The sequence below is a fragment of the Arthrobacter sp. zg-Y40 genome, assembly GCF_020731535.1.
Lineage (GTDB): Bacteria > Actinomycetota > Actinomycetes > Actinomycetales > Micrococcaceae > Arthrobacter_B.
In genome coordinates, this window is sequence record NZ_JAJFZS010000012.1 from 1 (window position 1) to 56,689 (window position 56,689).

The 56,689-nt window shown below is 65.6% G+C and carries 55 protein-coding genes and 2 pseudogenes (1 of these 57 cut by a window edge); 34 read left to right on the forward strand and 23 right to left on the reverse strand.

The window, feature by feature from the left end:
* Positions 1–116 precede the first annotated feature (116 nt).
* Complete coding sequence (locus LJ754_RS12830; protein ID WP_227926933.1) at positions 117–1,586, reverse strand: stealth family protein; 1,470 nt, start codon at positions 1,584–1,586, stop codon at positions 117–119.
* Between the two features lie 597 nt (positions 1,587–2,183).
* Here LJ754_RS12830 and LJ754_RS16855 point away from each other — a divergent pair.
* Together LJ754_RS16855 and LJ754_RS12840 are read left to right on the forward strand one after the other, a co-directional pair.
* A complete protein-coding gene (locus LJ754_RS16855) occupies positions 2,184–2,837 on the forward strand; it encodes a DUF6318 family protein (RefSeq protein WP_227926903.1) in 654 nt (217 codons plus the stop codon).
* Between the two features lie 330 nt (positions 2,838–3,167).
* Positions 3,168–3,743, forward strand: a complete 576-nt coding sequence (locus LJ754_RS12840; RefSeq protein ID WP_227926904.1) for a hypothetical protein — start codon at positions 3,168–3,170, stop codon at positions 3,741–3,743.
* A 7-nt stretch (positions 3,744–3,750) separates the two neighbouring features.
* Here LJ754_RS12840 and LJ754_RS12845 read toward each other — a convergent pair whose 3' ends face one another.
* The 3 genes from LJ754_RS12845 to LJ754_RS12855 form a co-directional block, all read right to left on the reverse strand.
* Positions 3,751–4,545, reverse strand: coding sequence for an MSMEG_6728 family protein (locus LJ754_RS12845; RefSeq protein ID WP_227914266.1), 795 nt, complete (start codon positions 4,543–4,545; stop codon positions 3,751–3,753).
* Between the two features lie 12 nt (positions 4,546–4,557).
* Complete coding sequence (locus tag LJ754_RS12850; protein ID WP_227914263.1) at positions 4,558–5,148, reverse strand: GNAT family N-acetyltransferase; 591 nt, start codon at positions 5,146–5,148, stop codon at positions 4,558–4,560.
* 65 nt (positions 5,149–5,213) lie between these two features.
* Complete coding sequence (locus tag LJ754_RS12855; protein WP_227914262.1) at positions 5,214–5,849, reverse strand: DUF1684 domain-containing protein; 636 nt, start codon at positions 5,847–5,849, stop codon at positions 5,214–5,216.
* 22 nt (positions 5,850–5,871) lie between these two features.
* Here LJ754_RS12855 and LJ754_RS12860 point away from each other — a divergent pair, with 22 nt between their 5' ends.
* Positions 5,872–6,618 (forward strand): sulfite exporter TauE/SafE family protein, encoded by a 747-nt coding sequence (locus tag LJ754_RS12860; RefSeq protein ID WP_227914260.1) that lies wholly within the window; start codon positions 5,872–5,874, stop codon positions 6,616–6,618.
* A gap of 103 nt (positions 6,619–6,721) precedes the next feature.
* Positions 6,722–8,029 carry a cell division protein PerM gene (locus LJ754_RS12865; RefSeq protein WP_442860329.1) on the forward strand — a complete coding sequence of 436 codons (1,308 nt, stop codon included), beginning with the start codon at positions 6,722–6,724 and terminating at the stop codon, positions 8,027–8,029.
* Here LJ754_RS12865 and LJ754_RS12870 read toward each other — a convergent pair.
* Entirely contained in the window at positions 8,026–8,457 is a 432-nt protein-coding gene (locus LJ754_RS12870) for a hypothetical protein (RefSeq protein WP_227914257.1), read from the reverse strand. The two genes, LJ754_RS12865 and LJ754_RS12870, sit on opposite strands and share 4 nt — an antisense overlap.
* 40 nt (positions 8,458–8,497) lie before the next feature.
* Here LJ754_RS12870 and purN point away from each other — a divergent pair, with 40 nt between their 5' ends.
* Complete coding sequence (gene purN / locus LJ754_RS12875) at positions 8,498–9,079, forward strand: phosphoribosylglycinamide formyltransferase (protein ID WP_227926905.1); 582 nt, start codon at positions 8,498–8,500, stop codon at positions 9,077–9,079.
* On the opposite strand, the gene LJ754_RS12880 is transcribed toward purN, so the two are convergent.
* Complete coding sequence (locus tag LJ754_RS12880; protein ID WP_227926906.1) at positions 9,076–10,428, reverse strand: MFS transporter; 1,353 nt, start codon at positions 10,426–10,428, stop codon at positions 9,076–9,078. The genes purN and LJ754_RS12880 overlap by 4 nt on opposite strands.
* A gap of 145 nt (positions 10,429–10,573) precedes the next feature.
* Here LJ754_RS12880 and LJ754_RS12885 point away from each other — a divergent pair, with 145 nt between their 5' ends.
* The 5 genes from LJ754_RS12885 to LJ754_RS12905 all read left to right on the forward strand — a co-directional run bounded on the left by LJ754_RS12885 (position 10,574) and on the right by LJ754_RS12905 (position 15,942).
* The gene (locus tag LJ754_RS12885; protein WP_227926907.1) at positions 10,574–10,819 is read left to right on the forward strand and encodes a hypothetical protein; all 246 of its coding nucleotides are present in this window, start codon (positions 10,574–10,576) and stop codon (positions 10,817–10,819) included.
* Between the two features lie 78 nt (positions 10,820–10,897).
* The gene (locus LJ754_RS12890; RefSeq protein ID WP_227926908.1) at positions 10,898–11,536 is read left to right on the forward strand and encodes an endonuclease domain-containing protein; all 639 of its coding nucleotides are present in this window, start codon (positions 10,898–10,900) and stop codon (positions 11,534–11,536) included.
* A 282-nt stretch (positions 11,537–11,818) separates the two neighbouring features.
* On the forward strand, positions 11,819–13,432 hold the full coding sequence (gene purH, locus LJ754_RS12895) for a bifunctional phosphoribosylaminoimidazolecarboxamide formyltransferase/IMP cyclohydrolase (protein ID WP_227926909.1): 1,614 nt from the start codon (positions 11,819–11,821) through the stop codon (positions 13,430–13,432).
* A 177-nt stretch (positions 13,433–13,609) separates the two neighbouring features.
* Positions 13,610–14,845 carry an NADP-dependent isocitrate dehydrogenase gene (locus tag LJ754_RS12900; RefSeq protein ID WP_227914252.1) on the forward strand — a complete coding sequence of 412 codons (1,236 nt, stop codon included), beginning with the start codon at positions 13,610–13,612 and terminating at the stop codon, positions 14,843–14,845.
* Between the two features lie 131 nt (positions 14,846–14,976).
* Positions 14,977–15,942 (forward strand): bile acid:sodium symporter family protein, encoded by a 966-nt coding sequence (locus LJ754_RS12905; protein WP_227914251.1) that lies wholly within the window; start codon positions 14,977–14,979, stop codon positions 15,940–15,942.
* 321 nt (positions 15,943–16,263) lie between these two features.
* On the opposite strand, the pseudogene LJ754_RS12910 reads toward LJ754_RS12905, so the two are convergent.
* From LJ754_RS12910 to LJ754_RS12920, 3 genes and pseudogenes are all read right to left on the reverse strand, one after another.
* Positions 16,264–16,656: pseudogene (locus tag LJ754_RS12910) on the reverse strand (Hsp20/alpha crystallin family protein); the annotation flags it as partial.
* Between the two features lie 208 nt (positions 16,657–16,864).
* Positions 16,865–18,331 carry a glutamate--cysteine ligase gene (locus LJ754_RS12915; RefSeq protein ID WP_227914250.1) on the reverse strand — a complete coding sequence of 489 codons (1,467 nt, stop codon included), beginning with the start codon at positions 18,329–18,331 and terminating at the stop codon, positions 16,865–16,867.
* A gap of 5 nt (positions 18,332–18,336) precedes the next feature.
* Entirely contained in the window at positions 18,337–18,879 is a 543-nt protein-coding gene (locus LJ754_RS12920) for a hypothetical protein (protein ID WP_227926910.1), read from the reverse strand.
* A 172-nt stretch (positions 18,880–19,051) separates the two neighbouring features.
* Between LJ754_RS12920 and LJ754_RS12925 the strand changes: the two genes are divergently transcribed.
* Genes LJ754_RS12925 through LJ754_RS12935 form a run of 3 tightly spaced genes read left to right on the forward strand, consistent with a single transcriptional unit; the run spans position 19,052 to position 20,858 of the window.
* The gene (locus tag LJ754_RS12925; RefSeq protein WP_227926911.1) at positions 19,052–19,831 is read left to right on the forward strand and encodes a hypothetical protein; all 780 of its coding nucleotides are present in this window, start codon (positions 19,052–19,054) and stop codon (positions 19,829–19,831) included.
* On the forward strand, positions 19,831–20,265 hold the full coding sequence (locus LJ754_RS12930) for a phage holin family protein (protein ID WP_227926912.1): 435 nt from the start codon (positions 19,831–19,833) through the stop codon (positions 20,263–20,265). The genes LJ754_RS12925 and LJ754_RS12930 overlap by 1 nt, the downstream gene beginning before the upstream one ends.
* Entirely contained in the window at positions 20,262–20,858 is a 597-nt protein-coding gene (locus LJ754_RS12935) for a DUF3618 domain-containing protein (RefSeq protein WP_227926913.1), read from the forward strand. The genes LJ754_RS12930 and LJ754_RS12935 overlap by 4 nt, the downstream gene beginning before the upstream one ends.
* Before the next feature lie 124 nt (positions 20,859–20,982).
* Here the strand turns inward: LJ754_RS12935 and LJ754_RS12940 are convergent, their stop codons facing one another.
* From LJ754_RS12940 to purU, 7 genes and pseudogenes are all read right to left on the reverse strand, one after another.
* Positions 20,983–22,071, reverse strand: coding sequence for a Gfo/Idh/MocA family protein (locus LJ754_RS12940; protein WP_227926914.1), 1,089 nt, complete (start codon positions 22,069–22,071; stop codon positions 20,983–20,985).
* A 199-nt stretch (positions 22,072–22,270) separates the two neighbouring features.
* Positions 22,271–23,353, reverse strand: a complete 1,083-nt coding sequence (locus LJ754_RS12945) for a substrate-binding domain-containing protein (RefSeq protein ID WP_227926915.1) — start codon at positions 23,351–23,353, stop codon at positions 22,271–22,273.
* 55 nt (positions 23,354–23,408) lie between these two features.
* Positions 23,409–24,701, reverse strand: coding sequence for a multiple monosaccharide ABC transporter permease (gene mmsB, locus LJ754_RS12950; protein WP_227914243.1), 1,293 nt, complete (start codon positions 24,699–24,701; stop codon positions 23,409–23,411).
* On the reverse strand, positions 24,698–26,263 hold the full coding sequence (mmsA, locus tag LJ754_RS12955; RefSeq protein WP_227914242.1) for a multiple monosaccharide ABC transporter ATP-binding protein: 1,566 nt from the start codon (positions 26,261–26,263) through the stop codon (positions 24,698–24,700). The genes mmsB and mmsA overlap by 4 nt, the downstream gene beginning before the upstream one ends.
* Before the next feature lie 221 nt (positions 26,264–26,484).
* Positions 26,485–27,741, reverse strand: a pseudogene (locus tag LJ754_RS12960) (ROK family transcriptional regulator).
* A 73-nt stretch (positions 27,742–27,814) separates the two neighbouring features.
* Positions 27,815–28,342 carry a gamma carbonic anhydrase family protein gene (locus LJ754_RS12965; protein ID WP_227926916.1) on the reverse strand — a complete coding sequence of 176 codons (528 nt, stop codon included), beginning with the start codon at positions 28,340–28,342 and terminating at the stop codon, positions 27,815–27,817.
* A gap of 32 nt (positions 28,343–28,374) precedes the next feature.
* Positions 28,375–29,268 carry a formyltetrahydrofolate deformylase gene (gene purU, locus LJ754_RS12970; RefSeq protein WP_442860331.1) on the reverse strand — a complete coding sequence of 298 codons (894 nt, stop codon included), beginning with the start codon at positions 29,266–29,268 and terminating at the stop codon, positions 28,375–28,377.
* A 46-nt stretch (positions 29,269–29,314) separates the two neighbouring features.
* Here purU and LJ754_RS12975 point away from each other — a divergent pair, with 46 nt between their 5' ends.
* A complete protein-coding gene (locus LJ754_RS12975; RefSeq protein WP_227926917.1) occupies positions 29,315–29,869 on the forward strand; it encodes a GNAT family N-acetyltransferase in 555 nt (184 codons plus the stop codon).
* Here the strand turns inward: LJ754_RS12975 and LJ754_RS12980 are convergent.
* Positions 29,820–30,977 carry an FAD-dependent oxidoreductase gene (locus tag LJ754_RS12980; RefSeq protein WP_227926918.1) on the reverse strand — a complete coding sequence of 386 codons (1,158 nt, stop codon included), beginning with the start codon at positions 30,975–30,977 and terminating at the stop codon, positions 29,820–29,822. The two genes, LJ754_RS12975 and LJ754_RS12980, sit on opposite strands and share 50 nt — an antisense overlap.
* A 308-nt stretch (positions 30,978–31,285) precedes the next feature.
* Here LJ754_RS12980 and glyA point away from each other — a divergent pair, with 308 nt between their 5' ends.
* From glyA to LJ754_RS13005, 5 genes are all read left to right on the forward strand, one after another.
* Positions 31,286–32,569: a serine hydroxymethyltransferase gene (glyA, locus tag LJ754_RS12985; protein WP_442860199.1), complete on the forward strand. Its 1,284-nt coding sequence runs from the start codon at positions 31,286–31,288 to the stop codon at positions 32,567–32,569.
* Between the two features lie 2 nt (positions 32,570–32,571).
* A complete protein-coding gene (locus LJ754_RS12990; protein ID WP_227914237.1) occupies positions 32,572–33,585 on the forward strand; it encodes a bifunctional methylenetetrahydrofolate dehydrogenase/methenyltetrahydrofolate cyclohydrolase in 1,014 nt (337 codons plus the stop codon).
* A gap of 79 nt (positions 33,586–33,664) precedes the next feature.
* The gene (locus LJ754_RS12995; protein WP_227914236.1) at positions 33,665–34,630 is read left to right on the forward strand and encodes an ABC transporter ATP-binding protein; all 966 of its coding nucleotides are present in this window, start codon (positions 33,665–33,667) and stop codon (positions 34,628–34,630) included.
* The gene (locus LJ754_RS13000) at positions 34,623–35,507 is read left to right on the forward strand and encodes an ABC transporter permease (protein WP_227926919.1); all 885 of its coding nucleotides are present in this window, start codon (positions 34,623–34,625) and stop codon (positions 35,505–35,507) included. Before LJ754_RS12995 ends, LJ754_RS13000 begins: the two co-directional genes overlap by 8 nt.
* Positions 35,504–36,337 carry an ABC transporter permease gene (locus LJ754_RS13005; RefSeq protein WP_227926920.1) on the forward strand — a complete coding sequence of 278 codons (834 nt, stop codon included), beginning with the start codon at positions 35,504–35,506 and terminating at the stop codon, positions 36,335–36,337. The genes LJ754_RS13000 and LJ754_RS13005 overlap by 4 nt, the downstream gene beginning before the upstream one ends.
* 12 nt (positions 36,338–36,349) lie before the next feature.
* On the opposite strand, the gene LJ754_RS13010 is transcribed toward LJ754_RS13005, so the two are convergent.
* Complete coding sequence (locus LJ754_RS13010; protein ID WP_227926921.1) at positions 36,350–36,871, reverse strand: O-acetyl-ADP-ribose deacetylase; 522 nt, start codon at positions 36,869–36,871, stop codon at positions 36,350–36,352.
* Positions 36,872–37,031: 160 nt separating this feature from the next.
* On the opposite strand from LJ754_RS13010, the gene LJ754_RS13015 reads away from it, so the two are divergent.
* The 5 genes from LJ754_RS13015 to LJ754_RS13035 all read left to right on the forward strand — a co-directional run bounded on the left by LJ754_RS13015 (position 37,032) and on the right by LJ754_RS13035 (position 40,934).
* Complete coding sequence (locus tag LJ754_RS13015) at positions 37,032–37,784, forward strand: SDR family NAD(P)-dependent oxidoreductase (protein ID WP_227914232.1); 753 nt, start codon at positions 37,032–37,034, stop codon at positions 37,782–37,784.
* A 57-nt stretch (positions 37,785–37,841) separates the two neighbouring features.
* On the forward strand, positions 37,842–38,333 hold the full coding sequence (locus tag LJ754_RS13020; protein WP_227914231.1) for a hypothetical protein: 492 nt from the start codon (positions 37,842–37,844) through the stop codon (positions 38,331–38,333).
* 93 nt (positions 38,334–38,426) lie between these two features.
* On the forward strand, positions 38,427–39,293 hold the full coding sequence (locus tag LJ754_RS13025; RefSeq protein ID WP_227914230.1) for an exodeoxyribonuclease III: 867 nt from the start codon (positions 38,427–38,429) through the stop codon (positions 39,291–39,293).
* A 9-nt stretch (positions 39,294–39,302) separates the two neighbouring features.
* On the forward strand, positions 39,303–40,337 hold the full coding sequence (trpS, locus tag LJ754_RS13030; protein WP_227914229.1) for a tryptophan--tRNA ligase: 1,035 nt from the start codon (positions 39,303–39,305) through the stop codon (positions 40,335–40,337).
* A 3-nt stretch (positions 40,338–40,340) separates the two neighbouring features.
* Positions 40,341–40,934, forward strand: coding sequence for a 2'-5' RNA ligase family protein (locus tag LJ754_RS13035; RefSeq protein WP_331461528.1), 594 nt, complete (start codon positions 40,341–40,343; stop codon positions 40,932–40,934).
* A gap of 3 nt (positions 40,935–40,937) precedes the next feature.
* Here LJ754_RS13035 and LJ754_RS13040 read toward each other — a convergent pair whose 3' ends face one another.
* The 5 genes from LJ754_RS13040 to sdhC all read right to left on the reverse strand — a co-directional run bounded on the left by LJ754_RS13040 (position 40,938) and on the right by sdhC (position 45,269).
* Positions 40,938–41,726: an alpha/beta hydrolase gene (locus tag LJ754_RS13040; RefSeq protein ID WP_227926922.1), complete on the reverse strand. Its 789-nt coding sequence runs from the start codon at positions 41,724–41,726 to the stop codon at positions 40,938–40,940.
* 79 nt (positions 41,727–41,805) lie between these two features.
* On the reverse strand, positions 41,806–42,582 hold the full coding sequence (locus LJ754_RS13045) for a succinate dehydrogenase iron-sulfur subunit (protein WP_227914227.1): 777 nt from the start codon (positions 42,580–42,582) through the stop codon (positions 41,806–41,808).
* Positions 42,582–44,348 carry a succinate dehydrogenase flavoprotein subunit gene (sdhA, locus tag LJ754_RS13050; RefSeq protein ID WP_227914226.1) on the reverse strand — a complete coding sequence of 589 codons (1,767 nt, stop codon included), beginning with the start codon at positions 44,346–44,348 and terminating at the stop codon, positions 42,582–42,584. The genes LJ754_RS13045 and sdhA overlap by 1 nt, the downstream gene beginning before the upstream one ends.
* A gap of 58 nt (positions 44,349–44,406) precedes the next feature.
* A complete protein-coding gene (locus tag LJ754_RS13055; RefSeq protein ID WP_227914225.1) occupies positions 44,407–44,886 on the reverse strand; it encodes a succinate dehydrogenase hydrophobic membrane anchor subunit in 480 nt (159 codons plus the stop codon).
* A 5-nt stretch (positions 44,887–44,891) separates the two neighbouring features.
* Positions 44,892–45,269 carry a succinate dehydrogenase, cytochrome b556 subunit gene (sdhC, locus tag LJ754_RS13060; protein WP_227914224.1) on the reverse strand — a complete coding sequence of 126 codons (378 nt, stop codon included), beginning with the start codon at positions 45,267–45,269 and terminating at the stop codon, positions 44,892–44,894.
* 240 nt (positions 45,270–45,509) lie between these two features.
* On the opposite strand from sdhC, the gene LJ754_RS13065 reads away from it, so the two are divergent.
* The 10 genes from LJ754_RS13065 to LJ754_RS13110 all read left to right on the forward strand — a co-directional run.
* Positions 45,510–46,649, forward strand: a complete 1,140-nt coding sequence (locus LJ754_RS13065) for a mannose-1-phosphate guanylyltransferase (RefSeq protein WP_227914223.1) — start codon at positions 45,510–45,512, stop codon at positions 46,647–46,649.
* A gap of 172 nt (positions 46,650–46,821) precedes the next feature.
* A complete protein-coding gene (locus tag LJ754_RS13070; protein WP_227914222.1) occupies positions 46,822–47,976 on the forward strand; it encodes an amidohydrolase in 1,155 nt (384 codons plus the stop codon).
* Positions 47,977–48,272: 296 nt separating this feature from the next.
* Entirely contained in the window at positions 48,273–49,355 is a 1,083-nt protein-coding gene (locus LJ754_RS13075) for a BMP family lipoprotein (protein ID WP_442860198.1), read from the forward strand.
* A 171-nt stretch (positions 49,356–49,526) separates the two neighbouring features.
* Entirely contained in the window at positions 49,527–51,071 is a 1,545-nt protein-coding gene (locus LJ754_RS13080; RefSeq protein ID WP_227926923.1) for an ABC transporter ATP-binding protein, read from the forward strand.
* Positions 51,068–52,429, forward strand: a complete 1,362-nt coding sequence (locus tag LJ754_RS13085; protein ID WP_442860332.1) for an ABC transporter permease — start codon at positions 51,068–51,070, stop codon at positions 52,427–52,429. Before LJ754_RS13080 ends, LJ754_RS13085 begins: the two co-directional genes overlap by 4 nt.
* Positions 52,426–53,712, forward strand: a complete 1,287-nt coding sequence (locus tag LJ754_RS13090) for an ABC transporter permease (protein ID WP_227914220.1) — start codon at positions 52,426–52,428, stop codon at positions 53,710–53,712. Before LJ754_RS13085 ends, LJ754_RS13090 begins: the two co-directional genes overlap by 4 nt.
* 54 nt (positions 53,713–53,766) lie before the next feature.
* Positions 53,767–54,192: a cytidine deaminase gene (locus tag LJ754_RS13095; RefSeq protein ID WP_227926924.1), complete on the forward strand. Its 426-nt coding sequence runs from the start codon at positions 53,767–53,769 to the stop codon at positions 54,190–54,192.
* A complete protein-coding gene (locus LJ754_RS13100) occupies positions 54,182–55,471 on the forward strand; it encodes a thymidine phosphorylase (protein WP_227926925.1) in 1,290 nt (429 codons plus the stop codon). Before LJ754_RS13095 ends, LJ754_RS13100 begins: the two co-directional genes overlap by 11 nt.
* Before the next feature lie 342 nt (positions 55,472–55,813).
* A complete protein-coding gene (locus LJ754_RS13105; protein WP_227926938.1) occupies positions 55,814–56,482 on the forward strand; it encodes a DedA family protein in 669 nt (222 codons plus the stop codon).
* A 19-nt stretch (positions 56,483–56,501) separates the two neighbouring features.
* Positions 56,502–56,689 carry the 5' portion of an adenosine deaminase gene (locus LJ754_RS13110; protein ID WP_227926926.1) on the forward strand. Its footprint extends 958 nt past the window's final position, so the window shows 188 of its 1,146 coding nt (coding positions 1–188); it begins with the start codon at positions 56,502–56,504; the stop codon falls past the right edge of the window.

The window sequence follows — 56,689 nt, forward strand, 5'->3', positions numbered from 1 at the left end:
CGCCCCGGGGGGGGCACCCCCCACCCCCCCCCCCCCCCCCGGGGGGGCCCCCCCGGGGGGGCCCCCCCCGCCGTCGTTCTGTGTCCCTGGCCTGTTCCCGGGCCAGGTTCCCGGGGTCAGTGCTCCCAGGGGGCCTTGACCGGGAAGTACTTCTCCAGGAAGTCCGTGACCCGCTCCGCGCGTTCGGCGGCCGGCACCTCGGGGAAGCTGCCGTCATTGAGGCAGAACATGTCCATGTTCCGTTTGGCGAGCAGGCGCTCCAGGGCTGACAGGCCCGCGTAGGACGTGGTGTCCACGTACTTGGTCTTGGCGGTTTCCTGGGTGACCGCACGCCCGGTGAGCAGGGCGTAGTAGTGGTAGAGCGAGTTGGTGACGGAGATGTTGTCCTTGGCGCGGAAGGTACTCGCGGCGGTGGCGGCGAACTCCGCGGGGAACGCTGCTTCCATTTCCAGCAGCACGCTGCGGCGCAGCGGAGCGGCCGCGTGTTCCAAGTGGCGGGTGGTGATCCGGCCGAAGCGTTCCCACAGCAGCCGCCGGTTTACCCGGGCCGCGTTCTCGAAACCGCTGCGCTCGGCGTCGTTGGAGCCCAGTCCTATCCGGGTGCTGGCTTCGATGAACTTGGTGATTCCGCCGGGGGAGAAGAACATGTCCGGGGCCACCGGGCGGCCGAAGAACATGTCGTCGTTGGAATAGAGGAAGTGTTCCGCCAGCCCGGGGATGTGCTGCAGCTGCGCTTCCACCGCCTGCGAGTTGTGCGTGGGCAGCACGGACGGGTCCTTGAAGTGCTCCGCCGCCGGCACAAAGGTGACCGAGGGGTGCTCCGCCAGCCAGTGGGGCCGCGGGGAGTCCGAGGCGATGAAAATCCGCCGGATCCAGGGTGCGAACATGGGCACCGAGCGCAGGGCGTACTTCAGTTCGTTGATCTGCCGGAAGCGGGCCTCGTGGTCATCGCCCTCGCCCACCACGGCACCCTGCATCCGGGCCGCGCGGGCGGCCTGGAATTCCGGGGAGCTGCCGTCCACCCAGGAGAACACCAGATCGATGTCGAAGCGGATGTCCGTGGCGTGGTCAGCGAACATGTTCTCGATGGTCGGCCAGGCCAGGCCGTGCTTGTCCACGGTGCCGCGGACTGCCTCCGAGGCCGGCAGGGTGCGGCGGGTCAGGGAGTTCTCCACCGGCAGGGTGATGTTTTCCCCGTCCAGGTCCCACAGCTCAATCTGCACCCCGGCCGCAGCGGAGAACACCAGGTTGGTGCCGGTGAAGGCGCGCGGCCGGTAGACCCGGATGATCCGGGTCTTGTCGCCGGGGGCCAGGCTGCCGTCGGCAATGAGCAGGGTGCGGCTCTTTTTGGTGTCCACGCTGCGCGCATAGAACGGCTCCTCGCGGCAGGCTTCCACCATTGCCTTGCGCAGCAGGTCACGTTCGCGCAGGTTGACGGCGATCACCGGCCGCTGGTCATTGCCGCGCACCAGCAGGTAGGTGATGCCTGCGTCGTCGAGCACCCTGCGGACAAACAGCAGGTCTTCCACCATGGCCTCGTGCGGGGTGAGGCCGGTGTCCATCAGGGCCAGGCGGCCCTTGAACATGGCCACCTCGGGGCGTTCCTCCACGCGGCGGAGTACGGCGGGGGCAGCTGTCTGGAGGTTTTCGGGTTCGAAGTCCGGCTCCGGGGCTCCGAAGTAGACATCGTGTTCGGCGGCTGTATCGGTAATGGGAACCTCCTAGGGATGGTCGGCGCCCGCACATGCAGGCGCTGGTTGGGTGCAGCGCTGCACGGGGAACTGCTGCCGGGATACCCGGGTGTTGCACTTGTTGCGCGGTGCCGGTCTTGGCCGGTGCGTATTGGGCCGAACCGCGGGCCGCCCGCGGACGGGGTGGGCGCGGACGCGGGGACGGAGCACGGGTCGGCCGGGAGCCACTGAGGAAACCGTAACACCGCGCTGGAACATCCTTCTTCCGAGCCCTGTCCGTTTTCCGGCCGGGGCCGTAGTTCTCTTGGCCAGTATCTCATCCTGCGCCGCGCTGCTGCGAGGCGACGGCATAGGCTGCCGGCTTCACGGGGGCCGCGAGCTTCGCCGGGTTTGTGGTGCCCGTGACTTGTGGATAACCGGTTGTGGTGTGGGGGCGGTGGCTATTATGGCCGGACTGACAGTGTCGCGGCTTGCCCAACTTGGGGGTTTCGGATGACCAGAACCATTCTGCGCCGTTCTCGTGTTTGGAGCTTCCCAGCGGTTTTCGCCGCGGTTGTCCTGGCCGGGTGCTCGGGCGCGTCCGGGGATTCAGGGACCGGTGCTGCCTCCCCGTCTCCGTCACAGTCGTCCGCCTCAGCGACGCCAACTCCCACGCCCACACCGTCAGCTGTTTACAAGCCTGCCTCTGCCGAGGGGCCGGCGGAAAATGTTCCGTTGCCGGTGATGCCGGAGGAGGCGAAGGTCGAGTCCAAGGAAGGATTGGAGGCTTTCGCCCGGTATTGGTACGAGGCCGCGAATTACGGTTATGAAACCGGTGATGTGGGGCTGGTACAGGCCATCAGCAGCCCGGAATGTGTGACCTGTCAGAAGTACTATGAGGTTGTCGAGAACGGGTTCAAGGACAGCGATTGGATGGCGAAGTCCAAGATTGAAGTCCAAGATGTTCATTCTGATTTCGCGGTAACGCCCGAAAACCGATACCAAGCACTCGTCCAGCTGCGGCAGGATGACATGGAGTATTACGGTTCAGAGGGACACCAAGGAACGACCGAGAGCAGACCGCTCCCATCCGTTCAGCTTGTCGAAGCAACGTTAGAGGGCGGCAAATGGATTGTGGTTAACGTAGCCACGATTAAGGCCGGATGAACTATGTCCGTGGCTGTTAGTACGAGGAAAGTTCTTGCCGTTGGACTGTTGTTGCTCGTGCTGTTTATCCCAGCTCAGGGTGCGGGTGCGCTCATAGTGAGCGACGGCGACCTTATTGAGGATGGGAGTGTTTCTGGCTCAACTTATCAACAGGACCCTTCCTCAGGAATGTGGACCTCCATGCCGGTCGGTATACCGGACGATCCGAATGGCTACCGGTTCCAACCGGTGTGTTTTGACGATTCGGTTGGTGATGTGGATTGCCTCGCCGATAACCAGGCGGCTTGTCCTGCCGGTGAGAACGGCAGACTCGTTTACTGGTATTCCGGATTGAAGGGGACCGACCCCGCGGCTTGGCCCCGAGTCAGCGACACCCCGTCGTGCATCTACTCCGAGGAGCCGGTGGACATCGGCCAGCAGATCCAGGCGCAGATCCTCACTGCGTTCCAGGAGCGGCCGATCGCAGCCGGCAAGCTGGTGGTGCAACCCAGTCCGCACACGCTGATCGGGATGGAGACCAACGTTTACGTTGAAGCCGCCGAGCAGGTCTTCGAGATGGTCCTGCTGGACCAGACGGTCCGGATAGTTGCGACGCCCACCGAATACGAAATCAACTACGGCGACGGAACGGTCTACGGTCCCACATCGGCTGCCGGTGCACCGCTGCCGCAGGGTCGGTGGGGAGAGCAGACCCGCACGAGCCACAGGTACGCCGCCGGAGGGGATTACCAAATGAGTGCAACCGTGCATTTCTCCGGAACCTATTCGGTGAACGGCGGGCCGATGATTCCCATTGACGGGAGGGCCGCCGTCGCTTCGCAGGCGCAAACAATCCGGGTGTGGCGGGCGGAAACCCGCAGCGTCGCGGACAACTGCCTCATCAACCCGAACGGCATCGGCTGCTAATCGGCTGCTAAAGCCCTTTCGGCTTCGGCACCGCAAACAGTGTCCGGGGATCCTGCAGCACCGCCGGATACGCGAACGCCGAACGCGGAATGCTGCCGGACAGCGACACCGGCCGCACAGCGGTGTCATTGGTCAGCTCCACCGGACCGGCATGACCCAACAGCAGTTGCGAGCGGTCCGCCGGCGAGATCACCGCCACCGGATCGCCGTCGTCCATGTCCTCCAGCAACCGCACCAGCTGCCGGCCGCGCTTGCCGGTGATCGGCGTGCCCTTCACCGAAAGCATGGGCAGGACAATGGCGGCAGCATCGCCGTCGGGCACCGCCCGGGCGACCCACAGCCCCTCGCCCGGTGGCGGATCCGCAGGGTCCGGAACGTCTGCGGGGGAGGGCCACACATAGGGCAGGCCCGCGTCGGTGTCCGGAAACAACGGCCCGTACACCTCGGGGGATTTCACAATCAGGTTCGAGCGGTGGCTGCGGTGCAGCTGCTCGTCGCCCAGCCACGGCGGAAGCTCGACGTCGGAGCCCGCCGCTTCCGGAGCGAACTCCAGGATCTGCTCGCGCACGGTGTCGGCGTGCCCGCGCGCAATCCACTCGTCCGTCATCGCCAGCCCGTACGCCGTTAGCGCCGGCACGAAGCCCTTCCACATCAGCAGGGCAGGATGGCGCTGCCAGCCGTAATCCGGCACCACCAGACCGCGCAGCAGCTGCAGGGTCTCCACCCGCTGCTTGCCCAGCCGCGCCTGATCCAGGACCCGGGCACTGCGGGCAAAGCTCTCATACGGGAGGAAGGTCTGCACGGGCCCAGTCTGTCACTGTTCCCCGCGGCCGGCCCCGTCACCGGCCTCCGCCCCGGTGCCGGTGAGCAGCCGGACCATGATCAGGTCCCGGAAAGTATGCGCACCAACCTGGAAGGAGCGACGGCCGGACGTCTGGAACCCGGACTTGCGGTAGAAGGACTGCGCCCGGACGTTGCCGTTGTTCACCCCCAGCCACATGGACCGTGCACCTACGGACGCCGCCGCCCCGGCAGCAGCATCAATGAGCTGCCCGGCAATGCCCCTGCCGTGGGCATCCGGGTGGACGTAGAACTTGCTCAGCTCCGCCGAGGGCCGCAGCGCCCGGCCCTGGTCCAGGGCATCAAGCACTTCGGGATCGGTTGGCGCTTCGAGGACCAGCAGGCAGTACCCCACCAGCCGGCCGTCCTGGCGGGCCGCGAGCACCAAACGCTTCTCATCCGCGAGGAACTGCGTGAAATTCCCGGCGGAGAGATTCGCGGCAACGAAGGCCGCGCTGTCTTCCGGTGTGACTTCGGGCGGGCAGGCCAAAGGAAAAGTGAGGGAAGCCAATTCGACGAGCCCGGGAATGTCTTCAGCCGTTGCATGTGAAATGGAAGCTTGCACCCTTCCAGCATAGGCACTGACTCCGGGTTGCCCGCCCGGCGCCGCGGCCGGACGGGCCGGCCGTCTTAGTACTTCACGTACAGTTCGCCCACCGGCAGCGCGGTGTCCACGGTGTTCGCCGGGCCGGGCAGCGGGCAGGCCCACGCCTCGTCATAGGCGCAGGAGGGGTTGTAAAGGTAGTTGAAATCCAGCACCAAGCTGCCGGGTTCACTGCCCGGTCCCAGGCTGGCGCCCTTGATCGTGTCCAGCAGGTAGCGCCCGCCGCCGTAGCTGCCGCCGTCGGCGCCGGAACTGGCATCGCGGACCGGCACAAAAATTCCGCCGCCGTACGTGTCCAGGTTCCATACCGCCAGGCTGCCGACCCCGTCCACGTTCACCGTCCCGAGCCGGGTGAACGGCACCGTCCCGTCCGTTCCGGTGGCCACCTCCATCGACTCGCCGGCACCGGCGCCGTCAATAACGGCCTCGAACCGGAACGCCGGATCGTAGCGGGCGGTGCTCAAACCGCGGAACCGGCGGCGGACATCTTCCGGGAGGGGCGAGGCCGGGTGCGTGCCGAAGAGCCGATCCCGGCCGGTGGCCCAGAGGGCATGGGCGTGCGACGCCGAGATCCCCTCGGCAGCGCGACGCGCCTGCTCATAAAGGGCGAAAGTGTTACGGCGCCAATCGGCGGTGGCAAGGGCTGTGACGGGAGAGAGCATTTGTCCAGCGTAGTGTGTTCGGGTGACTACCGGACTTCTTATTGTGGTGCTCGTCGCCATCTTTATCGGCGCGATAGCCCAGCGGATCGCCGGTCTAGGCTTTGCGCTGCTCATTTCTCCGTTCCTCGTGATCATCCTCGGTTCCCACGGCGGCGTGCTGATGGTGAACATCTGCGGCCTCGTGTCCTCGCTGCTGATCATGAGCCGGGTTTGGCGGGACATCGACTGGTCCATGTACCGGTGGCTGGCCATCCCGGCGGTCTGCGCCAGCGTACCGGCCTCGGCGGCCGCCGTGTACCTGCCCGCGGCCCCACTGGCAGTCACCGTGGGCGCCGTCGTACTGGTGGCCCTGAGTATCTCCCTGTTCCTGCAGCGCACCTCTATCCAGCTGACCGGCAATACCCCCAAGGCCGTGGCCGGTTTCACCTCGGGCATCACCAATGCCATGGCCGGCGTCGGCGGCCCCGCCGTCAGTGTGTACGCCTTGCTGGCCCGCTGGCCGCAGCGCCCGTTCGCCGCTACCCTGCAGCCGTTCTTCGTGACCACCGCCGCCGTCACCCTGACCTCCAAGCTGATCCTGGACCCCGGCCAGATGCCTCCGTTCCAGCCCTGGGCCTGGGTGCTGGTGGGGGTCATGATTGTGGGCGGCATCTACGCGGGGGAGAAGCTGCAGCGGTTCATCCGCGACGACCAGGCCCGGCTGGCAGTAGTGGTCATCGCGTTCATTGGTGCAGCCACGGCACTGGTGAAGGGCCTGTACGACCTTTGACCGGCATCGGCACCGCTGACACCACGGCCGTGCCCGCCGCAGTTACCCGACTCACGCAGGCACCTCATCGGGCAGCACCGGCCCGGATGGCACGATAGAAGCGATGAAGATTTTATTGCGGCCGAAGAAGCCGGGTGTGCCGCCCATGCCACTCTGGCTGCAGGGAACGTTTGAACTGGGCCAGGCTGCCGTGCTTTCCGCGCTGCTGGTGCTGCTGCCGCTGGTGGGCGTGTGGCTGGCCAACGGCTTCACCGATATCGACTTCACATCCCTGGCGCGCCTCGGCGGCCAGGCCTGGCTGCTCATCCACGGCGTGCCGCTGCAGCTGAGCTTCCCTGCCGGAGAACTCGGAACGGGTCCGGCCTCCGGTTTGCTCTCCTTCTTCCCGCTCGGGCTGACGCTGATCCCGTTCTTCCTGTCCTGGCGTGCCGGCCGCCGTCTGGCCCGGGCCTCCTACACGGACCAGCTCTGGCAGGCACTGCTTGGCGCCCTGGGCGCCTATGCGCTGCTGGGCGCGGCAGCCGCCTACTTCAGCAGCACCGACGGGGTGCGGATTTCGGTGGCCGCCGGTGCGCTGCTGCCCCTCATCGCGGCAGGCGCCGGCCTGATTGTGGGGGCCCGGATCGAAGCCGGATCCTGGGTGCGGCTGATCGGCATGGACCTGACCGCCTGGATTGCCCGGACCAGCCAGCATTCCCGCTGGGCCGGCTCCTACATGTGGGCCGCCCTGCGCGCCGGGGTGGTGGGGATCGTGGCCGCACTGGGCCTGTCCTCATTGCTGCTCGTGGTGACGCTGGCGATGAGCTGGGCCGAAATGGTCTCCGTGTATGAACGGCTCGGTGCCGGTGTGCTGGGCGGAACGGTACTGACCGTCGTCGAGCTGGGCCTGATGCCCAACTTTGTGGTGTGGACCCTGGGCTGGGCCTCGGGCGCCGGATTCTCCCTGGGCACCGGAAGCATCATCAGTCCGCTGGAAACAACCGTAGGTCCGCTGCCAGCGCTGCCCGTCCTCGCCGCCCTGCCTACAGGGAGCATGGAATACGGATACGCGGCGCTGCTGATACCGGTGGTGGCCGGGATCCTGGCCGGCTGGTGGTTCCTGCGCGAGGGCGAAAACCACTTCGACGAATGGCTTTCCATCAAGATCCGCGCCCGCTGGTTCACGGCACCGGTGTCCACGCTGGTCCTCGGCGCGATCGTCGGACTGGTCTCGGGACTGCTGGCGGCCGGGGCCGCCTGGCTGTCCGTCGGGTCGCTGGGGATCGGGCGCTTTGTGCAGCTCGGCCCGGATCCGCTGTGGCTGGGACTATGGGTCGCAGCCGAAGTAGGGGCCGGCGTCGTCATCGGTTACGCCGTAGGTCCCTGGCTGGAACGTGAGCCCAAACCCGAGAAACAGCGGGCCGCGGTCTAGCGCATCTGCTGGAAGGGCAGGTACTCGGCCTGGCAGGCCTCCGCGCCGTCCAAGGTCAGCGCCGAACGCATGCATGTTTCATAGGTGACGGTCTGGTCCCAGATGGCCACCATGAAGCCTAGCCCCAGGGTGGTCAGGAAAGTGATGACCAGGCCCAGCGACACCAGGACGGGCAGCAGGGCACCCATCCGCCGGCGGGCCAGCTTGACCAGGGCGATGATTCCCACTACGAAGGCAACAAGCCCGATTGCCAGCGGCACCAGCTTCCACGGCAGGACCAGGCCGCTGCTCAGCAGCATGACCAGCACCAGCAGCCAGAACACGCGGACATAGCGGACCGCGTTCTTCTTCTGCTCGTCGGTCGCCCCGGGGCGGCGGCTCTGCTCCGCGAGGGTTTGGGTCTTGTACTGCGCGCCGTCGTCATTCATGGGTTTAAGCCTAGGGGACGCCGCACCCTATGGTTGACGCATGCGCATCGTAGTCCTCGTGTCCGGTACGGGCTCCAACCTTCAGGCCGTGCTCGACGCCGTCAGCGACGGCCGGCTGGATATAGAGATCGCGGCAGTGGGCGCGGACCGGCCCGGCACCTACGGGGTGCAGCGGGCGGCCGACGCCGGCGTCCCCACCTTCGTGGTGCCCTTCCGCGATTTCCCGGCCCGGCCGGACTGGAACCGGGCGCTCACCAAAACGGTGGCTTCCTACGCGCCGGACCTGGTGCTCTCCTCGGGATTCATGCGCATTGTGGATGAGGAGTTCATCAACGCGTTCAACGGCCGGTACCTGAACACGCATCCCGCGCTGCTGCCTTCCTTCCCTGGGGCACACGGCGTCCGGGATGCCCTGGCCTACGGCGTGAAGATCACCGGCTGCACGGTGCACTGGGCCGACGCCGGTGTGGACACCGGCCCGATCCTGGCCCAGGCCGCGGTGGAGGTGCTCGACGGCGATACCGAGGAGTCCCTGCACGAGCGCATCAAGGTCCAGGAGCGGCGGCTGCTGATCGACACCCTGGGCCGGTTGAGCCGGGAAGGGCTGCCGGCGCCGGCTTAGTCCAGCGCCGCACCCTTGGTTTCGGGTGCGAACCGGGCCATCCACAGCACCGCCATTAGCACCAGTACTCCTGCCAGGGCGAACGACAGCGCCAGCCCGAGATGGGGCCACAGCACCGAGACGAACAGCAGCGGACCCAAGCCTGCTCCCACCCGGGAGACGGTGGAGGCCCAGCCGAAACCGCTGCCGCGCAGCTCGGTGGGGTAGAGCTCCGAGACGTAGGCATACAGCACGGGGATGGCCACCTGCACCACGAATCCGTAGGCCAGCAGCCACACCGTTGCCGCAGTGGGCAGGTCCACCACCAGCGCCACCACCACCAGGATGGCGGCGGACAGCGGACCGGTGACCGCCAGGATCCACTTCCGGCCAACCTTCTCCACCAGCAGGGCCGCCGCGATAACTCCGAGCAGGCCAACGGCTGCCATGCCCGAGGTGGTCAGGAACGCGCGATACTCGGCAAACCCGGCGTCCACGAGGATCTTGGGCATCCACTGCAGCGCCAGGTAGTAGACCAGCAGGATGGTCAGGAACAGGGACCATGCGGTGATGGTGGTTTTGCTGCTGAACCTCCATAGGTCGCCCAATTGGGTGCCCATAGTGCGCAGGGACAGCTTTTCCGGTTCCTCCGGTTCGGGCAGCCGCCACTGGGTTTGGGTTCCCCCGGTGCGCCGGATCAGGCTGTTGATGACGGCGGCCGCCTCATCGGTGCGGCCCTTGCGGACCAGATAGAGGGGGGACTCGGGGACCGAACGGCGCACCCAGAACACCAGCAGGGCGGGGACCACCATCACCAGCATGGTGTACCGCCAATCCGCGAAGGTGGCCATGATCGCAGCGGAAGTGACCCCGCACAGGGCGGCACCCACCGGCCACCAGCCGTCCATCCCGGTCAGCACTCGGCCGCGCTGTTTCTTGGGGGTGAACTCGCCAACGAGCGCGTAGTCCACCGGCACGCAGCCGCCCAGTCCGAACCCGGCCATAAAGCGGAAAATGCAGAACCACACAATGTCCGGGGAGAACGCACCCAGCACGGTAAAGAGGGAAAACACCAGCAAGGTAGCGGAAAACGCCCGCTTGCGGCCGATCGCATCGGCAATGGAACCCCATACGAAGGCACCAATGGCCATGCCCAGCAGATTCGCGGTGGCGATCCAGGCGGCCTGCGGCGCCGTCAGCCCCCATTCCTTGGACAGCAGCGGAATCAGCACGCCGTTCAGCGTTACGTCCCAGGCATCGAACATAAACCCGAGTCCGCCGATGAGGAAGATCCGGCCTTGGACCTTCCACCGCCACGGCAGGTTCTGGACCACCTGGTCACCGGTGGGCAGCATATTGGTGATGGACATGTTGGTTCGGGGCCTTCCGGGGATGCGGGGTGCAGGAGGGGTGGCTGTGTGCCGGGGGTCAATGGCGTCGGGGAAACAATACCGTGCGGGGCCCCCGCCTGTGGATAAGGCGCCGGAGACTCGCGGGACCGGGCACCATGTGGTGATGGGCAAACCGGAGCGGGCGGGAGGGAGCGGGCTGCCCGGACCGGTGTTCTCCGTGGCAGAGGCGCGGGCACGCGGCGTGCCGGCGTCGGAGTTGCGGCGCAGGGCGTACGACGGCGCCGGGCACGGTTTGCGTACGGTCGGCGGGGCAGCATCCGCCCTGCCGGATGCGGTGCGGCCGCTTGCCCCGGCGTCCGGCACTACGGTGGCCAGCCACACCACCGCCGCCGCCCTGTGGGGCATCTGATTGCCGTACCGCTTCGGGCCCGAACCGCTGCACCTCGCCCGGCCGCTGCGGTTCAGCCAGCCGCGGAGGAAGGGCGTCGTGGGGCACCATGCACCCCTTCTGCTACTGGACGTGGTCCGGGCCGGGGGGCTGCTGGTGACATCACCGGCTTGGACTTGGCGCGACCTGGCCGCTCTCTTGTCTCCCGATGAGTTGGTGGCTGCGGGGGACTCCCTGCTGCGGCGGAGGGATGCGCCGAACCGCGGTGGCTACCTGTCCCAACCGGATCCGCTGTGCGGTATGCAGGAGTTGCAGGAGGTCCTGCAGCGCAGGGCGGGAAACCGCGGTGCATCCACCGCGCGGACCGCTCTCGAGCTGATGCGCCCAGGCGCGGACTCGGCTCAGGAAACCAGGCTGCGGTTGCTCATTCGGCGTTCCGGGCTGCCGGAGCCGGCAGTAAACCAATGGATTATCGGTCCGGCGGGGCAGCGCGTGTCCCGGCCGGACCTGCAATATGTGCGGCTGCGGATTGCGCTTGAATATGAAGGCGAGCATCACCTGCTGGATCCGGACCAGTGGCACCGGGACATTGCGCGCGACGACGGCCTTCGACGGCTGGGATGGGTGGTGCTGCGCTTCAGCAAGAAGCACCTGCGGCCCGGCAACCAAGCCGCAGCAGCGGAGAAGGTTCGCGCTGCCCTCCTGACGCGCGGCTGGCGACCCGGACAGCCGGCCTGACGGGCGGGCCTGACGCACCCCGCCTGACGCACCGTGCTCCACGAGAAGGCAAAATTTACCGATATTGTGCCGAAAATCGGTAAATTGTGCCTTTTCGTTCCCTTCGACGGTAATTTTTGCCTTTTCGATCGCGCGCAGGGACGGGTCTTTGCCCGGCCCCAGCGCGGCCAAGACACGTTGTTACAGCCCCGCAGGCGTGGTCCGGAGCACATAGGCATAAACTTTCCGCATGGCCGTACGGCTTTTTGCACGTCCTTCATCAACCCCTTTGGAGTGTCAGCTGTGAGCAACCCTGTCCTTGACCGTGTTCCTATCCGCCGGGCCCTGATCTCGGTTTATAACAAGACGGGGCTGACGGAGCTGGCGCAGGGCCTTTCGGCAGCCGGTGTCCGGATTGTGTCCACCGGATCCACGGCCAAGCAGATTGCCGCCGCCGGCATCGAGGTCACCGAGGTTTCCGAGGTCACCGGCTTCGCCGAATGCCTCGACGGGCGGGTCAAGACCCTGCATCCGCGCGTCCACGCCGGGATCCTGGCAGACCGCCGCCGCGAGGACCACGTGGCCCAGTTGCAGGAGATGGAGATTGAACCCTTCGACCTCGTGGTGGTGAACCTCTACCCCTTCGTGGAAACCGTCCGCTCCGGCGCAGCGCAGGATGATGTGGTGGAGCAGATCGACATCGGCGGTCCCTCCATGGTCCGCGCCGCCGCAAAGAACCACCCGTCCGTTGCAGTGGTGGTGGACCCGAACAAATACTCCGACGTCGTCACCGCAGCAGCCGAGGGCGGCTTCGACCTGGCCCAGCGGCGCCGGCTCGCCGCCGAAGCCTTTGCCCACACCGCCGCCTATGACAACGCAGTTGCGACCTGGACCGCAGAGCAGTTCGGCGACGGGACCGAAGACGGCTCCAAGTGGCCGGCCTTCACCGGCCTGGCCCTGGAACGCGCCGAAGTGCTCCGCTACGGCGAAAACCCGCACCAGGACGCAGCCCTGTACGTAGAGCAGGACGGACAGCCCGGCGTCGCCCAGGCCGACCAGCTGCACGGCAAGGCCATGTCCTACAACAACTACGTCGACGCCGACGCCGCCCTGCGCGCCGCCTTCGATTTCGATGGACCCGCCGTCGCCGTCGTCAAGCACGCCAACCCGTGCGGCATCGCGGTGGCCTCGCCCGGTGCAGCCGATCCCATTGCGGATGCGCACGCCAAGGCGCATGCCTGCGATCCGGTCTCGGCGTTCGGCGGAGTCATCGCCGCCAACCGGACCGTCACGGCAGGCATGGCCGAGACCGTGAAGGACATCTTCACCGAGGTGGTGATCGCCCCCGACTTCGAGCCGGAGGCCGTGGACATCCTCAGCGCCAAAAAGAACATCCGGCTGCTTGCCCTGCCGGACGGCTACGGCCGCAGTGCCGCTGAATTCCGGCAGGTTTCCGGCGGCGTGCTGGTCCAGAAATCGGACCGGCTGCAGGCCGAGGGCGATGACCCGGCGAACTGGACCCTGGCCGCGGGGGAGCCGGCAGACGAGGCCACCATGGCCGACCTAGCCTTCGCCTGGGCAGCGGTCCGCGCGGCGAAGTCCAACGCCATCCTGCTCGCCAAGGACGGCGCCTCCGTAGGCGTGGGAATGGGCCAGGTGAACCGGGTGGACTCCTGTCGGCTCGCCGTCGAACGCGCCAACGGCCTGGGTGCAGCCGGCGAGGACCGCGCCCGCGGTTCCGTGGCGGCGTCGGACGCGTTCTTCCCGTTCGCGGACGGCCTGCAGATCCTGATCGACGCCGGCGTCCGCGCCGTGGTGCAGCCGGGCGGCTCCATCCGGGACAGCGAAGTGGTTGAAGCAGCTGCTGCGGCGGGGGTCACCATGTACTTCACCGGGGCACGACACTTCTTCCACTAGGAAAAACCCGCTCCGCCGCGCCTGGAACCGCGGGACCGTGCAGGTAATGCACCGTCCCGCGGTTTAGGGCCGGGATAGTGGGCTGTGGCATAGTTGGACTCAAATACAAGCTAAAAAGACGGGTCCCGTCATGCCACAAGACATGCTCCGGTGCCCACCAACACACTAGGAGTACGTGTGGCTGAGAAAATCAAGGTTGTGGGCTCTGTTGTAGAGCTCGACGGCGATGAAATGACCCGTATCATCTGGCAGTTCATCAAGGACCGCCTGATCAACCCGTACCTGGACGTAGACCTGAAGTACTACGACCTCTCGATCCAGAACCGCGACGCAACCGATGACCAGGTCACCATTGATGCCGCCAACGCCATCAAGGAACACGGCGTGGGCGTCAAGTGCGCCACCATCACCCCGGACGAAGCACGCGTCGAGGAATTCGGCCTGAAGAAGATGTGGGTCTCCCCGAACGGGACCATCCGCAACATCCTGGGCGGCGTGGTCTTCCGCGAGCCGATCATCATCTCCAACATCCCGCGCCTGGTCCCGGGCTGGAACAAGCCGATCATCATCGGCCGCCACGCCCACGGCGACCAGTACAAGGCCACGAACTTCAAGGTTCCCGGTGCCGGCACGCTGACCCTGACCTACACCCCGGCCGACGGCAGCGAAGAAATCAAGCAGCAGGTTGTCACGTACAACGAAGATGGCGGCGTCGCCATGGGTATGTACAACTTCAACGATTCCATCAAGGACTTCGCGCGCGCTTCCTTCGCCTACGGCCTGCAGCGCAACTACCCGGTGTACCTCTCCACCAAGAACACCATCCTGAAGGCCTACGACGGCCAGTTCAAGGACCTGTTCCAGGAAGTCTTCGACGCCGAGTTCAAGGACCAGTTCGAAGCAGCCGGGCTCACCTACGAGCACCGCCTGATCGATGACATGGTTGCCTCCGCAATGAAGTGGGAAGGCGGCTACGTCTGGGCCTGCAAGAACTACGACGGCGACGTCCAGTCCGACACCGTTGCACAGGGCTTCGGCTCGCTGGGCCTGATGACTTCCGTCCTGATGACCCCGGACGGCAAGACCGTTGAGGCCGAAGCAGCGCACGGTACGGTCACCCGCCACTACCGCCAGCACCAGCAGGGCAAGCCCACCTCCACGAACCCGATCGCTTCGATCTTCGCGTGGACCCGCGGCCTGATGCACCGCGGCAAGCTGGACAACACCCCCGAGGTCATTAATTTCGCCGAAACCCTTGAGGACGTTGTCATCAAGACGGTTGAATCCGGCAAGATGACCAAGGACCTTGCACTGCTGGTTGGACCCGAGCAGCCGTACCTGACCACCGAAGAGTTCCTCGCCGCACTGGACGAGAACCTCAAGGCCCGTCTGGGTGCCGAGGTCGCAGCCTAGCTTTACTGCGCAACCGCACAAAACGGCGACGGCGCGCTGCCCCTTTCCGGGGCGGCGCGCCGTCGCCGTTAAGCCCGGTAACACCGGCGTCATAAGTAGCGCAGGGGTTGCGGCGGTGCCACCATGTGGGGATGTCGAACTCCACCGCCGCACCGTCCAAGCCCGGCTCCGCCGCCGAAGAGCGAAGTGCCCGCATAGCGGTGACCGTCTTCCCGCTGCTGATTGTGGCCGGCGGACTGGTTGCCCTGTTTTTCCCGCAGCCCTTCACCGGTCTGTCCGCCTACATCAATCCGGGCCTGATGCTGATTATGTTCGGGATGGGCCTGACTCTCACCCTTCCCGACTTCGCCCTGGTGGCCCGCCAGCCGCTCCCCGTCCTGCTGGGGGTGGTGGCCCAGTTCGTGATTATGCCGCTGCTGGGGTTCGGGATTGCGTGGGCGCTTCAACTCAGTCCGGAACTGGCGGCCGGCGTGATCCTGGTCGGCTGCGCCCCCGGAGGCACGGCGTCGAACGTGGTCACATACCTGGCCCGGGGCAACGTGGCGCTGTCCGTGGCCATGACGTCCGTTTCCACGCTGCTGGCCCCGTTGCTGACCCCGTTGCTGGCTCTGTGGCTCGCCGGCCGGTACATGGCCGTCGATGCGGGAAACATGGCCTGGTCCATTGTTCAGATCGTCCTGATCCCGGTGATACTGGGGCTGGTGATCCGGTACCTGGTGCCGAAGCTGGTTGACCGGGTGCTTCCGGTCCTGCCCTGGGTTTCGGTAGCGGCCATCACGTTCGTGGTGATTGCTGTCGTCTCGGGTAGCTCCGAGGCCATCTTCACTGCGGGCTGGCTGATCCTGCTGGCCGTTGTGCTGCATAACGGCCTGGGCCTGGGCCTGGGCTACGGTGCAGCAAAGCTGTTCCGGCAGCCCGTGCCCTCCCGGCGGACCATGGCCATTGAGATCGGTATGCAGAATTCCGGCCTGGCGGCGGGACTTGCCAAACAGTACTTCGCACCGGAAGCAGCTCTGCCGGCGGCCGTGTTCTCGGTCTGGCACAACGTCTCCGGCGCATTGATGGCCGCGATCTGGCAGCGCCGGCCCTCACGCTGACTGCACGCCGGGCAGCAGGTGTGCAGCAACGCAGCAGGCCCCGGGTGGAAACCCGGGGCCTGCTGCGTCGGGAAGCAGTTAGATGCCGGCACCCTGGTCACCCGAGGACGTGGGGCCCCCGGAGGAGGACTGTCCGCCGGAACCCGATCCGCCGGAGCCGCCGCTGGTCTGGCTGAACGAGCCGGGGGAGCCGCTGCCGGAGCCCTGGGACCCGCCACTGCCTGAGCCGCCACTGCCTGAGCCGGCGCTGCCTGAGCCGGAGGACACCGACGCGGGCTCCGACGTCGTCTGGCCGGAGATGGTGTGCCCGTCCTTGTAAGCGGCAGCCACTTCGATCTTGCGCGGCTTGGAACGCTCGCTGACCGGGATGAACACGCTGAGCACACCGTTCTCGTACTTCGCGGAGATGGAGTCAATATCAATGCCCTGGCCCAGGTTCAACTGCCGCAGGAACGTTCCGCTTTCCCGTTCCCGCGTCAGCCAGGTGACTCCCTCGGTGGCGTGGATGGTCCGCTCCGCGCGGATAGTGAGCAGCTGCCCGTCCACATCCACATCGACTGAGCCCGGATCAATGCCGGGAAGATCCGCGTTCATGATGTAGTGGTCGCCCTCGCGGTAGAGGTCAATGGGCATCAGCCGCAGTCGCTGCCGTGGATCAAGGAGCGCCCCTGCCATCCGGTCGAGTTCGCGGAACGGGTCAAACTTCATCGCCATTGTCATCAACTCCTCTTGCGCCGGCGCCCGCCGGGCACCGGTGGTGTTGCCGGTTGTTGGAAAACGGAGAAACAGGCTGAGCCGCAGTGGCCCAACGGTGCAAATCACGCTAGCACTCGCTAATAGTGAGTGCTAGGTCACGGCGATGGATCGCGGCTTGGAAGCCGTAATCCGGCCCCGGGGCCGTTGGGCACCGCGGGTACGGTGCTCACAGCGGCCAGGAGTGCACCGCCGCGTTGCTGTGCATGTTCTCCCAGTACCGCCGGGACAGTTCACTCAGGGCTGCCGGACGGGACAGGCCTGACTCCTCGAGCCGGCGGAGCATGGCGATCTGCCACGCGGCCCCGTTCTGCTCGGTCCGGGCGCGCTCGGTGACCACATTGAGGTACCGGTCAATCAGGGAGGCATCCACCTTCAGGTCCCGCAGTCCCTCTGCGGCCTGGGGGATCAGGTGCCGCACGATCAGTTCCGCCACGGGAATCTCGCCAATGCCGGGCCAGTAGACCGTGGCTTCCAGGCCGTGACGGGCGCAGGTCAGGAAGTTGTCCGAGGCGGTCTTGAATGCCACCCGGCTCCAGAGAGGACGGTCTGCGGTGCGGATGTATTCCACGAGCCCGTAGTAGAACGCAGCGTTGGCCACCACGTCCAGCACGGACGGACCGGCGGGAAGGACCCGGTTCTCCAACCGCAGGTTCGGTGTGCCGCTGCCCGGATCGTAGATGGGCCGGTTCCAACGGTAAACGGTGCCGTTGTGGAGCCGGAGTTCCGGCAGCAGGGGCGCCCCGAACGGGGTGGTTTCCCCGCCGTTGCCGGACAGTTCGGGAAGCAGCGCCGGGAAGTACCGGACATTTTCCTCGAACAGGTCGAAGATGGAGGTGATCCACCGTTCACCGAACCACACACGCGGGCGGACGCCCTGGTTGCGCATTTCCGGCGGCCGGGTGTCAATGGCCTGCTTGAACAGTTCAATCCGGGTCTCATGCCAGAGCAGGTGCTCCATAAAGACCGGCGAATTCGCCGCCAGGGCAACCTGCGGCGCCGCTATCATTTGAGCCGCGTTCCAGGCCGGGGCAAACTCCTCGGGGGAGACCTCCAGGTGCAGCTGCACCGAGGTGCAGGCTGCCTCGGGGGCAATGTTCTGGGCGTAAAAGGACAGCGGCTCCGGCCCCGAGAGGTCCAGCAGAACATCCTCGCCGCGGGCCTGCAGCACTGAGGTGTTAAGGGCTGCATACCGCTGTCCGCTGCTGAGCCACTCCCAGCCGTCCATGAAGCCCGGCGTGAGGGTGGGGAGGATCCCCACCATCATGATGTCCGCGGACTCCTGTGCCGCCCGCTCGTCGGCCCGGTTGAGCTGGGCCCGCAGGCTGTCCTCGAGATCCTTCAGGCCGAACTGCCCCACCGACATGGCCGGGTGGTTCATTTCGATATTGAAGGCGCCGATTTCCGTCTGGAATGCCGGGTCGGCAATGCGCTCGAGGACGGCCTGGTTGCGCAGGGCAGGCGAAAAGTCCCGGTTGGTGAGGTTTAGCTCCAGTTCCAACCCAATACTGGCCGAATCGGCAAACTGCGCCGTCGACAGGTAATGGGCGAAATGGTCCAGGTTCTCCAGCAGGCGCTGGCGGTACGCCGTCCGCTGCGCCCGGCTGAAGGTCCTGCTTGAGACTTCAGCACCCATGGCCGCTACTTCTTCTTCTTCAAGCCCTCGTAGACATTGATGGGACGCTGCATCTCGCCTTGCTGGGCGCCCATCACAACCACGGTGCCCGTGAGGGCCGGAATGCTCCACTGGAGGATTTTAAGCTGGCGCTGAGCGGACTTGAGTTCATCGGAAGCGCCGGCGCGGGGCTCCGTGGCGCCCTGGCTGCCCTGGTCGGAGAGTTTCTCCACCTTGCTTCCGAGGATGCCGGAGTACAGGGTCACCACTGCCGCCAGGGCCGTTACCACCGTCTTGTAGGCGGTTGAGCGCCCAACACCTTCCTGCGCAGCGATGCGGGTCTTGTTGTCGCCGACCAGGGCGAGTCCGGCCAGGAAATGCATGCCAATGGCAGCGGCCTGGATGGGTGCCCATTTTTTCCAGCCCAGTGCGGAAAGACGGGCCCTTTCGGTAGGATCCTTGGCCTCCGCCGTGGCACCGTTGAGGCCAACGGCGCCCATCAGTGAACCGCCGAACCAAGCCGCGGCGGTGAGGTCGTGTACAGAGCGCGTAATCAGGGTTGCAGCCAATGTATTGCTCCTGTGGGTTGTTGGTGCAAAAAAGACAACCACGCGCGGTAAACATTAGCAAGGGCACTTATGATCCTAACACGCTACACATTGAGAACTAAGTGTGCTTAGTATTGGTGAATCCGGAACATCCGATCTTGATCAGCAGTTGGAATGACGAAAGAGAGCGATGATGACAGAGAATTACAGCCCGCGCGATGGAAGCCATGCGGCTACTCCGGCCGGAGGCGCCAGCGATTCGACCGCCTCAGCCAAGGCCGACGCTGCCAAGCAGCAGGCCGGTGACATTGCCCAGCAGGCAAAGGGCAACGCAGCACAGGTGGCTGACACGGCCAAGACCGAGGCGGCAGGCGTCGCCTCTGAAGTCAAGAGCAACGCCAAGGATCTCTTCACGCAGGCCCGCTCGGATCTGACTGAGCAGGCAGGGGTGCAGCAGCAGAAGGTAGCCGAAGGCCTGCGCTCCATGGCCGATGAACTGCACTCCATGGCACAGTCGGGACAGTCCGGCGTCGCCACGGACCTCGTCGGCCAAGCCGCCAACCGCGCCTCCTCCGTGGCCACCTGGCTGGACGGCCGCGAGCCGGGCTCCCTCGTTGACGAAGTGAAGGGCTTTGCCCGCCAGCGTCCCATGGCTTTCCTTGCCATTGCAGCGGGCGCCGGATTCCTTGCCGGCCGCTTGAACAAGAGCATCAGCGCCGGCCGTCCCCAGCAGGGCACCGCAACCGCCGGTTCCTCCGGACAGCACGTGGCGGCGCCGGTTCCGCAGGCCCCTGCCGCACAGCCGACCGTCGGCACCACCGGAACCGCCGGCAGTGCCGGAGCACTGGATGACCCGTTCGGCAGCGAGCCGGTCCGCCCGGCCGGCACCGGCCCCGCCTCGGCACAGACGCTGCCGCCCACGCCGAACACCGGCGTTCCCGCAGCTGATCCCTACAGCGGTGGTCGGCACTGATGAGTACCGAAATGCCCGAAATGCCACCTACTGAGGCACAGGCGAAGGCGGAAACCACCTCCCTGGGTGATCTGCTCGGCCAGGTGACCCAGGACATGTCCACCCTGATGCGTCAGGAAGTGGACCTGGCGAAGGTCGAACTCAAGCAGTCTGCGTCCCGCGCGGGAAAGGGTGCGGGAATGTTCGGCGGAGCGGCCGTCGCCGGGTACTTCGTTCTCCTCTTCCTCTCCGTGGCGCTCTGGTACGCACTGGGCACCACGGCCATCGGCTTCGGCTGGTCCGCAGTGATCGTGGCCGTTATCTGGGCGATCATCGCCGCAGTCCTGGCCAGCCGCGGACGCACTGAGATGAAGAAGATCAACGGTATGCCGCAGACGTCTGAAACACTGCAGGAAATTCCCCAGACCATGAAACCAAGCGAGGAAACACGATGAGTGAAAACCCTGATGAGATCCGCGCCGATATTGAAGCAACCCGCCGGCGCCTGGGTACCAACGTTGACGCTGTGGCGGACAAAGTAACTCCCTCCCACATCGTCCAGCGCCAGACGGACAAGGTGAAGGACAAGGTTTTCGGAGTAAAGGACAAGGTGATGGGTGTGGCTGATTCGATGGGCAACAGCGCGTCAAACGCCGGAGGCAGCGTTTCCGACGGAATGTCCGCTGCCGGTTCGGCCGTTTCCGACGCTCCCGGCCGCGTGGTCAACAAGGCCCAGGGCAACCCGATGGCAGCGGGCCTGATCGCCTTCGGGGCCGGCCTGCTGGCCGCTTCCCTGATCCCCGCCAGCGAGAAGGAACGCGTCGCTGCGGACAACATCAAGACCGCCGCCCAGCCGATGACGGACGAACTGGCTGGCGCCGCGAAGGAAATGGCGGAGGGGCTCAAGGAGCCCGCACAGGAAGCGATGGACAACATCAAGTCCACTGCGACCGACGCCGCGCAGAACGTGAAGTCCGAGGGTCAGGCGGCCGCCGCGGACGTCAAGGATTCTGCAACCGAGGCACCGCAGAACGTCCGCAACGCCTAACCGGTGCCGGATGCAGCCGCTCCCGGGCTGACGGCCGGGGAGAAGGGCAATAACGACGGCGGCGTCGCACCTGCAAGGGTGCGGCGCCGCCGTCGTTTTTAACCCGATGGACGGAAGGAAAGCCCTACCGGGGGAGCGCGGCTTCGTCGTTGCTGTAAAGCACGCCCATCTGGGCCCGCGCGGCATCAAAGAGCTTCATGGTGCGCAGCGAATCAGCCCAGGTCATGGTGGGGCTCTCCACCAGTCCCTCCTGGATGCACCGCGTAACCTCCCGCAGTTCGTACGTGTAGCCGTTGCCGACCTGCGGGAAGCGCTCCACCCGTGCCTCTCCCGTATGCGGAACTATGGTGAGTTCCACCGGGTTGTGCAGCGGCGAACCGGTGCGAAGCCAGCCCTTGCTGCCGGAAATAAGGGCAGTCCGGGGGCAGGAGGAGACCAGGGAAGAGGTCAGCTGGGCGAACCCGCCGGAAGCGTATCCCAGGGTCAGGGCATTCTGGCTGTCCACCCCCTGGTGATTCAGGGTGCCCACCGCGTGCACGGTCTCCGGGTATCCGAGGGTGCCCAGGGCGAAGGTCAGCGGGTAGACCGTCAGGTCCAGCAGGGCGCCGCCGCCGGCAGCAGGGTCCCATAGCCGGCTGGCCGGATCGTAGGGAGCAGGGAAGCCGAGGTCCGCCTGGACCCAGTTGATGTCCCCCAGTTCCCCGGAAGCTACCAGCTCCCAGATCCGGTTGATGCAGGGCAGGAAGCGGGTCCAGACGGCCTCCATCAGGAACAGGTTGCGGCTGCGGGCCAGCTCAATGAGGTCCTCGGCCTCCCGTGCATTGATGGTGATGGACTTCTCGCACAGCACGTGTTTGCCGGCTTCCAGGGCCCGGCGGGCAATTTCATAGTGCTGGGCGTGCGGGGAGGCGATGTAGACCACGTCGACGTCGCCGTCGGCGAAGAGCTGGTCGTACCCCGGGATCCCGTCGGCATCGTAGTAGCTGGCGGCAAAGCCGAAGCGTTCGGCAAAGTCCTCAGCAGTGGCCTGCCGGCGCGAACTGACCGCCTGCAGGACGGCGTCTTCGAGCCGGGCGATGTCTTCGGTGACACGCTCGGCGATGTTGCCGGTGGCAACTACGCCCCAGCGCAGGGTCCGGCCGGTGGACTGGACGGGGCTGGGGGCGCCCGGCTGTACGCAGGGTGGTGTGGGAATGTGTTGAACGGCAGTCATGGTCCTCGTCTTCCGCGTCGTTGAGGGAGTACCCCATACTCTATGGTTGCCGGGTTCCGGGGCCTAGGCCCGGACGGCAGGCAGTCCTCGCGGATGGCCGGCGCCGGCAGATGGAACAGCCCGGGTCCCCTGTAGCGGGGAGCCCGGGCTGTTCCGCCCTAAAGGGGCGGGTTATTACGGCAGCAGTGTACCGGTGGTGCTACTTGACCAGCGGGGAAAGCGTCGGGTCATTGGCGTACGCCTCGGCAGCGTTGGCCTTGGTGACGATGACCGGCTCCAGCAGGTAGGCCGGAACAACCTTCTTGCCGTTGTCGTAGCTCTCGTCGTCGTTGACCTCGACGTCTTCACCGGCAGCCAGATCCTTGACCATCTCGATGGAGTGGTTCACCAGGTTGCGGGTGTCCTTGTTGATCGTGGAGTACTGCTTGCCTTCCATGATCAGCTTCACGGACTCAACCTCGGAGTCCTGGCCGGTGATGACGGGCAGGGTCTTGCCGGCGGCCTCAACCGAGGTCAGTGCTGCGCGGGCCAGGGTGTCGTTGGGGGAGAGGACGCCGTCCAGCTCAGCGGAGGCGTAGTTGGCCGAGAGCAGGGTGTCCATGCGCTTCTGGGCGTTCTCAGCCTTCCAGCCCTGGGTTACAACCTGGTTGAACTCGGTCTGGCCCGAAACAACCTTGAGGTTTCCGGATTCGATTTCCGGCTTCAGCACGCTCATGGCGCCGTCGAAGAAGACCTGGGCGTTGGCGTCATCCGGGGATCCGGCGAGAAGCTCGACGTTGTAGGGACCCTCGGGCTTCTTTTCCTTCAGTCCGTCCAGCAGGGCCTGGCCCTGCAGCTCGCCAACCTTGAAGTTGTCGTAGGCCACGTAGTAGTCAACGTTTTCAGTGTTGGTCAGCAGACGGTCATAAGCAATGACGGTGATGCCGGCATCCTTGGCATCCTGCAGCTGGGAGCCGAGCTGCTTGCCGTCGATAGCGCCGACAATCAGGACCTCGACACCGTTGGTGATCATGGAGCTGATCTGGTTCTGCTGCTCGGACACGCCGCCGTTGGCGAACTGGACCTGGCCTTCGAAGCCGGCGTCCTTGAGGCCGTCGTTGAACAGCTTCTCGGCGAGGACCCAGTTTTCGGAGGTCTTCTGCGGCAGGGCAACGCCAATGGCGGCACCTTCGCCGAAGCCGGACTCGGATCCGGAAGCGGATTCTTCTTCGCGGCCGCAGGCGGACAGCGACAGTGCTGCCACCGTTGCGACAACGGCGAAGGACTTTGCGAATTTACGCATGATGTTCTCTTTCTTGATAGCGGTACTGGAGGATATTGCCGGTCAATGGAAAGGATTAGGCGTCGGTGGAGATGACGGTTTTGGTGCCCGTGGGCATTTCCGGGGTGGCGTCGACGACGGCGGGTGCGGGCTTGGGCTTGTTGCCGCCCAGATTGCGCATCAGCAGGCCGGTGATGGAGGGCTTGCCCTGGGTCTTGTTGTAGACGTCCAGTGCCACGGCGAGCAGCAGGACCAGGCCCTTGATCATGGAGGTCAGGTCAGCGCCAACGCCCAGCAGCTGCAGGCCGTTGTTCAGTACGGCCATGACCAGGCCGCCCACGATGGAACCCACCACGGTACCGACGCCGCCGGAGACGGCTGCACCGCCGATGAAGACGGCCGCGATGGCGTCCAGCTCCCAGTTGGTGCCGTCGAACGGACCCGAGGCGGTGGAGCGGGCAACGAAGATCATGCCGGCCAGGGCGGCCAGGATGGACATGTTCATCATGACCATGAAGTTGACCTTTTTGCCCTGCACGCCGGAGAGCTCGGCTGCGTGCCGGTTACCGCCCACGGCGTAGACGTGGCGGCCCAGGATGGTCTTGTTGGAGACGAAACCGTAGAACAGGACCATGACGCCGAGGATGATGCCGGAGACCGGGAAGGAGGTGCCCGGACGGCCGGTGGCGAAGAGGTACGTGGCGTAGAGGATGACGGCGCAGAGCAGGCCGATCTTGACTACCGGCACCCAGGCCGGCGGGTTGGCCGTGCCGAGCTTGGCATTGCGGCCGCGCTTGCGCATTTCGCCGTAGATAACTGCGGCGCACAGGACCAGGCCGATAAGCAGGGTCAGGTTGTTGTAGCCCGGGATGGGGCCGCCCTCGGGCAGGTACCCGGCGCCGATGAACTGGAATTCGGAGGGGACGGGCACTGTGTTGGACTTGCCGACCCACTGGTTTGCACCGCGGAAGATCAGCATGCCGGCCAGCGTGACGATGAACGCCGGAATGCCGACGTAGGCGACCCAGAAGCCCTGCCAGGCGCCGATCGCGGCACCCACCACCAGACCCAGAATGATGCCGGCGTACCAGGGCAGTCCCCAGTCCCGCATGGCCATGGCGACGACGATGCCGGAGAAGGCGGCCACGGATCCGACGGAGAGGTCGATGTGGCCGGCAATGATCACGAAGACCATGCCGACGGCGAGGATGAGGATGTAGGAGTTGCCGTTGAACAGGTTGATCATGTTCGTGGACGTGAGTGTCTTGCCCCCGGTGAGGAGCTGGAACAGGACAACGAGGATGCCCAGGGCGAAGATCATCCCGAATTGGCGGCCGTTGCCGCCCAGGAGCTGCTTGATGGCGTTCATGAAAGGGTTCCTTGTGCGGCGTAGGTTTTCTTGGCGGGTGAGGTCATGAGCCTCATGAGGTTCTCCTGGTCGGCTTCGTCCTTGGAGAGCTCTCCGGTGATGGCACCTTCGAAGATGGTGTAGATGCGGTCTGACAGGCCCAGCAGTTCGGGCAGCTCCGAGGAGATCACGATGACGCCCTTGCCCTGGTTGGCCAGCTGCTGGATGATCCCGTAAATCTCGTACTTGGCGCCGACGTCGATGCCCCGGGTGGGTTCGTCCAGGATCAGCAGATCCGGGTCGGTGAACATCCACTTGGCCAGGACAACCTTCTGCTGGTTGCCGCCGGAAAGCTTGGAAACGCCTTCGTCCACGGTCGGGGCCTTGGTGCGCAGGGACTTGCGGTACTCCTCGGCGTGGCGGAACTCGGCGTCGTCGTCCACCACCAGCCCGCGGGTGATCTTCTTCAGGTCCGCGGAAACCGTGGTGGCCTTGATGTCATCCAGCAGGTTCAGGCCGAGGGTCTTGCGGTCCTCGGTGACGTAGGCCAGGCCGTGGTTGATGGCGGAGTGCACGCTCTTGAGCGTGATTTCCTTGCCGTCCTTGATGATCTGGCCGGAAATGTAGTTTCCGTAGGAGCGGCCGAAAATGGACCGGGCCAGCTCGGTGCGGCCGGCGCCCATCAACCCGGCAAAACCGACAATTTCGCCGCGCTTTACGTGGAAGTCCGAACCCTTGCAGACCAGCCGGTCCGCAATGGCCGGGTGGCCGACGGTCCAGCCGCGGACCTCGAAGAAGGTCTCGCCGATCTTGGGAGTGTGGTCCGGGAAGCGGGATTCAAGCGAACGCCCCACCATGCCGCGGATGATGCGGTCCTCGTCGGCGCCTTCGACGGCGACGTCGATGCTCTCCACGGACTTGCCGTCGCGGATAATGGTGATCGAGTCGGCAATCTGCTCAATTTCGTTGAGCTTGTGCGAAATCATGATGCAGGAGATGCCCTTGTCGCGCAGCCCGGACATCAGGCCCAGCAGGTGCTGGGAATCAGTTTCGTTGAGCGCGGCGGTGGGCTCGTCGAGGATCAGCAGCCTAACGGACTTGCTCAGCGCCTTGGCGATTTCCACGAGCTGCTGCTTGCCCACGCCCAGGTCCTTGATGGGGGTGGTGGGGTCTTCCTTCAGGCCCACCCGCTCCATCAGGTCCAGGGTGTCGAAGTTGACCTTGTCCCAGTCGATGACGCCGAACCGTGTGGGTTCGTTGCCCAGGAAGATGTTTTCCGCGATGGACAGTTCCGGGATCAGCGCCAGTTCCTGGTGGATGATCACAATTCCGGCGGCTTCGCTGGAACGGATATCGCGGAACTGGACGTCGTTGCCGTTGAAGACAATATCGCCGGTGTACGTTCCGTGCGGGTAAACACCGGAAAGGACTTTCATCAGCGTCGACTTGCCGGCGCCGTTTTCACCGCAGATGGCGTGGATTTCGCCTGCACGGACCTTCAGGGACACATCCGAGAGGGCTTTAACGCCGGGGAATTCCTTGGTGATGGAGCGCATTTCCAGAATGAACGGGTTAGCCGACATGGGCGTTGTTCCCGCCGTTGGGGCAGTGCGCGCTGTGCGCGTTCACTGCCGGAGCTGTTGCTGCTCGCATGAGTGCCTCCATGTGACCTCTTTGTCGTGACATGGCCCACAGGTGAGCCGATAACGAAGTTAACAGGGTCACAGGCACTGCCGTCAAGTCTTGAACGCAAAGTGGCGGAATGACGCGGATTTGCTGAGCCCCCAAAACTGCCGGAGCAGGACTAACGGGCCGGGGCGCCCTGTTCCTGCAGGACGAGTGCAGCCGCGCCCAGTGCCTCGGCACGGTCCCCGAGGGAGGACATCTGCACCGCGGTGGTTTCATCCACCAGCGGGACGGCATGGCGGAGCAGGCCGCGGCGGACCGGCTCCAGGAAGCAGTCCCCGAGGTCGGTCAGGGAACCGCCGATAACGATGGTCTCCGGATTCAGGGTGTTGGCCAAATTGGACGCTGCACGCCCCACGGCCACTCCGGCGTCGTCAATGACGCGCAGGGTGGCGGGGTCCTTGGCAGCCGCTCGGGCCAGGATGTCCGCGGTGGTGACGGGGCCGTTGGAGGCGCGGCCCAGCAGTTCGATCATGGTGGACGTGGAGGCAATGGTCTCCAAGCAGCCGCGGTTGCCGCAGCGGCAGATCACGCCCTGTTCGTTGATGGTGGCGTGGCCGATCTCGCCGGTGATTCCCACGTGACCGTAGTACAGGGAGCCGTTGATGATCAGCCCTGCTCCGATGCCGGAGGCGACCTTGATGAAGATGAGGTTTGCCGTGCCTCCGTGCGGACCCCAGGTCACTTCTGCGAGGGCACCGAGGTTCGCGTCGTTGTCGATGAAGACCGGCATGCCGAGGCGGTCCGCCAAGTCCGCGCGCATGTTGATGCCGACCCATTCGGGCAGGATGGCGCCCTGGACCACCGTGCCGGTCCGCCGGTCAATGGGGCCGGGAATCCCGACGCCGGCGCCGAGGACGGCACTGCGGTTCACGCCCTGCCGGCGCAGCAGCCGGGCGAGCAGCGCGGCGGCTGCGTCCATGCCTTCAGCGGCCGAGTGTCCCAGTGGCAGCTGCACGGATTCTTCCTGCAGGATGCGGTAGCCCAGGGAGGCCAGGACCACCCGGACGTGGCGGCGGCCGATGTCGATGCCCGCCGCCACGGCACCGGTGTCATTCAGCCGCACGGAAACTGCGCGCCGTCCGGAACTGGTGGGCGGTTACCTGCAGGAAAGTGCGCGCCGTCCGGAACTGGTGGTCGGTTCCGTGCTGACCAGATGGTCCTCATGCAGCTGGCGCACGATGTTGGATACGGTGGCGCTGGAGAGTCCGGTCTGCCGGGACAACTCGGCCTGGGTCTGCGGTCCGGAGGCCAGCAGGGCGGTGATGATGCGCTGGCGGTTACGTTCGCGCAGGGCGCTTTGGGAGCCCGGTTTGGAGCTCTCTGAGCCCGTGGTCGGGACTGTCCTCAACGCTGAGGATGGATCGGCTGGCATAAATTAAGAGTGCTACATCACACTCTTGTCGTCAAGAATTGAACGCAATAGTAGGCCGCGGACCGATTGGCAGCTAGGACTGCCCCGCAACGGCGGTCCGGTGTTCCGCGGCGGTGCGCCGGTAGTTCGCGGCGTTGGCCTGCACCCCGGCAAATTCCTCGTCCGTCAGGCTCCGCCGCACCTTGGCAGGCATACCGGCTACCAGCGAGCGGGGCGGAACCACGGTGCCTTCGAGGATCAGGGCGCCGGCGGCCACGAGTGAACCGGCGCCGATGACGGCCCCGTTCATGATGGTGGCGCTCATGCCGATGAGGCAGTCATCCTCCACCGTGCAGCCGTGGATCACAGCGTTGTGGCCTACGCTCACCCCTGCCCCCACCGACGTCGGGAAGCCCGGATCCGCGTGCAGCACCACGTTGTCCTGCAGGTTGCTGCCGGGCCCTACCCGGATGCTGTTGGAGTCTGCGCGAACGCTGACGCCGTAGAAAGCGCTGGAGTCGGCAGCCATCACCACATCGCCGATCAGGGAGGCGGTGGGCGCTAGGAAAACACTGGGATCAACGGACGGGACAGAGCCCCGGAATTCAATGATGTGTGCCATGGGACCTTAGCGTACTGCCGTGCGGCACGAGCCTAGGTGAAGACGATAGTCCGCTTGCCGTCCAGCAGCACCCGGTGCTCGGCGTGCCACTGCACGGCCTTGGACAGTGCCCGGCCCTCGACGTCGCTGCCCAGGGCAGCGAGCTGGGCAGCGGAGCGGGAGTGGTCCACCCGGATGACTTCCTGCTCGATGATGGGCCCTTCGTCCAGGTCGGCCGTGACGTAATGGGCAGTGGCGCCGATGAGCTTCACGCCGCGCGCGTGGGCCTGGTGGTAGGGGCGGGCACCCTTGAAGGACGGGAGGAAGGAGTGGTGGATGTTGATGGCACGCCCGGCCAGATCCGCGCACAGCCGGTCGCTGAGGATCTGCATGTAGCGGGCCAGGACCACCAGTTCAATGTCCAGCTGATCCATCAGCTCCCGCAGCAGGTCCTCGGCTTCCGGCTTCGTGTCCGCAGTGACCGGGATGTGGTGGAAGGGGACACCGTAGAAATCGGCCAGGGATTCGAGCTCGCGGTGGTTGGACACAATGGCCGGAATGTCGATGGGCAGCGTGCCTGCGCGCTGCTGGAAAAGCAGGTCATTGAGGCAGTGCCCTGAAGTGGAAGCCATGATGAGGGTGCGGACGCGGCGGCCCGTGGCGTGCAGTTCCCAGGCCATGGCGAACTGGCCGGCCACCGCGGCCAGTTCGGCGCGTACTTCCGCGTAGGAGCGCGGCGAGGTGAATTCGACCCGCATAAAGAACGAACCGGTCTCGGGGCTGCCGTACTGGGCGGACTCGGTGATGTTGCCTTCTGCGGCCACGAGGGCGGCGCTGACCGCGTGGACAATGCCGGGACGGTCCGGGCAGGAAAGCGCCAGCGTGTACGTGCCCGGTGCGGAGCCGGAACCGGTGCCGCCGGGAGAAGTCGGGATCAGGTGCGTCACCCTAGCTAGGTTACCGGTTGGGGCGCGCAGGCTTAGGGTTGGGCACATGGATGTGACGTTCCTGCCGCTTTCCGACAAGGATGAAGAAGAGCTTGTCCGCTTCCTCACCACCAACAGTTTCCCCTACCACCGGATTACGGCACCGTCCGAGGAGCTGGTGCGGCGCCTGCTGATCGAGGGACGGTTCGACGGCGACGGTGTGTGTACCTATTGGGTCTTCGGCGACAACCAGCGCATGGGCCTGGTGATCCTGGAAGATCTGGGCACACCCACGCCGGTGCTGGACCTGCGCCTGGTGGAGCGTTTCCGCGGCCGGGGCAATGCGGTGCCGGTGCTGAAATCGCTGACCGGCAAGGTGTTTGACGAGCACCCCGGGATCCACCGCTTTGCCGGCCGCACACGCGAAGACAACATCGCCATGCGCAAGACCCTGCTGCGGTCCGGTTTCCTCAAGGAAGCCCATTACCGGGAGGACTGGCAGCTCGAGGACGGGCGGTACGTGGCCACCGTGGTTTACGCCATCCTGCGCCGGGACTGGGAACAGGGCACGCTTAGCCGGTTCGAGTGGGAAGAGCTGGAGCAGCCCCGGCAGCCCCGGTAGACCCCGCCTGCGGCGTTTGCCCCGCGGCCAGCAGCCGCGCCGCAGCCAGCGCCGCGGCCCGGCCCGCGCGGGTAGCCCCCAGAGTGGAAGAAGACTCCCCGTAGCCCACCAGGAGCAGCCGCGGTTCGCGCACCACCAGCACCCCGTCCATCAAGACGCCCCCGCCGGGTTCACGCAGGTGCAGGGGCGCCAGATGGTCCAGGGCGGGCCGGAAGCCCGTGGCCCACAGGATGGAGTCCACACCCTCAACCGAACCGTCGGCAAAAACCACGCCGTCTGCGGTCAGCCTGCTGATGGGACCCCGCGAGACGAGCACACCGGCCTCGATGCCGCGCTGGTACTCGGGGGTCAGCGGCAGGCCCGTAGCGGAGACCACGCTCCGCGGCGGAAGGCCGGCGCGGGTGCGTGCACTGACTCGGGCTTCCACCGCCCGGCCCCACTCGGCGTCGAACGCCCGCCGGGTGAATTCCGGCGGCCGGCGGGTTGACCACACTGTGGAGGCCCCCGCCCCGTCCAGCTGCAGCAGGAACTGCACGGCCGAGGTCCCGCCCCCCACCACCAGCACCCGCTGCCCGGTGAACTCATCGGTGCTGCGAAAATCATGGGTATGCAACTGTCGGCCGCGGAAGATCTCCCGCCCGGGGTAATAGGGCCAGTAGGGGCGGTCCCAGGTCCCGGTGGCATTGATGGCAACACGTGCCTGCCACTGCCGCCCGTCCGCCGCGTGGACGGCCAGCCGCCCGCCGTCGCCCTCCGTCACCGACACCACCGCCACCGGGCGCACGACGCCGAGGCTGAACTCCTGCTCGTACCGCCCGTAATACCGGGTAACCACCGCTGACGCCGGTTCGGCCGGATCCGGAACGCCCAGGGGCATGCCGGGCAAATCGTGCAGGGCATGCGCGGCGCCGAACGTCAGCGAGTCCCAGCGGTGCCGCCAAGCCCCGCCGGGTCCCGGATTGGCGTCCAGCACGGTGAACCCGCTACCGGCCGCCAGCCCGCGCCGGCGCAGGTGGTAGGCGGCACTGAGTCCGGCCTGTCCGGCCCCGATCACCACTACGTCCGTCTGTACCTGGCCCTCAGCGTGCACCTGCGCCTCCAAGTCCATTGCCTCGCTTCCCTGCTGAACCCTAACCTTCGGCTCCTTTCCGGTATTCCGGCCCGCAGCGGCAGAGGGAGGCTAGGATGGGGAGCGTCGCGACTGGCGTCGGGTGGATTACCACCAGGGAGCGGCACGGCACCTTACTGCCCCGGCGTTGCGCCAAGGCGGAAGGTGTTTTCAAGACCACGGATCGCACGCCTGGGCCGCGGGTCACGTTGAACTGTTTGCCATGCCCGGCCGGTGCCCACCCACCGACCGCGGCCGTGCCGGCAGGTAGCCTGACCTATAGAGAACCCAGTTCCCAGGAGATCCACGTGAGAGTATCCACCCAGCCCGTCACCAACGCGCCCCTGTCCGATGTCGATCCCGAAATTGCGGCAGTGCTTAATGACGAACTGTCCCGCCAGCGCAGCACCCTCGAGATGATCGCGTCGGAGAACTTCGCTCCGCGTTCCGTCCTTGAAGCCCAGGGGTCGGTGCTCACCAACAAGTACGCCGAGGGCTACCCCGGCCGGCGCTACTACGGCGGCTGCGAGTATGTGGACGTGGCCGAGAACCTGGCCATCGAGCGGGCGAAATCCCTTTTCGGTGCGGAATTTGCCAACGTCCAGCCGCATTCCGGAGCGCAGGCCAATGCCGCAGCGCTCGCGGCCCTGCTGCAGCCGGGCGACAAGCTGATGGGATTGAACCTGGCCCACGGCGGGCACCTGACCCACGGCATGAAACTGAATTTCTCCGGCAAGCTGTATGAAGTTGCGGCTTACGGCGTGGACGAGCAGACCTACCGGGTGGACATGGACAAGGTCCGCGAGCAGGCCCTGGCCGAACGCCCGCAGGTCATTGTTGCCGGCTGGTCCGCCTACCCCCGGCAGCTGGACTTCGACGCGTTCCGGTCCATCGCCGATGAAGCGGGCGCCTACCTGTGGACGGACATGGCCCACTTCGCCGGCCTGGTGGCCGCCGGGCTGCACCCAAACCCGGTCCCGGCGTCCGACGTCGTGACCTCCACTGTGCATAAGACGCTTGCCGGACCTCGGTCGGGCATGATCCTGGCCAAGCAGGAGTACGCCAAAAAGCTGAACTCCGCCGTGTTCCCGGGGCAGCAGGGCGGGCCGCTGATGCACGTTATTGCCGCCAAGGCCGTGGCCTTCAAGATTGCCGGGTCCGAGGAGTTCCGCGAGCGGCAGGAACGGGTGCTTGAAGGCGCGCGGATCATTGCCGACCGCCTCAACGCGCCGGACGTTGCCGGGCACGGCGTGTCCGTGCTGACCGGCGGAACCGATGTGCACCTGATCCTGGTGGACCTGCGGCACTCCGCACTGGACGGCAAGCAGGCCGAAGACCTGCTGCACTCGGTGGGCATCACCGTGAACCGCAACTCCGTCCCGTTCGACCCGCGCCCGCCGATGGTCACGTCCGGGCTGCGGATCGGCACCCCGGCGCTGGCCACCCGCGGCTTTGGCGCCGCCGAATTCACCGAAGTCGCCGAGATCATCGCGGCCGCCCTGATGCCGGCACCCGACGTCGACTCGCTGCGGGCCCGCGTGGCCGCGCTGGCGGAGGACTTTCCGCTCTACCCCGGACAGGAGGAATGGTAACCATGGAGAAAGGAACCAATATGGAGGGCAGCGTCACTAAGGCCGCCGTTTCCGAAAGCCCCGAAGAGACCGGAGTGAACCTCGGCTGGGAGGCCAAGGAAAAAACGGAGTTCGGCACCCCGGTTGCGGCCAGGATCCTCGACGGCCGTGCGGCCGCGCGGGAGATCAAGGAGGAGCTCGCGGGACGGGTGAAGGCGCTGCAGGACGAACACGGCATCACCCCCGGCCTGGGCACCGTCCTGGTGGGAGATGACCCGGCCAGCCATTCCTACGTGGGAGGCAAGCACAAGGACTGCAAGCAGGTGGGCATCAATTCCATCCGCCGCGACCTGCCGGCAGACATCAGCCAGGCGGACCTGGAAAAGGTCATCGACGAACTCAACGGGGATCCGGCCACCACCGGCTACATTGTGCAGCTGCCGCTGCCGGCCCACATCGACACCAACGCGGTGCTGGAGCGGATTGCTCCCGAGAAGGACGCCGACGGCCTGCACCCGGTCAACCTGGGCCGGCTGGTGCTCAACGTCAGCGAGCCGATGACCTCACCGCTGCCGTGCACCCCGCACGGGATTGTGCAGCTACTGGTCCGCAACGGCATTTCACTGACCGGCAAGAACGTGCTGGTGGTGGGACGCGGCGTCACCGTGGGCCGCCCCCTGGGACTGCTGCTGACCCGCCGGCCGATCAACGCCACGGTCACCCTGGCGCACACCGGAACGGTTGACCTGTTCGAGCACCTGCGCGAGGCCGACGTCGTGGTGGCCGCGGCAGGCTTCCCCGAGATGATCAAGGCCGAGGACCTCAAGCCCGGTGCCATTGTCCTGGACGTCGGCGTCACCCGGGTCACCGACCCCGAGACCGGCAAGACCACGCTGACCGGGGACGTGGAGCCGGCAGCGGCCGACGTCGCCGCCTGGATTTCGCCGAACCCGGGCGGGGTGGGGCCCATGACCCGGGCGATGCTCCTGTCCAACGTGGTGGAAGCGGCAGAACGGCAGGCCGGAGTCCTGGCCTAGGGAAGGTTTAAGCGCAGTATGACGGGCCGGTGCAGGCGCAGAGGCACCGGCCCGTGGCGCGTCCACTACACTTTCTCAAGTGCCGCAGATCACAGTAAGCAAAACTGTCCCTGAAACCCGCTCCGACTACGTTATTTCCGCCCGGAACCTGACCAAGTCCTACGGCGACTTCACTGCCGTCAACGGCATCTCCTTCGACGTACCGCCGGGGGAGTCCTTCGGCCTGCTCGGACCCAACGGGGCCGGCAAATCCACCACCATGAAAATGATCGGCGGGGTGTCCCAGCGGACCTCCGGCGAGCTGAGCATCATGGGACTGGACCCCAACACCTACGGCCCGGAGGTCCGCGCGCACTTGGGCGTGGTGCCGCAGCAGGACAACCTGGACGAGGACCTGCGCGTCCGGGACAACCTGCTGGCCTACGGACGGTACTTCGGGCTGCCCAAGAGCTACCTGCAGCCCAAAGCGGACGAACTGCTGGAATTCGCCCAGCTGACCGATAAGGCCAAGGCCCGCGTGGATTCCCTCTCCGGCGGCATGAAGCGGCGGCTGACCATTGCCCGCTCCCTGATCAATGATCCGAAGATCCTGCTGCTGGATGAACCCACCACCGGCCTGGACCCGCAGGCCCGGCACATTCTCTGGGACCGGCTTTTCCGGCTCAAGGAAGCAGGGGTCACGCTGATCCTCACCACCCACTACATGGATGAGGCCGAACAGCTCTGCGACCGGCTCATCGTGGTGGACAAGGGCGCCATCATGGCCGAGGGCTCCCCGGCTGCCCTGATCCGCGAGCATTCCACCCGCGAAGTGGTGGAGCTGCGCTTTGGCTCCGACCGCAACACCACCGTGGCCGCGGATCTGGAAGGCATCGGGGAACGGCTGGAAACCCTTCCGGACCGGGTGCTGATCTACGCCAACGACGGCGAAGACGCCCTGGATGCAGTGACGGCCCGGGGGCTGCGGCCCATCACCTCGCTGGTGCGGCGTTCCTCGCTGGAGGATGTTTTCCTCCGGCTGACCGGCAGGAGCCTCATTGACTAAGCTCCCAGCCGAAGAATCCCGGCACGCCGTGCTGGGGCTGCGTTCCCCGCTGACACCGCTGCAGACCGCAGCGAAGGCGCGCCATTTCGGTGCCTTCTACTACGCCGACATGTGGATCCGGCGGATGCGCGGCTACCAGTGGACGGTGCTGATGACCGCCGTCGGCACCCCGCTGGTCTACCTGCTGGGCATGGGCACCGGGCTGGCGGTACTGATTGATGCCAACTCCGACGCCGGTTTTCCCGGCGGCAACGGGTCCACTGTCTCCTACCTGGTGTTCCTTGGCCCGGCCCTGGTAGCCACCGCCGCACTGATGGTCTCCAGCGAGGAGAACACCTACACGGTGATGGGCGGGTTCAAATGGCACCGCACCTACTACGGTCCCAACGCCTCGCCGCTTTCCAGCGGGCAGATAGCCTCCGGCCACGTCCTGGGCCTCGCCTTCCGTCTCCTGCTGACCACCGGCATCTACTACCTGTTCCTGCTGCTGTTCGGTGCCGTTCCGCAGCCGGGCACCGGTTGGCTGATGGTCTTCACCGCCCTGCTGGCAGGGCTGGCCTTCGGCCTGCCGCTGCTGGCGTTCAGCGCCACGCTCAAAGAGGACAAGGGCCAGTTCGCCATGGTCCAGCGCTTCATCGTGATGCCGCTGTTCCTGTTCTCGGGAACGTTCTTCCCGCTGGACAACCTTCCGCTCGGGGTGCGGTGGATCGGCTGGATCTCACCGCTGTGGCATTCCACCGAGCTGGGCCGGGTGCTCAGTTACGGCCACCCCGAACCGGCTGCCATGACCGCCCTGCACCTTGCCTATCTGCTGGCCCTGGCCGCCGTCGGCCTGGTCCTGGGCCGGCGCAACTTCACCAGGAGGCTGGACGGATGAGCACACAGAACTCCACGGCCACCACTTCGCTGGTCCCGCGGGACCGTTTCCTCGGCTCGCTTTACGGCCGCAATACCCGGGCCGTGATTGCACGCGGCCTCAAGGCCACGTGGGGCACCAACTGGAGCATCATGGTCAGCGGCTTCGTGGAGCCGGTGCTCTACTTGGTGGCCATGGGCATTGGGCTGGGCGCACTGGTGGGCACAGTTACCGGGCCCGGGGGAGCGGAGATGGGCTATGCGAACTACATTGCGCCCGCCCTGCTCGCCGTGTCCGCCATGAACGGCGCCGTTTACGACTCCACCATGAATGTGTTCTTCAAGCTCAACTATGCCCGGCTGTACGAGGGGATGCTCTCCACTCCGCTGGGGCCGCTGGATGTGGCCATGGGGGAAATCTTCCTCGCGTTGCTGCGCGGAGCGATGTACGCCACGGGGTTTACTGCCGTAATGGGTGCCATGGGCCTGATTACATCGCCCTGGGCGCTGCTAATGATCCCCGCAGCGGTGGTCATAGCCTTCGGGTTTGCCTCCTTCGGCATGGCGGTGACCAGCTATATGAAGACCTTCCAGCAGCTGGACTGGGTGAACATGATCATGCTGCCCATGTTCCTGCTCTCGGCGACCTTCTATCCGCTGAGTGTCTACCCCGAAGCGATGCAGTCCGTGATCCAGGCGCTGCCGCTGTGGCACGGCGTGGAAATGCTGCGGCAGATCAGCGTGGGCATTTTCAGCTGGGGGACCGCCGGCCACCTGCTGTACTTCGTGGTGATGATTGCCGTTGGACTGACGGCGACGACGGTCCGGCTGCGCGCATTGTTCCTGAAGTAGGGCAGTTCCTGGCTACGCGGTCAGCTGTGCCAGCCGGCGGCGGAAGACTTCCGCCAGGCGTTCGTTGAACAGCACGAACTCTGCGTGCTGCAGGTTCTGCGGCTCGTGGCCGAGGAGCTCCTGAAGGCCGATGTCCGCCACGGTTTCCGGTTCCCAGCCGTAGATTCCGGCACTAACGGCCGGAAAGGCGATGCTTTCGGCGCCGAGCTCCTCCGCCGCGGCCAGAGCCGTGCGGAAACAGGAGCGCAGCAGCTCCGGATCCGTTTCCCCGGCCCCGGCGTTGGGGCCCACGGTGTGGACAACCCACCGCGCCCGGAGGTTGTACCCCGGCGTGGCCACGGACCGGCCCGTGGGCAATCCGTCCCGCAGGGAAGCGGCCCGCAGCTCACGGCAGGCGGCCAGGAGTTCCGGTCCCGCGGCCCGGTGGATGGCGCCGTCCACACCGCCGCCGCCCAGCAGCGAGGAATTGGCTGCGTTGACAATCACATCGGTGTCGCGCTCCGTGATGTCGCCGGTACGGATTTCAATATGCATCGGCCCAGTGTCGCACCGGCGGACGGCAGGCACCAGCCGGGATCCCAGCTGCGGTGCGCGTTGCCCCGCGGGGCACTGCTTCCCTTGCCGCACCCCGTTTGCGGCGGGACCATGGGGAAACCAAGCAGGACGAGGAACCACCAGAGGAAGAGGCACAGCCATGGCCGGAACTTTCGATGCAAAAACAGCCCTCGTGACCGGTGCAGGGTCCGGGATCGGCATGGCGGCGGCGATAGCCCTTGCCGCCGAGGGAGCGAACGTTGTGGTCAACGACCTCGACCTGCAGGCGGCGCAGGACGTGGTGGAGAAGATCACGGAAAAGGGCGGCAGCGCCGTCGCATCGGCGGGTGATGTGTCCAATCCCGCGGATATTTCCGGGGCAGTCCAACTAGCGGTCAGCGAATTCGGTGCCCTGAACCTGGCCTTCAACAACGCGGGGATCTCGGGACCGCTGGGCCCGCTCGCGGACATCGACATTGAGGGATACCGGCGGGTGATCGACGTCAACCTCAATTCCGTGTTCTACAGCATGTACTACGAGATTCCGCAGATGCTGCAGGCCGGCGGCGGCGCCATAGTCAACAACTCCTCGATCCTGGGCCTGGTGGGGGATGCCAACGCTGTTCCTTATGTCACGGCCAAACACGGGGTAGTGGGTATGACCAAGTCGGCCGCATTGGGATACGCCGACAAAGGCATCCGCATCAACTCCGTCCAGCCCGGTTACATAGACACCCCGCTGCTGGGGAACCTGCCGCGGGAAGTCTACGAGGGCCTCGTGGGCCTGCACCCGGCCGGGCGGCTGGGCACGGTAGAGGAAGTGGCCGCCGTCGTCCTGTTCCTGCTCTCGGACGCGGCGGCCTTTGTCACCGGATCCCAGTACGCCGTGGACGGGGCGTACACCACGCAGTAAAACCGCTGCTGGCGAAACCGGCACCGGGCACCTGTCCAAGTTTGAGAGAATAAAACCATGCAGTCGATCCGAAACGGCAAGACGCCGTCGTCCCCGTCCACGCCCGGCCGCGGCATCAGCCGCAAGATGGGCACCACAGGCATCACCGTGATGCTCATTATCTTCCTCGTGGCGGTGGTCTTTGCCGCAAACCAGAACGACGTCATCGGCTGGATCGTAGTCATCGTCTCGCTTGGCTGGCTGTTCCTGGCCACCTTCGTGGTCTTCTCCGTACGGGGGGCCACGCGCAAGGCCACGGCGAAGTTCGCCGCTGCCACCGCCCCGCCCCGCGGCGGCGTGCAGGTGGTCGACGAAAGCACCCGTGACCTGAAGCTGGACCACAGCTTCAAGATCATCGAGGTCCAGGCCAAGGTCATCCGCGAGAACCTGGACACGGACCGCGGAATGGTGGACCGCGCCCTTGAGACCATCGACATCACCGCGCACAACGGCCGTGGCATGATCAAGAAGGACGACGGCGGCCCGGTCGAAGGTACAGTCGTCGACTAACACCGGTACGGCCGTCCGCGGCCGCCGGCGCCCTGCGGCATGCCCGCGGCGCCTGTTCGGGTTGAGCAGCTACTGAGGAGTATGGTTATTCGCGTGAGTTCGGCATCAGAGGAAACGGCAACCGTGGAAACCGGTGACCGTCCGGGGACAGCACTGCGCATCGCTTCCGTGAACGTGAACGGCATCCGCGCCGCCTACAAGCGCGGGATGGCCGACTGGCTGGCGGAACGGGATGTGGACATCCTGTGCCTGCAGGAAGTCCGTGCCCCGGACGCCGTCCTGCGTGAACTGCTGGGGGACACCTGGCATGTCCAGCACGCCGAATGCCTCGATGCGAAGGGCCGCGCCGGCGTCGCCATCGCTTCCCGGACCGCACCGGTGGCCGTCCGCGAGCACATCGGCGACGAATACTTTGCCCGCTCCGGGCGCTGGGTGGAAGCCGACTACAAGGTCAGCGTGGACGGAGCGGAGAAAATTCTCACCGTGGTCAGCGCCTACGTTCACTCCGGCGAGGTGGATACCCCCAAGCAGGTGGACAAATACCGTTTCCTGGACACCATGAGTGTCCGGCTCCCGGCGCTGGCGCAGACCAGCGACTTTGTCCTGGTGGTGGGAGACCTGAACGTGGGCCACACCCCGCTGGACATCAAGAACTGGAAGGGCAACGTCAAGCGTGCCGGTTTCCTGCCCGAGGAACGTGCCTACTTCGACCGGTTCTTCGGCGACGAGATCGGGTACACCGACGTGCACCGCTCGCTGGCCGGAGAGGTAAACGGCCCCTACACCTGGTGGTCCTGGCGCGGACAGGCCTTTGACAACGACTCCGGCTGGCGGATCGACTACCACATGGCCACGCCTGAACTGGCAGCCCGTGCAGCCAATGCCGTGGTTGACCGTGCCGCCACCTACGATGCCCGTTTCTCTGACCACGCCCCCGTCGTGATCGACTACCACTTCTAAGGTTTCCCCATGACTTCGAACTCCTCCACCGGCCGTCAGCGCATCCTTTCCGGGATGCAGCCTTCAGCTGATTCGCTTCACCTGGGCAACTACCTTGGCGCCCTCGTGAACTGGGTGCGGCTCCAGGAAGAGTACGACGCCTACTTCTTCATCCCCGACCTGCACGCCATCACGGTGCCGCAGGACCCCGAGGACCTGCGCAAGCGCACGCGGGTGACGGCGGCGCAGTATATTGCCGGCGGCGTCGACGTGAATAAGGCCACCCTGTTCGTGCAGTCGCAGGTCCCCGAACACGCACAGCTGGCCTGGGTGCTGAACTGCCTCACGGGTTTCGGCGAAGCCTCCCGGATGACGCAGTTCAAGGACAAGCAACAGCGTTTCGGATCCGACGCGGCCAGCGTGGGACTGTTCACCTACCCCGTTCTGCAGGTGGCGGACATCCTGCTCTACCAGCCGCACGGTGTGCCGGTGGGAGAGGACCAGCGCCAGCATGTGGAGTTGAGCCGTGACCTGGCCAAGCGCTTTAACTCGCGGTTCGGTGAGACCTTCGTGGTCCCCGAGGTCTTCATCCAGAAGGCAGCCGCCAAAATCTACGATCTGCAGAATCCAGGCGCAAAGATGTCCAAGTCCGCGGCTTCGCCTGCGGGCCTGATTAACCTGCTGGACGAGGATAAGGTCATCGCCAAGCGGATCAAGTCCGCAGTGACCGACGACGGCAGCGAGATCCGCTTCGACCGGGACGCGAAGCCGGGCATCTCCAACCTGCTGTCCATCTACTCCCTGATCAGCGGACGCAGCGTGGAGACACTGGAAAAGGAGTACGAAGGCAAGATGTACGGACACCTGAAAGTGGACCTCGCAGAGGTAGTGACGGAGCACGTCCGGCCCATCCGCGAACGCGCCCTGTACCTGCTGGATGATCCGGCGGAGCTGGACCGCCTGCTGGCAGTCGGAGCGGGGAAGGCCCGGGAGATGGCGTCGGTTACCCTCGCGGATGTGTACAACAAGGTCGGCTTCCTGCCGCTGGGCAGCACGACGGCGTAACCCATGAAGATCTCCGAATCCTTCGACCACGCCCCGGCCGCCGAGCGCGATGGACACCCCGTTGAGTGCGCCTCGCGTTGCGTGGGTATTGTCATTGCGGTTCCGGAGCCGATGGCAAGTGAACTGCGGGCTGCGCGGGCGTCCTTCGGGGACCCGATGGCTGCCGTGATCCCCGCCCACATCACCTTGGTCACCACCACCGAGACCACCGACTGGGACGCCACCCTGCGTCACGTCCGCGAGGTGGCTAGCTGCCAGGAGCCGTTCCGCGTAACGCTGCAGGGGACCTCCTCCTTCCGGCCGGTGTCCCCGGTGGTGTACCTGAACGTGGATGAGGGTTTTGACGAGTGCATCGCCTTGCATAAGGAGTTCCAGAGCGGCCCGCTGGCCCGAAACCTGGCGTTCCCCTTCCACCCGCACGTAACGGTGGCCCACGATGTCAGCGAGCAAAGCATGGATGAAGCAGTCCAGCGGCTGGATGGCTATTCCGCCAGCTTCACCGTGGACTGCGTGGGACTGTACGAGCACGACGCCACGGGGCTGTGGAAGCTGCACGAACACCTGCAGCTCGGCGGGGGCAAAGAAGTCTCCCGGTAGCCCCTAGGACTCGTCCAAGCCGAGGTAGGTACCGGCCCAGGCGGCGATGATGGCCGCCGCACGGCTGGTCTGTGCCCGTTCCACCATCAAATGGTCGCTGCCCTCCAGCGAGATGAAATTGCGGGGGTGGCGCGCGGTCGAGAAAATCTCGCTGGCGTTGTCGATCCCGACCGTGTTGTCCGTGGGGGAGTGCATCACCAGCAGCGGCAGGTGCAGTTCGCGGATACTGTCCGTGAGTTCGTGTTTGCGCAGGTCCTCGACCAGGTGCCGGCGGATTTCCAGCTCCCCGCCGCCCAGGTCCACGGACGCGGAGCCCTGCTCCACGATCTCGTCCAGCTCCTCCTCGAACATGTGGACCACGTGGTCGGGCCGGAAAGGCGCCGCAATGGTCGCCACCGCCTTCAACCCGGGGATCTGCCCGGCAGCCGCCAGGACGGCCGCTCCGCCCAGGGAATGGCCAATCAGCAGGGACACAGGACGGCCGGAGGCCGCCATGAACTCCGCCGCGCTGCGGACGTCCGCAACCTTGGTGCTGAAACTGCCGTCCTCCCAGTTGCCGGTGGACCCGCCCAGGCCGGCGGCGTCGTAACGCAGCACGCCAATACCCCGGCCGGCCAGTGCCTTGGAGATGCGGGAGGCGGCAGCACTGTTCTTCCCGAGGGTAAACCCGTGGCAGAAGACCGCCCAGGCGCGGGCACCGCCGTCGGGCACATCCAGCGTGCCGGCAAGGGTGGTCCCGTTCACGCCGGGGAAGGAGACTTTTTCAAATGTTGGCTTGGACTGGGAAAGCATTCTTCCAACTTTACATAGGGACGCAAAAGGCGCCCGTCGGCGGGGAAACCGCCGGCGGGCGCCTTGGGCGCAGGACCGGTTAGAGCGAGCGGGCCAGGATGGCCTGCTTGACCTCTGAAATGGCCTTGGTGACCTGGATGCCGCGGGGGCAGGCTTCCGAGCAGTTGAAGGTGGTGCGGCAGCGCCACACGCCTTCCTTGTCGTTCAGGATCTCCAGGCGCATGTCACCGGCGTCATCGCGGGAATCGAAGATGAAGCGGTGCGCGTTGACAATCGCGGCCGGTCCGAAGTACTGGCCGTCGGTCCAGAAGACCGGGCAGGACGAGGTGCACGCGGCGCACAGGATGCACTTGGTGGTGTCGTCGAAACGCTCGCGGTCCTCGGCGGACTGCAGGCGTTCCTTGGTCGGTTCGTGACCCTTGGTGACCAGGAACGGCATGATCTCGCGGTAGGACTGGAAGAACGGCTCCATGTCCACGATCAGGTCCTTCTCCACCGGCAGGCCCTTGATGGGCTCAACGAGGATGGGCTTGGACGTGTCCAGGTCCTTCAGCAGGGTCTTGCAGGCCAGGCGGTTGCGGCCGTTGATGCGCATGGCATCGGAGCCGCATACGCCATGGGCGCAGGAGCGGCGGAACGAAACCGAACCGTCGTGCTCCCACTTGACCTTGTGCAGGGCGTCCAGCACGCGGTCAGTCCCGTACATGGTCAGCTTCCACTCGTCCCAGTAGGCTTCGTCGGAAACCTCGGGGTTGTAGCGGCGGACCTTCAGGGTGATCTCGAAGGAGGGGATTTCTCCGCCGATCGACTCGGGGAGCTCCACCTTGGAGGCCGGCTCGGCGATTTCCGTTGTCATTAGTACTTCCTCACCATCGGCTCGTAGCGCGTGAAAATGACCGGTTTGGTGTCCAGCCGGATGCCGGCGGTGTGCTCGGCATTTTCGGCTTCGTCAACCTTGTAGGCCATTGAATGCTTCATGAAGTTCTCGTCGTCGCGCTCCGGGAAGTCCTCGCGGAAGTGTCCGCCGCGGGATTCGGTGCGGTGCAGGGCGGCTACGCTCATGACCTTCGCCAGTTCCAGGAGGAAGCCCAGCTCCACGGCCTCAAGGAGGTCGAGGTTGAAGCGCTTGCCCTTGTCCTGGACGCTGATCTTCTGGTACCGCTCCTCGAAGGAAGCGATGTCCGTCAGCACCTTTTCAATGGTGTCAGCGGTGCGGAACACCTGCATGTTCATGTCCATGGTGTTCTGCAGGTCCCGGCGGATTTCTGAAACGCGCTCAGTGCCTTCGGAGTTGCGAACGTGGTCCAGCAGGGCCACCGTGTCGGCCTCCGGGTTTTCCGGCAGGTCAACGAAGTCCGCGGTCTGGGCGTATTCAGCGGCGTAGATGCCCGCACGCTTGCCGAAGACGTTGATGTCCAGCAGGGAGTTGGTTCCGAGGCGGTTGGAGCCGTGCACGGACACGCAGGCCACCTCGCCGGCGGCGTACAGGCCGGGGATTACGGTGTCGTTGTCCTGGAGGACCTCGCCCTTGATGTTGGTGGGGATGCCACCCATCACGTAGTGGGCCGTGGGGAAGACGGGAACCGGCTCCGTGTACGGCTCCACGCCAAGATAGGTGCGGGCAAACTCGGTGATGTCCGGAAGCTTGGCATCAATGTGCGCCGGTTCCAGGTGGGTCAGGTCCAGCAGGACGTAGTCCTTGTTCGGACCGCAGCCGCGGCCCTCGCGCACCTCGTTGGCCATGGAACGGGCGACAATGTCACGCGGCGCCAGGTCCTTGATGGTGGGGGCGTAGCGCTCCATGAAGCGCTCACCCTCGGAGTTGCGCAGGATGGCACCCTCGCCGCGGGCTGCTTCGGAAAGCAGGATGCCCAGCCCGGCCAGGCCGGTCGGGTGGAACTGGATGAACTCCATGTCCTCCAGGGGGATGCCGCGGCGGAACGCGATGCCCATGCCGTCACCGGTCAGGGTGTGGGCGTTGGAGGTGGTCTTGAAGACCTTGCCGGCTCCGCCGGAGGCGAAGACCACGGACTTGGCCTGGAAGATGTGCAGCTCGCCGGTAGCCAGGTCATAGGAGATGACGCCGGAAACGCGCTTCTGGCCGTCCGGCTCCGTCACCATGATCAGGTCCAGCACGTAGTACTCGTTGTAGAACTCAACGTTGTGCTTGACGCAGTTTTGGTACAGCGTCTGCAGGATCATGTGGCCGGTGCGGTCTGCCGCGTAGCAGGCACGGCGGACCGGGGCCTTGCCGTGGTCGCGGGTGTGTCCGCCGAAGCGCCGCTGGTCAATGCGTCCTTCGGGCGTCCGGTTGAAGGGGAGGCCCATCTTCTCCAGGTCCAGCACGGCGTCAATGGCTTCCTTCGCCATCACCTCGGCTGCATCCTGGTCCACCAGGTAGTCACCGCCCTTGACGGTGTCGAAGGTGTGCCACTCCCAGTTGTCTTCCTCGACATTGGCCAGTGCCGCGCACATGCCGCCCTGCGCCGCGCCTGTGTGGGAGCGGGTGGGGTACAGCTTGGTCAGTACCGCCGTCCGTGCGCGCTGACCGGATTCAATGGCGGCACGCATACCGGCGCCGCCGGCGCCGACAATGACGACGTCGTACTTGTGGACCTGCATACCAGATGCTCTTTCTGTTGAAACTGCTAAAAACTCTTGGACTGCCGCGGTATTGCCGTTAGACGGAGCAGTGCTCCGCCAGGATCTCAGCCGTGGCGCCGTCGAGGCAGGGATCGAAGGTGAAGATCACCAGGGTGCCCAGCAGGATGATGACGAAGGTCGCCACGTACAGCACGCCCTTGAGCCACATCCGCGTGGCCTTCTTGTCCGCGTAGTCGTTGATGATGGTGCGGACGCCGTTGGAGCCGTGCAGCATTGCCAGCCACAGCATGACCAGATCCCAGACCTGCCACAGGGGGCTGGCCCACTTGCCGGCCACAAAACCGAAGTCAACGGCGTGGATGCCGTCGCCGGCCACCAGGTTCATGAACAGGTGGGTGAAAATCAGCACCACCAGCAGGACGCCGGATACACGCATAAACAGCCAGGCGAACATTTCAAAGTTGCCGCGGCTGGAACCGTTCCGGGTGTACCGGGGGGCGATGCGTCCCGAGCGGGGTGCTTCGAGGGCGTGGGCTTCGTTGGTTGAAGTAGTCATTGGTGCTAACCCCCGAAGACGTTGGGAATGTGGCGAATGGAGAAGCCGATGAGCGTCACGGCCCAAAGAGCGACTACGGCCCACAGCATCTGACGCTGGTACTTGGGCCCCTTCTTCCAGAAGTCGATCAGGACAACGCGTACACCGTTGAAGGCGTGGAACACGATGGCGGCGACGAGCCCAAGCTCACCGAGGCCCATTATCGGGTTCTTGTAGGCACCGATCACCAAGTCGTAGGCCTCGGGCGAAACTCGCACCAATGAGGTATCCAGAACATGGACCAAAAGGAAGAAGAAGATCACCACGCCAGTGATGCGGTGGGCTACCCACGACCATTGGCCCTCGCGGCCACGGTAGAGAGTGCCTGCTGGTAACTTCGACACTGAATTTTCCTCCCTGCATCGCAGCGGCGTTAGCGCGTCTTCCACGCAGTGATGACGCCGGTGCGACAGCGCTATAAGCTCTACCATAATCTAGGCGTGCGTGACCGGCGTTTCAATTTAGGATGCCCTTTGGTGTGACCCTTATTACATTGCCCGGCGGCATTATGAGGTGTACGCAATAGCGCCCAAACCGTGCCGCTTCCGGGACGTGCGGCGTCCGCTCCGCTAATCTGGGCAGTGATGAGTAAGCAAAAGGCACCCGCCACCTCCGAGTCCGCCGTCCTTGACCGTTTCTACGGGGTCATCCCGGCCGGCGGCGTGGGAACGCGGCTGTGGCCCCTGTCCCGGGCTGCTGCGCCGAAGTTCCTCCATGACCTCACCGGTTCCGGGTCCACCTTGATCCGTGCCACCTATGACCGCCTGCGTCCGCTCAGCGGGGACCGGGTCATGGTCGTCACCGGTGCCCTGCACCGGCAGGCCGTGCGGCAGCAGCTGCCGGAAATTGCCAATAAGAACCTCGTGCTCGAACTCGAGCCCAAGGATTCCGCCGCAGCCATCGGCCTGGCAGCGGCCATCCTCTATAAGCGGGACCCGCAGATCATCATGGGCTCCTTTGCCGCCGACCAGGTGATTGCCCCCGTCGACGTTTTCCAGGAAGCCGTCCGGGAAGCCGTGCACACGGCCGCACAGGGATACATTGTCACCATCGGCATCCAGCCCACCCATCCCTCCACCGGGTTCGGCTACATCCGCGCAGGCGAGCCGCTTAAGGTGGCCGGGGCGCCCAGCGCCGCCTCAGTGGTGGAATTCGTGGAAAAGCCCTCCGCCGACGTCGCGCAGACCTATCTGGACAGCGGCAGCTACAGCTGGAATGCGGGGATGTTCGTAGCCCCGGTGGACCTGATGCTCAAGCACCTTGAAGCCAACGAGCCGGTCCTCTACACGGGACTGATGGAAATTGCCGAGGCGTGGGACACCACCCGGCGCCGGGAAGTGGTGCGCCGGATCTGGCCCACCCTGCCCAAGATCGCCATCGACTACGCCGTGGCCGAACCGGCCGCCGCGGCCGGGGATGTCGCCATGATTCCCGGCGCCTTCAGCTGGGATGACGTGGGGGACTTCGCGGCCATCGGCCGGCTTAATCCCGCCGAGGAAAACAGCGATCTCACGGTGATGGGCGAGGGGGCCCGCGTCTACTCTGAGAACGCCTCCGGCATTGTGGTTTCGGATACCAAGCGGGTGATCGCGCTGATCGGCATCGAGGACGTGGTCATTGTGGACACCCCCGATGCCCTGCTGGTCACCACCAAGGAGCACGCCCAGGAAGTCAAGAAGGCCGTGGAGCACCTGAAGGCCAGCGGCGACACCGACGTCCTGTAGGGCCTTGCCGTTCCGGTAAGCGGGCCGGCGTCCGGGCGGCCCGGCAAGACCTGGTCATGTGACGACGTTTACGGGCGTGCACATTCCGGCTTTGGGCCCGGAATTGGCTAACCTAGAGGTTGTGCAGACTATCCCACTGAGCAATTCACCAGTCCCCTCCATACGGGGAAGCGTGGCGCCGCTCCTGGGCGAGTTGATCGAGTTCCGGCGGGACCTCCACTCCCATCCCGAGCTGTCCCACAAAGAGTTCCGGACCACGGACCGGATAGTGGAAGCCCTCGAAAACGCAGGGCTGGCAGCAAAGCGGCTCGAAGGCACCGGCGTCGTGGTGGACATCGGTGACGGACCCCTCCGCCTCGCCCTGCGAGCCGACATAGACGCCCTGCCGGTCCTGGAGGAAACGGGGCTGCCGTACTCCTCACTGAACACCGGCATTGCCCACGCCTGCGGCCACGACATCCACACCACTGTCATGCTCGGCGCTGCCCGGGTGCTCGCGAAGTTCGACGCCGCGGGAGAGCTGGGCGGCAGGGTGCGCGTCATCTTCCAGCCGGCAGAGGAAGTGATGCCCGGCGGCGCGCTCTCCGTGATCGAGCAGGGCGTCCTCGACGGCGTGCCCCGCGTCCTGGCCCTGCACTGCGATCCCCGGGTCGACGTCGGCCAGGTGGGCACGCGGATCGGTGCCATCACCTCCGCGTCCGACACCATCCGGATTGAACTGAGCGGGCGGGGCGGGCACACCTCCCGTCCGCACCTGACCGAGGACCTGGTCTTTGCGCTGGCAGAGATTGCCGTGAGCGTTCCCGCCGTGTTGTCCCGCCGCATTGACGTGCGCAGCGGGGTGTCGGTGGTGTGGGGCCAGATGCACGCCGGGTCCGCCCCCAACGCCATCCCCGGCCACGGTTTCATGGCCGGCACCATGCGGTGCCTGGACGCCGAGGCCTGGTATGCCGCCGGTGAACTGCTGGACAAGGTGGTACGGGAGGTCGCGGCACCGTACGGGGTGGACGTGGCCCTGGAGCATACCCGCGGCGTGCCTCCGGTCATCAACGCCGACGCCGAGATCAGCCTGATCGAGGCAGCCGCCCGCACCGAACTGGGGGAGGACGCCGTGGTCCTGGCACCCCAGTCCATGGGCGGGGAGGACTTCGCCTGGATGACCCAGGCGGTGCCCGGCGCGCTGATGCGGCTGGGAACCCGCGCCCCGGGCGGGGAAACCTTCGACCTGCACCGCGGAGACTACAACCCCGATGAACGCGCCGTCAGCTGCGGGGTCAGCGTGATGGCCGCCGCTGCGCTGAGGGCAGCGCGCGGTCTGCGGCACTAGCCGCTGCGCCGGCATGAGCGCCGGCACCGGCACATGAGTACGCCCGGCCGGGAGGACAATATCAGTCCCTCCCGTGCCGGGCGCCGTCATTTGATAACAACATGTAAACAATCTGCCACCAGCGCCCGAATTGCGCTGAGTGTCGTCTGGGACACATTATGGTTGTCTTGCTGCGGTCCAACGATGGACGGAGCGCTGCACCACACCGGGCACCGGTGCGTTCCTTCCCCGCCGGGGGCCGGGAGAAGCGCCGGCTGCCTTCTTGAGGGTGATACCCATTTCTTTCTGGAGGAACATTGAAGAATTTCCCGCGCAGCTTTAAGCGCAACGCAGGCGTCAGTGCCGCCATGCTCGGCGTTTCGGCGCTTCTGCTCTCCGGCTGCGGCGCGGCCCCCGAAGAAGAAGGCGGTTCCGCCGACGGGGCTACCGATTTCCTGGGCTGCATGGTTTCCGACTCCGGCGGATTCGATGACAACTCGTTCAACGAGTCCACCTACAACGGCATCATGAAGGCCAAGGAAGACCTGGACATCGAGGTCAAGACCGCCGAGTCCCAGTCCGAGACCGACTTCACCCCGAACCTGGACAGCATGATCCAGGCCAACTGCGACATCACGGTTACCGTGGGCTTCCTGCTCGCTGATGCCACCAAGGAAGCAGCTGCCGCCAACCCGGACAGCCACTTCGCCATTGTCGATGACCAGTCCATCGAGGCTGACAACGTCAAGCCGATCATCTACGACACGGCCCAGGCCGCGTTCCTGGCCGGCTACGTTGCCGCAGGCACCTCCCAGACCGGAAAGGTCGCCACGTACGGCGGCCTGGACATCCCCACCGTGACCATCTTCATGGAGGGCTTCGAGCAGGGTGTGGAGTACTACAACGAGCAGAACGGCAAGGACGTCCAGCTTCTCGGCATGGATTCCTTCACGGGCGGCTTCGACGACGTCTCCGCGGGCAAGACCACCACGCAGAACTTCCTGAACGAAGGCGCCGACGTCATCATGCCCGTCGCCGGTCCGGTTGGCGCCGGCACCATTGACGCCGTCGTGGCAGCCAACGCCGCCGGCAAGGACGCCAAGGTTGTATGGGTTGACTCCGATGGCTACGAGTCCGTCACCACGGGCAAGGAAGTTATCCTCACCTCCGTGATGAAGCTGATGGGCGAGGCCGTGGAAGACGTTGTGAACAGCGACGTCAAGGGCGAGTTCGACAACAGCCCGTACGTGGGCACCCTCGAAAACGGCGGTGTCGCACTGGCTCCGTTCCACGATCAGGAAGCCAGCGTTCCGGACGACGTCAAGAAGGCCGTCGAAGACATCCAGGCCAAGATCATCTCCGGCGAAATCAAGGTCGAGTCCGCTTCGAGCCCGAAGTAACAACGCGACCGGTATTACCAGCATTCGGGCCGTTGTCCGGATGCTGGAAGCTCCGAATGCACCAAAACGACCGCCGTCTTCCCGGCAGAATTGCATTGCCGGGAAGACGGCGTTTGTGCTGTTTTCGGTAGTGTTCCCCTTTATTTACCCAAAAACAGATTGGTTGGGGTTTTGAAACTCGAACTCAAGGGCATCACCAAGCGTTTCGGCGCGCTGGTCGCCAATGACCACATTGATTTGGTGGTCGAACCGGGGCAGGTCCACAGCCTGCTCGGCGAAAACGGTGCGGGCAAGTCAACACTGATGAACGTGCTGTACGGCCTGTACGAGCCCACCGAGGGTGAAATCCTGGTGGACGGCCGCCCCGTCACCTTCAACGGTCCCGGTGACGCCATGGCCGCGGGCATCGGGATGGTGCACCAGCACTTTATGCTGGTGCCCGTCTTCACCGTGGCGGAAAACGTGGCCCTCGGCGACGAAAAGACAACGTTCGCCGGCATGCTGAACCTTGAACAGACCCGGCGCCGCATCCGTGAAATCTCCAACCAGTACGGGTTCGACGTTGATCCCGATGCCGTGGTGGAGGACCTGCCCGTAGGTGTGCAGCAGCGGGTGGAGATCATCAAGGCACTGATCCGCGAGGCCCGGGTCCTGATCCTGGATGAACCGACGGCGGTGCTGACGCCGCGTGAAACGGACGAACTGCTCGGCATCATGCGCCAGCTGACCGAAGACGGAAAGTCTGTCGTCTTTATTTCGCACAAGCTTCGCGAAGTGAAGGCAGTATCCGACGTCATTACGGTGATCCGCCGCGGCAAGGTGGTCGGCTCCGCCGAACCCACCGCTTCCACCACCGAACTGGCGTCCTTGATGGTCGGCCGGTCCGTGAGCCTGAACCTGAACAAGGAAGCGGCCAAGCCCGGCGAGGAAACCTTTGTGGTGGACAACCTTACGGTTGCTTCCGCCAGCGGACCCGCGGTATTGGACTCGGTAAGCTTCGGCATCCGGCGGGGCGAGATCCTTGCCTTGGCCGGTGTCCAGGGCAACGGCCAGACCGAACTGACCGAAGCGATCATGGGTCTGCAGGAACACGTCTCGGGTTCCATCCGCCTCAACGGTGAGGAACTGGTGGGACGCAAAACCCGCGACATCATCAGCGCCGGCGTCGGGTTTGTGCCCGAAGACCGCAACGTGGACGGCCTGGTGGGAACCTTCTCCGTGGCCGAGAACCTGATCCTGAACCGTTACGATTCGGAGCCCTTTGCACGCGGGCTGTCCCTGCGTCCGGCCGTGATCGAGCAGAACGCGGCCGAGAAGATCACCGAGTTCGACATCCGCACGCAGTCTGCGGATGCGGCAGCCGGCACGCTTTCGGGCGGCAACCAGCAGAAGGTCGTGATGGCGCGGGAACTGTCCCGCCCGCTGCAGCTTTTCATCGCCTCCCAGCCGACCCGCGGCGTGGATGTGGGATCCATCGAGTTCCTGCACCGCCGCATCATTTCCGAGCGCGACGTCGGCACTCCGGTGCTGATCGTGTCCACCGAACTAGATGAAGTCCTTGAACTGGCGGACCGGATTGCCGTGCTCTACGGCGGACGGCTGATGGGCATTGTCCCCGCCAACACCTCGCGTGACGTGCTGGGCCTGATGATGGCCGGCATGGACGCGGAAGAAGCAACAGCGCACCACACAGATTCCAAGGGAGGGGCCCAGTGAGCCCGGAGGATTCCACCACGCAGGACCCGCCGGGAGGCAGCAGCACAGACGCGGCCGTGTCCGCCCGGCTCGAAGCGGCGGCGGACACACCCGCCACGGCGGCAACACCACCCACCGTCCCGGCGAAGTCCCCGCGGGGCGACGACGGCGCAGCGCAGCAGTCGACCCTGCGGCGGGTGCTGTCCTCCCATGCCGTGGTCTCGGTTCTGTCCGTGCTGCTGGCACTGGTGGTGGGCGGCATCCTGATTGCCGCCACCGATGAGGAGGTGGGCGCCGCGGCGTCGTACTTCTTCTCCCGGCCCACGGACCTGCTTGCGGCGGCCTGGTCGGCTGCCTCGGGCGCCTATGTTGCCCTGTTCCAGGGCTCGGTCCTGAACTTCGAGGCAGAAACAACAGCCCGGTTCTTCTACCCGCTCACCCAGACCCTCACCGTGGCAACACCGCTGATCCTGGCCGGACTCGGCGTCGCCGTCGCTTTCCGGACGGGCCTGTTCAACATCGGTGCGCAGGGTCAGATCCTCATCGGCGCGGCCATGGCCGCCTGGGTGGGGTTCACCTTCCACCTGCCCGTTGGCCTGCACCTGCTGCTGGTCATTGTGGCCGGTATGCTCGGCGGGGCCATCTGGGCCGGTATCGCCGGTGCGCTGAAGGCCAAAACGGGCGCACACGAAGTGATCGTCACCATCATGCTCAACTACGTGGCAATCAACCTGGTGCTGTTCCTGCTCAGCACGCCCGCTTTCCAGCGCCCCGGGTCCTCTAACCCGATCAGCCCCCAGCTGGATGAGAACGCCATGTTCCCGCCGCTGCTGGGTGCCGGGTTCCGCCTGCACTGGGGTTTTGTCCTGGCTGTCCTGGCCACCGTGTTCATCTGGTGGCTGATGAACCGCTCCACGGTGGGCTTTGAGCTCAAGGCTGTGGGCGCCAATCCGTCTGCTGCCCGCAACGCCGGCATCAGCACCACCAAGGGCTACATCATTGTGATGCTCATTGCCGGTGCACTCTCCGGCCTGGCCGGCGTGGCACAGGTTTCCGGCACCGAGAAGGTACTGACCTCCGGCGTCGCCGCCAGCTTCGGCTTTGATGCCATCACCGTTGCCCTGCTGGGCCGCTCCAGCCCCTGGGGAACCTTCGCAGCCGGCGTGCTGTTCGGCGCCTTCCGGGCCGGCGGCGTGAACATGCAGACCAACACCGGAACCAGCATCGACATTGTCCTGGTGGTGCAGTCCCTGATCGTCCTGTTCATTGCGGCCCCGCCGCTGGTACGGTCCCTGTTCCGCATCCCCGCACCCGGAGCGTTCAAGACCTCCGGCAAGCGCAGAACCCCCAAAACCGAGTCCGCCGGAGGCGCAGCATGAGTACCGCAACAACGCTCCCGGCCCCCGGGACGGCTGCCGTCGCAACCGTCCGCAGCTGGAAGACCCCCATCATCCTGATTGTCCTGGCGCTGCTGGGACTGGCCGTCTTCGCCCTCGGCGCTCCGTCCACTGACGTGACCTTCCGGCTTTCCGATCCAGGGGAAGCCATCGTGCTCCCCTCGGTGGTGGTTTCCGCGCCCCTGGTGGGCTGGCTTACGGCCGTAGTGATGATCGCCGCCGCTGCATGGGCCTTTATGCTCACCCGCCGCGGAGACCGGGTGCCGGTATGGCTGGTCGCCGTCTTCGGCCTGGCTTTCGTCATCGGCTTCCTGACCTGGGTGGTGGGCAGTGCAGACACCCCCAACGTGGCCCTGTACGGCCTGCTCGCAGGCTCCTTCGCCCTGTCCATCCCGCTGATCTTCGGTTCGCTCTCCGGCGTGCTGTGCGAACGCTCCGGCGTGGTGAACATTGCCATTGAAGGCCAGTTGCTCTTCGGCGCCTTCGCTGCCGCCGTGGCGGGATCACTCTCCGGCAGTGCCTTCGTGGGGCTCTTCGCCGCTGCCGTGGCCGGTGCCCTGGTATCGCTGGTGCTGGCAGTGTTCAGCATCAAGTACCTGGTCAACCAGGTCATTGTGGGCGTGGTGCTCAACGTGCTCGTTTCGGGCCTCACGGGCTTCCTGTTCTCCACGCTGCTGTCCTCGGACGCGGCCAAGTGGAACAGCCCGCCGTCGCTGCCGCCCATCCGGATCCCGCTGCTGGCGGATATTCCGATCATCGGGCCGATCCTGTTCAACCAGTCGATCGTCGGCTACCTCATGTACATCGCCCTGGCCGCTGTCTACTTCGGTCTGTTCCACTCCAAGTGGGGCCTGCGGACCCGGGCCGTCGGGGAGCACCCCAAGGCGGCTGACACCCTGGGTGTCAACGTGAACCGCACGCGCTTCCTGAACGTGCTGCTGGCCGGAGTGGTCGCCGGCGTCGGTGGCGCCTTCTTCACCCTGGTCTCGGTCTCCGCCTTCAACCGCGATATGACCGGCGGGCAGGGCTACATTGCGCTGGCCGCCCTCATCCTGGGCCGCTGGAACCCGCTCGGCGCCCTGCTGGCCGCCCTGCTGTTCGGCTTCGCCACCAACCTGCAGTACGTCCTGAGCCTGCTGGGGACCTCGGTTCCCAACCAGTTCCTGGCGATGCTGCCCTACGTGGTGACGATCTTCGCCGTGGCCGGTGTGGTGGGCAAGTCCCGGGCACCCGCGGCCAGCGGCGTGCCGTACGTCAAGGAATAAGAAACAAAAGAGGCGGGCGGTCTGCGGGCCGCCCGCCACTAGCTAGGACCTGTTATGACCACTGAAGAACCCCTGGGCACGGACGTGAACTGGGATGCGCTGCTGGATGCCGCCCGTGCGGCGCTGGCCCATGCCTACGTGCCCTACTCCCAATACCCGGTGGGCGCTGCTGCGCTTACCGACGACGGCCGGATTGTTTCCGGCTGCAATGTTGAAAATGCCTCGTACGGGCTGACCCTGTGTGCGGAATGTTCCTTGATCAGCCAGCTGCGCATGACCGGGGGAGGACGCCTTACGGCGTTTGCCTGCGTTGACGGCTCCGGGGCGGTCCTGATGCCCTGCGGACGGTGCCGGCAGCTGCTCTATGAATTCCGGGCGCCGGGCATGGCACTGATGACAGTAAGCGGCATCCGCAGCATGGACGAAGTCCTGCCGGATGCTTTTGGACCGCAGCACCTGGGAGGCCAGCATGAACAGTAACAACTTCGACGCCGTAGATATCATTCGCACCAAACGGGACCGCGGGGTGCTTTCAGCCGAACAGATCGACTGGACCATTGACGCGTACACCCGCGGAACCATTGCCGATGAGCAGATGGCCGCGCTGAACATGGCGATCCTGCTCAACGGCATGAACCGGGAAGAGATTTTCCGCTGGACCGCGGCCATGATCGCCTCCGGGGAACGGATGGACTTCTCCTCCCTGGGCAAACCGACCGCGGACAAGCACTCCACCGGCGGCGTGGGGGATAAGATCACCCTTCCGCTGGCACCGCTGGTTGCCGTGTTCGGCGTGGCCGTTCCGCAGCTCTCCGGCCGCGGACTGGGCCACACCGGCGGCACGCTGGACAAGCTCGAGGCCATCCCCGGCTGGCAGGCATCGCTGAGCAACGGCGCCCTGATGAACCAGCTGCGCGACGTCGGCGCCGTCATCTGCGCTGCCGGCGCAGGCCTGGCCCCTGCCGACAAGAAGCTGTACTCACTGCGCGATGTCACCGGAACCGTGGAGGCCATTCCGCTGATCGCTTCCTCGATCATGAGCAAGAAGATCGCCGAAGGCACCGACTCGCTGGTGCTGGACGTCAAGGTGGGCTCCGGCGCCTTCATGAAGGACGAAGCCATGGCCCGCGAACTGGCCGAGACCATGGTGGCACTGGGCAAGGACGCCGGGGTCGACACAGTGGCTCTGCTCACCGACATGTCCACGCCGCTGGGGCTCACAGCCGGAAACGCCATTGAGGTTCAGGAGTCCGTGGACGTCCTGGCCGGCGGCGGCCCGGAGGACGTGGTGGAACTGACCATCCGGCTCGCCGAGGAGATGCTCAGTGCCGCCGGAGTGCACGACGCCGATCCCGCCGCCGCACTGCGCGACGGCCGGGCCATGGACGTCTGGCGGAAGATGATCAGCGCCCAGGGCGGGGATCCGGATGCGAAGCTGCCCGTCGCGAAGGAATCCGAGACCGTCTACGCTCCGGCCGACGGCGTGCTGGTGGAACTGGACGCGCTCTCCGTTGGCGTAGCCGCGTGGCGGCTGGGCGCAGGACGGGCACGAAAGGAAGACGTGGTCCAGGCCGGTGCCGGCGTGGTGATGCACGCCAAGCCCGGTGCTGTGGTCCGTGCCGGCGAGCCGCTGATGACGCTGCTGACCGACACCCCGGAGAAGTTCGACCGGGCTAAGGAAGCGCTGGCGGACGCCGTCGTTATTGCGCCGGAAGGCTCCCGCCCGGCGCGCAAGCTGATCCTGGACCGGATCAGCTAGTTTCCCCGGGCCCTGTGGGGCCCTGTGGGGCCCTCGCGGGGCCCGGAACGGCGGCAACGAAATTTCCTGCTCGCAGAGCTCGCAGAAAATATTGAAGCCGCCTTCCTCCGGACCCCGCGTGGGCCCGCCTTCCTCCGGACCCCGCGTGGGCCCGCCTTCCTCCGGACCCCGCGTGGGCCGGCCTTCCTCCGGACCCTCCGGGGCCCGCGTCTCACCAGTTCCAGCCTCTAACAGTGCCCGCGGCGGTTCGCCGCGGGCACTGGTGCGTCCGTGGCATGCTTGTAAGGGACGCCGGACAGTCAACCCAAGGAGCGGCAACTGTTGGAGATTTTTAGTGCCACGGTGGATAACATCAACGCCTTCATCCTCTCCTCTGCGGGGTCGCCATGGGTCTATGTGGGGCTTTTCGCGTGTTGCCTGATCGACGGGTTTTTCCCGCCGGTGCCCAGCGAATCCCTGGTGGTGGCACTGGCCTCGCTGGCCGCCGGCGGTGCCGGGGCGAACATCTGGCTGGTCATCCCGGCAGCGGCGCTGGGCGCTTTCCTGGGGGACAACCTGGCGTACCTGATTGGACGCTGGATCGGCACCGAACGCTTCGGCTGGATGCGCCGGCCCAAAATGCGGAAGTCCTTCGCCTGGGCCCGATACGAGCTGGACAAGCGCTCCGTGTCCCTGATCCTCGTGGCACGCTTCATCCCCGTAGGCCGGGTAGTAGTTAACCTCACTGCCGGCGCCACCGGATTCCCGCGGCGCCGCTTCGTGACGTTGACCGGCATTTCGGGTGTTGTATGGGCCGCCTACAGCGTCGCCATTGGAGCCATCGCGGGTGCATGGTTCGACGAACACCACCTGCTGGGCGTCGTCGTAGGGGTCTGCGGGGCGCTGGTCCTGGGCCTGATTGTGGACCGGCTCATCAGCATGGTCCGAGGCAAGACCCCGGCTGCCGTCCCTCCCGGCAAGGACGGCTTCTCCGCCGCGGGAGATGACGAAAAGACGCAGAAGGCCGCCTGAAACCCCGTAGAGTGACCGTGTGACTGAGCCTACAAATCCTCCTGCCAACACTTCCCGCCTCGACGTCCGCAGCCTGCCGAAGGTGTCGCTGCATGACCACTTGGACGGCGGACTCCGTCCGGCCACCATCGTGGAACTCGCCGCCGCCGTCGGCCATGCACTGCCGGCCACCGACCCCGCCGAGCTGGGCGAATGGTTCCGTGCCGC

Excerpts from the sequence above, each read along its gene's own strand:
- LJ754_RS13090 (WP_227914220.1), top strand. The coding sequence starts at position 52,426 with ATGAGTACCGCAACAACGCTCCCGGCCCCCGGGACGGCTGCCGTCGCA.
- LJ754_RS13065 (WP_227914223.1), top strand. The coding sequence starts at position 45,510 with ATGAGTAAGCAAAAGGCACCCGCCACCTCCGAGTCCGCCGTCCTTGAC.
- LJ754_RS12940 (WP_227926914.1), bottom strand. The coding sequence starts at position 22,071 with ATGACTGCCGTTCAACACATTCCCACACCACCCTGCGTACAGCCGGGC.
- LJ754_RS13055 (WP_227914225.1), bottom strand. The coding sequence starts at position 44,886 with ATGACTACTTCAACCAACGAAGCCCACGCCCTCGAAGCACCCCGCTCG.
- LJ754_RS13005 (WP_227926920.1), top strand. The coding sequence starts at position 35,504 with ATGAGCACACAGAACTCCACGGCCACCACTTCGCTGGTCCCGCGGGAC.
- LJ754_RS13035 (WP_331461528.1), top strand. The coding sequence starts at position 40,341 with ATGAAGATCTCCGAATCCTTCGACCACGCCCCGGCCGCCGAGCGCGAT.
- LJ754_RS12855 (WP_227914262.1), bottom strand. The coding sequence starts at position 5,849 with ATGCTCTCTCCCGTCACAGCCCTTGCCACCGCCGATTGGCGCCGTAAC.
- sdhA (WP_227914226.1), bottom strand. The coding sequence starts at position 44,348 with ATGCAGGTCCACAAGTACGACGTCGTCATTGTCGGCGCCGGCGGCGCC.
- LJ754_RS12865 (WP_442860329.1), top strand. The coding sequence starts at position 6,722 with ATGAAGATTTTATTGCGGCCGAAGAAGCCGGGTGTGCCGCCCATGCCA.
- mmsB (WP_227914243.1), bottom strand. The coding sequence starts at position 24,701 with ATGAACGCCATCAAGCAGCTCCTGGGCGGCAACGGCCGCCAATTCGGG.
- LJ754_RS12975 (WP_227926917.1), top strand. The coding sequence starts at position 29,315 with ATGGATGTGACGTTCCTGCCGCTTTCCGACAAGGATGAAGAAGAGCTT.
- LJ754_RS12965 (WP_227926916.1), bottom strand. The coding sequence starts at position 28,342 with ATGGCACACATCATTGAATTCCGGGGCTCTGTCCCGTCCGTTGATCCC.
- LJ754_RS13100 (WP_227926925.1), top strand. The coding sequence starts at position 54,182 with ATGAACAGTAACAACTTCGACGCCGTAGATATCATTCGCACCAAACGG.
- LJ754_RS12980 (WP_227926918.1), bottom strand. The coding sequence starts at position 30,977 with ATGGACTTGGAGGCGCAGGTGCACGCTGAGGGCCAGGTACAGACGGAC.
- LJ754_RS13020 (WP_227914231.1), top strand. The coding sequence starts at position 37,842 with ATGCAGTCGATCCGAAACGGCAAGACGCCGTCGTCCCCGTCCACGCCC.
- trpS (WP_227914229.1), top strand. The coding sequence starts at position 39,303 with ATGACTTCGAACTCCTCCACCGGCCGTCAGCGCATCCTTTCCGGGATG.
- LJ754_RS13045 (WP_227914227.1), bottom strand. The coding sequence starts at position 42,582 with ATGACAACGGAAATCGCCGAGCCGGCCTCCAAGGTGGAGCTCCCCGAG.
- purN (WP_227926905.1), top strand. The coding sequence starts at position 8,498 with ATGCGCATCGTAGTCCTCGTGTCCGGTACGGGCTCCAACCTTCAGGCC.
- LJ754_RS12885 (WP_227926907.1), top strand. The coding sequence starts at position 10,574 with ATGGGCAAACCGGAGCGGGCGGGAGGGAGCGGGCTGCCCGGACCGGTG.
- LJ754_RS12930 (WP_227926912.1), top strand. The coding sequence starts at position 19,831 with ATGAGTACCGAAATGCCCGAAATGCCACCTACTGAGGCACAGGCGAAG.
- LJ754_RS13095 (WP_227926924.1), top strand. The coding sequence starts at position 53,767 with ATGACCACTGAAGAACCCCTGGGCACGGACGTGAACTGGGATGCGCTG.
- LJ754_RS12990 (WP_227914237.1), top strand. The coding sequence starts at position 32,572 with ATGGAGAAAGGAACCAATATGGAGGGCAGCGTCACTAAGGCCGCCGTT.
- LJ754_RS12880 (WP_227926906.1), bottom strand. The coding sequence starts at position 10,428 with ATGTCCATCACCAATATGCTGCCCACCGGTGACCAGGTGGTCCAGAAC.
- LJ754_RS13010 (WP_227926921.1), bottom strand. The coding sequence starts at position 36,871 with ATGCATATTGAAATCCGTACCGGCGACATCACGGAGCGCGACACCGAT.
- LJ754_RS12905 (WP_227914251.1), top strand. The coding sequence starts at position 14,977 with ATGTCGAACTCCACCGCCGCACCGTCCAAGCCCGGCTCCGCCGCCGAA.
- LJ754_RS12935 (WP_227926913.1), top strand. The coding sequence starts at position 20,262 with ATGAGTGAAAACCCTGATGAGATCCGCGCCGATATTGAAGCAACCCGC.
- LJ754_RS13040 (WP_227926922.1), bottom strand. The coding sequence starts at position 41,726 with ATGCTTTCCCAGTCCAAGCCAACATTTGAAAAAGTCTCCTTCCCCGGC.
- mmsA (WP_227914242.1), bottom strand. The coding sequence starts at position 26,263 with ATGTCGGCTAACCCGTTCATTCTGGAAATGCGCTCCATCACCAAGGAA.
- LJ754_RS13015 (WP_227914232.1), top strand. The coding sequence starts at position 37,032 with ATGGCCGGAACTTTCGATGCAAAAACAGCCCTCGTGACCGGTGCAGGG.
- LJ754_RS12915 (WP_227914250.1), bottom strand. The coding sequence starts at position 18,331 with ATGGGTGCTGAAGTCTCAAGCAGGACCTTCAGCCGGGCGCAGCGGACG.
- LJ754_RS16855 (WP_227926903.1), top strand. The coding sequence starts at position 2,184 with ATGACCAGAACCATTCTGCGCCGTTCTCGTGTTTGGAGCTTCCCAGCG.
- LJ754_RS12830 (WP_227926933.1), bottom strand. The coding sequence starts at position 1,586 with ATGTTCAAGGGCCGCCTGGCCCTGATGGACACCGGCCTCACCCCGCAC.
- LJ754_RS12945 (WP_227926915.1), bottom strand. The coding sequence starts at position 23,353 with ATGCGTAAATTCGCAAAGTCCTTCGCCGTTGTCGCAACGGTGGCAGCA.
- LJ754_RS12870 (WP_227914257.1), bottom strand. The coding sequence starts at position 8,457 with ATGAATGACGACGGCGCGCAGTACAAGACCCAAACCCTCGCGGAGCAG.
- LJ754_RS12925 (WP_227926911.1), top strand. The coding sequence starts at position 19,052 with ATGACAGAGAATTACAGCCCGCGCGATGGAAGCCATGCGGCTACTCCG.